Below are 54,908 nucleotides of genomic sequence, written 5' to 3'. Positions count from 1 at the left end.
CTGATCGTCAAAAGCATTCCGGGTGGTGAGCGCTACACCGAACAGGATAAAGAGCTGTTGCAGTACGTCTGCGCCCAGGTTGCGACGGCGATCGAGCGCAAACAATTGCACGCGCGACTGCAACGCATGGCCCAGTACGACCAGTTGACCCAATTGCCTAACCGCGAATTGCTGCGTGACCGGCTGAAGATAGCCATAGATGCGGCCCGCGCAGATTGCGGACGCATGGCGCTGCTGTATGTCGATCTCGACCGCTTCAAGCAAGTCAACGACACCCACGGCCATGCGGTGGGCGACATGTTGCTGCAAACCGTGGCCAATCGGCTCAAGGGCTGCGTGCGCGAAACCGACACCGTGGCGCGCATTGGCGGTGACGAGTTTGTGGTGTTGTTGCACAGCATCCATGCCTCAGGCGATGCCGACTGCGTGGCCGGCAAAATCCGCCAGGTGCTGGCCGCACCGCTGCGCCTGGATGGTCACAGCCTGCATATCCAGCCAAGCATCGGCGTGGCCCAATACCCCGAACACGGCACGGAAGAAAAACAGCTGTTCCGTCACGCCGACGAAGCGATGTACACCGCCAAGCGTGAGCATCACCTGCGGCTCGTCTGAAAAAATCGCCACCGTTCGTCGTGGCGATTTCAGGTTTTCTAAACCTTTTGGTGCGCGAAAATTCAGATTCTATGCGGGCTCAAGCTCGCCGCGATCATTACCAAGAGGTAGAGAATCATGCCTAACTCAAGAAACTCGAACTCGGGAAACTTCGCCAACGATCGAACGAAGGCGTCTGAAGCCGGTCGCAAAGGTGGGAAAACCACCACCACGACTGTCGATAAAGAGCCTAAACCCGATATGGGCCGCAAGCCCGCACAGAAATCGAAGTGATGGATGAAGGTAGTTTTGATTGAGAAGCGGGGGCGAAAGCTCCCGTTTGAATTTGAAGAGGAGGGCGCGACCATGAACCGCATGGCCACCCGATTACGCAACAGCGGTTTTGCCGTGTTACTGGGACTGATTGCCAACAGTGCCTTCGCCCAGACACCCACCGAATTCATCAACGATGCGTCGGCCAAAGGGGTGGCCGAAATCGAAGCCAGTCGCCTGGCGCATCAGAAGTCCGAATCCAAAGAGGTCAAGGATTACACCATCGTCGTAATCAACGACCGCACCACCGCCAACCAGCACCTGGCGAAAATCGCCAAGCAACTGGATCTGCCGGTGGCGCCGCGTGAGGAAGTGGTGGAAAAGGCCAAGACCTTGATGCCAGAAGTTATGGAAGGCACGACGTTCGACGAAGCCTATGCGGCGAGCCAGGTGAAAAACACTCAGGAAGCCATCGAGCAGCTTGAGCAAACGGCACAAACCACCGACGTGCCGCAAATCAAAGCGTTCGCCGAAGAAACCCTGCCCAAACTGCAAAATCATCTGCAGATGGCCAGGGCGCTGCAGGCCAGTCGCTAGCCGCTGATCAGCATTTATTCAGATCTTGCTTGCCATTTTCCTGGACGACGGTGCCGTCCAGGGAAACGGTCTGGCCCTCGCCAAGAGTTCGATACTGCTTTCTCAGTGCCTCCAGCTCCTTGAGGTCCAACGCCTCAAGCCCGAGCATCGCGTTCTGCGCTTCCTTCGTCACCCGCAACAACTCATCAACCTTCAAATGCAAAATGTCCGTGTCGCGGTTCTGCGTGTTCTGGATCAGGAACACCATCAGGAATGTGATGATGGTGGTCGAGGTATTGATGACCAGCTGCCAAGTGTCGTTGTAACCAAAAAACGGCCCACTCACCGCCCACAAGAAAATCAGAATGATCGCGCCCATGAAGGTGGTGGGGCTGCCGGCCCACAGGGCGAGTTTCTGCGCGACTTTTGCGAATTTCATGGCCGTGTTCCTTATGAGAGGGCGCTTGAATTTCAGACAGTGGCGGCAAGGCGAAAATTCGATATGACTGAACAACCGGTTTTCTGAAACCTTTGATGATGTTCAACGCGGTATCGTAGCGACCCGAGGACAACACACCGACAGGAGAACGCAATGAGTTGGTCCGCCAAACAATACGTCGCTTTTGAAGATGAACGCACCCGTCCAGCCCGTGACCTGCTGGCGGCGATTCCCGCCGGGGACGTGCGCTCGGCCGTCGATATCGGTTGTGGTCCGGGTAATTCCACCGAATTGCTGGTGGAGCGTTTTTCCGGTGCTACGGTGCGCGGGTTGGACAGTTCGACCGACATGATCGAGGCCGCACGCAAGCGCCTGCCGAATGTGCAGTTTGATATCGCGGATATCGACACCTGGAAGGACAACGGTCCGTTCGATGTGATTTTCGCCAACGCGGTATTGCAGTGGGTGCCTGATCACGCCACGTTGCTGCCTTCGCTGGTGAACAAACTTGCGCCCGGTGGCAGCCTGGCAATTCAGATGCCGGACAATCTCAACGAACCTTCACATCGCTTGATGCGCGAAGTCGCCGCTGATGGACCGTGGGCAGGCAAACTGGCGGGCGCCGCTGGCCAGCGAACTGACATGGAAAGTGCCAGCGGCTACTACTCGATACTGAAAGCCTGCTGCTCCCGCGTCGATGTGTGGCGCACTACTTATCATCATCCGCTGGCGGGCGGTGCCTCGGGCGTAGTCGAGTGGTTCAAGGGCAGCGGTTTGCGACCGTTTCTCGAACCGCTGAATGAGGCTGAACGCGCGCAGTATCTGAAGCAGTATCAGGCGGCTATCGAAAAGGCTTATCCGGCGCTCAGCGATGGTTCGGTGCTGCTGCCGTTCCCACGTTTGTTTTTGGTGGCAACGCGCTGATGTAAAAAAGGGACAGATGGCCTTGAGAGTCATCTGTCCCTTTTCTTGACCGCCCGAATCATTACGGCAGTTTGTTCTTTTTCGAGCGGCGGGCGCTCAAGTATTCAAATGCAAACGAGGCAAAGCCGAACAACCCGATCATTGAAATGATCATGATCCCCAACTCTGAACTGGCCATGTTGATCTCTTAGCGAAAGGTGAGCCGGGAGAATAAGTGATCTTTCTGCGGGCTCAACGCCTTGCTACGGATTCTTTACTGGTGCACGAAGATCAATACGAAAAATATACGAGCGCCTTGAAAGGCGTCCGAATAATCGTCAGGACGTTTCTGCATCCATGCGCCGAGCGATGACATCCAACACATCGCAGCCGTCACGCAGAGGGATGCAGCACAACAATGCGAAGTCGCTGAGAATGACCGAGTCGGTGTTGATTTCACCGCGCATCGCGAGGTTTTCGAGAACCTGCGTCACCGCACCGATTCGGTATCGGGCGCTGCTGAGCAGTGAGTGCAACGGTTGGGTGGTGTTGACGTAAAACGAGGGGAGATCGTCGGCGTTGCTGGTTAAAGCCATGAACTCTTTCATGCGTATTGCTCCACTAAGTTGAGGTCAACCAGCCAATCGTCGCCAAACGAAAGGGTGGCAACTGTACGCAGGTTGGCGAACCGGAGTGGAAGCCGGCAGACCCGAAAGTCTCCCGCGCACAGCTGCCAAAAAACGACAACTCTACAGATGCAAAAACGCCTGCAAGCAAGCCAGCGCGCTTTTGTATTCCACTTCAGGTCGCCAAACCCGACACGCCATTTGGGCGTTGGAGGACTATAGGCTTCGTGGCAAAAGCACAGCAATGCGCAATTGTACGGACATTTCCCAGACTATTGTAGGACGTTGCTTTTTCTGAAAAGCGGCTTCGTTTGAGCGCTCTAAGTTCGGGGGTGGAACCAGCGATTCACTAAATGCCGGCCATAAAAAAACCGGCCACCAAGGACCGGTTGATTTATTTCTGCAGCAACCACATCAGCCCTGCTGCAACACCTTGAGTGCCGCCGACGCCAGAAAGCCCGAACGGCTTTTCTCCTCCGGATGGTGCAGTACATATTCATCAATACGGTTGAGCAGGTAGCCGGGCAGCGTAATGTTCAGTTTCTGGGCTTTGCCCAGGTATTTGGTCACGTCAATGTCCACCAACGCCCACGCACATCCCGCGTATTTTGGATCAGCCGCGTGCAAGGTCACTTTGGTGGCGGGCGGAATGGGCGAACCGTCTTCTGCCAGAATTTCGAAATGGCCTTCAATGGCTTCGCGGGCCATCGCCATCGCGTCATCCAGATCTTCCCCGGCGGAAAAGCAGCCCGGAATATCGGGGACTTCAACGCCCCAGGCGTGCTCGTCGTCGCCCATTGAAATCGCAATTGGATAAAGCATGTTCATTGTCCTCCGAGGACTCAGCGCCTAGCGCTCGTTAGAGCAGCGCCTGTTGCAAAATACTGATGGCCGTTTTCTTGAGCAGATCTTTCTTCGGATGAGGGACGGTCACCAACCCCGGCTTGGTGGGGTGCTTGAAGTGGTGATGACTGCCTCTGATTCGTACCAGATACCAACCGTCCGCAACGATTTGGCTTATCAAAAATCGGCTATTCACATCACCTCCCTGTGGTGTGCTTGTGGTTACTATACCTACTGTTTTTTTGTAATCAACACTATAACCACCAAACCTTCCTGGTTCGGTGAAGCAGCGATAGGAATCGAGTCTAGGAGGGCGTTGCGGGAATGGGTTTGTGCAAGGCTGGGCTTACGTGTTTTGTGTATTGCGAGGTTTTTCTGCGGGTGCGCTCACACGAAAATCAGACAAAAAAACCGGCCCCTGGGACCGGTTTCGAATTCTGCATCCTCTGTCAGGCAACACGTGCAAGCAAACTTTCATAAGGGATTCGTAACCCGTCATTCAGGTGCTTGAACACAGGCAGGGGTGAAAAGTGCGAACAATACGATCAGCTGGCCGAAAAACAGTTAACGCTTTTTCATACGTAACTCTCGGAGTTTGCCCACAAACTAAGCGAGAGTCGCCCGATATCCAAAGCGGGGTAGATAGGAAATAGTGCTACGCAGAACGGGCTGCACGATCGTTGATGAGAGTTTGACGTCCGACAGGTCTTCCCATCGCAGAACGCGACATTGAAGCGGAAGGCCGAGTAGAACCCCACAGTTTCCTAATTTAGAAGATCTGCACTCTGATGCAATTGATCGCTGCCGCTCATGCATCGGCGACCTTTCCTTGAACAAGCAGGAGTTACCCCGTGAACGTCATGAATTACCAAGGCTACGCCGCCCGAATTGACTACAGCGATGAAGACGGACTGTTTATCGGCCATATCGCGGGTATCAAGGATGTCGTCGGGTTTCATGGCGAATCTGTCAGCGAGCTTCGAGCCGCGTTTGAAGAGGCGGTTAATGATTATCTGGAAACATGCGCCAAACTGGGCCGGGCACCGCAGAAGCCGTATTCTGGAAATCTCAGCCTACGCCTCGCCCCTGCGCTACATGCAACAGTCGCCGTCAAAGCACAGCTTGCCCACAAGAGCATCAACCAGTGGGTGGCTGACGTTCTTGATCGTGAGGTGCATGCCTGACCTGCTTTTTCTACAACACCGCAGACGGTGAGGGCACGCCTTGATAGGCAGCATGTGTTTGCCTAGGTTTGTGTATTGCGAGGTTTTTCGTGAGCAATCGTCCCCGAATTCCAGACACAAAAAAACCGGCCATCAAGGCCGGTTTTTTCTGTCTCTACATCCCCCGTCAAAACCCTCTTAACGTGAGACCAAAATTCGATTGGAGCGGGTGAAGGGAATCGAACCCTCGTTATCAGCTTGGGAAGCTGGAGTAATGCCATTATACGACACCCGCTCAGAGCGGTGACTTTGTACCAGATGTGCGCGTGGAAATGAAGTTTTTCTTTATACCAGACGGCTTTAGCGCAGATGACACGGGGCGACGACCGCATGACGGTCTGTCGCGGGCGAGCCTCGCATCTACAGGCATGCGTTCAACACTGTAGAGCGAAGCTTGCTCGCGATGACGCTGTTTCAGATGGACAATGCATGGTGGTCCTGGACGTAGTGGTAACGCGGTCGGCTTTCGTGCTGTGCCGGTTTCAGGAACCCCATCAGTGCGTTGCGGCTGTCTCGGCAGGCGGCTTTGTGTTCCATGTCGAGAAAGTGGCCGGTGGCCTGCAAGGTCGTGAAGGTGGCTTGTTGCACGTGATTGGCGAACAACCGGGCGCCATCGGCGGCGGTGTATTCGTCCCATTCGCCGTTCATGAACAGCACCGGCACGTTGATTTTCTGTGCGGCTTTGAAAAAGCACTGGCGATCACTGTGCAGGAGGTCGCTGATGTGGAAGTGCATCTGCCCGTATTCATGCTCGGCCAAAGAACTGACGTGCCGATAGTTGAAGCGCTTGAACAACGTTGGCAGGTGTTTGCCGATGGTGCTGTTCACCAGGTTGCCGACCCGGTCGCCGTCCCGGCTGCCGAGGTAATCGACGCCGCGCTCAAGGTAATCGAGCATGTGCGAGTTGATTTCCGGGGAGAACGAGCTGATCACGGCTTTTTCGATGCGTCGTGGCTGTTGCGACAGCGCGACCATGGTCGCGGCGCCACCCCAGGAAAACGACAGCACGTGTTCGGCGGCGAAGTGGTCGATAAGCTCCAGGAGGATCTGCCCTTCGATTTCCTTGGTAAGCATTTTCTCATGCAGGTTGTGGGCTTTTGACTTGCCCGCGTAGGGCTGGTCGTAGCAAACCACGTTGAACTGCGGGTGAAGGTTTTTCACGGTTTGTGCAAACGACGCAGTCGTGGCCATCGAGCCGTTGACCAAGATAATGGTCTTCTCTGCGGCGTCTGCGCGATAGAACTCCGTGTAAACCCGATACTGACCCTGTATATCCAGCACAGCGATTTCTGGCCTCATGTCATAAGACTCCTGGCAAGCGGGTATGCGCGCAAAAGAGATTGCACGAGCTTTGTGACAGGTAGGCATATGCCTGGAATTTGGAGGCCCATGTCGATCCAGTGCAGTCCGGTCGACGGGTATTGTTATTGGCGGGCAGTCTGCCGGGTGAGGCCGGAACCCAAGGGTTCCTACCGGCAAAAAGTTTCTTAGAAGTATGTTGTGACTCGTCGGTCACATTTCGGCCGACGTCCTGATTCAAGCAGGGGTCACATCATTGCGCAAGTGCCTTTGGTAAATTGTTCGACAACTTCTGCTCAGCGGTAGGCTGCTTAGATCGATTCGATCTCTTCATCGGTCAGTGGGCGGTATTCGCCCGGTTTCAACGCATCGTCGAGCACCAAGGGGCCCATGCGTTCGCGGTGCAGGCGCATCACTTTGTTGTTGAAGTGGCCGAACATGCGCTTCACCTGGTGATAGCGGCCTTCGACGATACTCAGGCGTGCCGACTTCGGCCCGAGCAGCTCTAGCCCGGCCGGTTGGGTGGTGAGGTCTTCGAACGCGAAGTACAGCCCTTCGTTGAAGGTGATCGCGTATTCGGGGCCGATGTCCTGCTCGGTTTCAACGTAGTAGATCTTCGGCAATTTGGTCTGCGGTTGGGTCAGGCGGCGTGACCAGCTGCCGTCGTTGGTGATCAGCATCAGGCCGGTGGTGTTGAAATCCAGGCGCCCGGCGATGTGCAGTTCGTCCTTGTCCGATTCATGGATCAGGTCAAGCACGGTCGGGTGTTGAGGATCGCTGGTGGCACTGACACAACCGGCGGGTTTGTTCAGCATGAAGTGGCGCAACGGTTTGCCGACTTGCAGCACTTCGTCGTCGACCTCGACGCGGCTGAACTCGCGAACTTCGCTGTGAGGGTCGCTGACGATTTTTCCATCAATCCTGACGCGCTTTTCAACCAGCAACAGGCGCACCTGCTTACGGTTGAAGCGGGGCAGGTTGCTGAGGAAACGGTCGACGCGCATGGTTAAAAGTCGTGGATAAAAGGGCCGCGCATCTTACGTGATCGGCCGCGCAGCTGCTTGCAACTGCGCCTCGACTTCGGCGCAGCGCGGGCACAGGCACGCGGCGTTGCGCAGTTCGGCGGGCAGCGCTTCAAGTACTGCCGGGTCTATGCTGACGCCGTAGCACCAGCACGCCCGGTCAGCGGTTCGCGGGTCGGCCAGGGCGCAGTCGTTGGGTGCGCCGCAGGCGGGGCAGAGGTCAGGCGGGTTCATAACTGGAGTGAGGCTTTTCCACACAAGTACGGTTGCGGCCACTTTGTTTGGCCCGGTACATCGCATGATCGGCCCGCGACAGTAGGGTGTGCAAGGTATCGTCGGTTTGCAGGGTGGTCAGGCCGATGCTGACTGTCAGATGCAGGGTGCTGCCGTTGTAGGCATATCGCTGTTGTTCCACATGCTGACGAATTTTCTCGGCGATCATCAGACCGGTCTCACCGTCGGTGTCCTTGAGCAACACGATGAATTCTTCACCGCCCCAGCGACAGACGATGTCGGAATGCCGCAGGCAGCTCTCCAGATCCCGTGCGAAGCCGATCAGCACTTGATCGCCCGCGAGGTGACCGTAGGTGTCGTTCAAGGCCTTGAAGTGGTCCAGATCCAGCAGCAACGCCGTCAGCGGTTTCGGCTCGCGCTGAGCCTCGTGCATCGCTTGCGCGGCCAGCAGGTCGAAGCCGCGACGGTTGGGCAGTTCCGTCAGGCTGTCGAGGGTGGCCTGGGCCTGAATCTTGTTCTGATAGCGCTTGATCACCCGGTTGAGCAGGGCCAGCACGGTCAGCGTGACGATCAGGCAGATCAGCAGATTGAGGTACAGCGAGCGGCGGATGTCGCTGAGGTCGCCGTCTTCGCGTTTGTCGACGAACAGGTACCAGTTCAGCTCGGGGATGAACCGAACGTTGAGGAAATGTCCCTGGCCCTCGCCGGAATATTCGTAGCTGCCGCTGTGGGGTTTGGGCAACTGGCTGACCAGATTTTTCAGGCTGTCGATTTCACCGAGAGTTTGTCCGACCCGCGCGCCATCCGGCCCGCCCTCGGCGCCGGTGAGCACCAGGCGTCCGAAGGTGTCGACGAAGTACACGCTGCGCTGGTAGCGCTGCTGGTATTTGTCGATCAGTTTGATCACCGCATCGACCGTCAGCCCGACACCTGCGGCACCGATGAAACGGTCGTTGTAGTCGTGGACTTTGTAGTTGATGAAGACCGTCAGGTTGTCCTTGTTGGCGAGGTCCGGGTCGACGTTGATCTCGTAGGGATCCTTCATGTCGCGCACACGAAAGTACCAGGCATCCCGCGGTTCCGTGGCCTTGACCTGCTTGAGTACACCCTTGGCGTGGTAGTAAGTCAGGCTGGTGTTGGAGACGAAGAAAGCAGTGTAGGCGCCGTAGTGGGTCATGACCTCGTTGAGGTAGCGGGTCATCTGGTCGGAATCTTTTTCACCGTTGACCACCCAGTCGCGCATGAAGGTGTCGCGGGCCATCATCGAGGAAATCAGGATCGGTCTGACGAGGTCTTTCTGGATTTCCGAATAGACCGTGTCGGATGTCAGCGGCAGCTCGGTGTTGACGATGTTGTCGCGGATCGACGCCCGCGAGGCGTAATAACTGAGGAATGACGTGGCGAGGAAACCCGCGCCCAGCAACGCGACCAGCGTAAGGACCAACGAACGTTGAGAATACAGCGGTGAGCGAAGCGGCATGGCAATTCCATTGTCAGTCATCCGATGGCATGCATTCTAAAGGCACTGCCCGGAAATAACTGCTCTATGTGCGCCGCGAATGGTTGTTCCTACATTCCTTAATGGTTACACCCGTCCTTGTGGAGCTGCCGGAGGCTGCGATCTTTTGATCTTTAAAAACAGAATCAAAAGATCGCAGCCTTCGGCAGCTCCTTGGATTACTGTCAGGCGAGGGTTTTCAGGTAGGCACGCCATCCGCCGAGGTGGCTGATGTCGGTGGCGCCCTCCAGCCCATACGCCTCACAGATAAACCCGCTCTCCCACCGGCCATCCGCCAGTTGCACCTTGCCCAACCCCAGCGGTGCCGGAATCCCGGTCAGGAACGAGCCCAACTCACTGCTCGGCAGTTCCCACACTTCCACGGCAATCGATACGCCGCCGTCCCTTACCCGGACCATACCGGGACGAAACGGTGGGCCACCGGCCAGGGCGTAGAGTTGATAGTCAGGTGAGCTGAATGCCGTTTCCACCAATCGGGCGCCGCGCTGCTTGAGCTGCCAGTTCAGCGCCAAGCCGTCCAGGTGCGCGCCGCAGACCACCAGCCGCGCACGGTCATTGCGGGCAACGTTGGTCGGAGCTGGCGTAGCCGAGCCTTGTTGCCGCTGCAAACCATCCGCCACGCTCAACAGATATTGATCGGTGAACGCACGTCCAAACAGCGTCACGCCCCACGGCAAACCGTTGCCCATGAAACCGCTCGGCACGGCGATGGCGGTGTAGTCGAGCAGGTTCATGAAGTTGGTGTAATAGCCCAGTTCGGAGTTGCGCAGGACCGGTTCGGCTTCGAGTTCTGCCAGGGTGACCGGGCGGCCAATGGTCGGCGTGAGCACGCAATCGAGTCCATCCAAAGCTTTGTCGCACAGGGCTTTCAACGCTTGCAGCCGATACTGGGCACGGAAGGTTTGCACGCCGGTGACGGCCGGTGCCTTGGCCAATACGGCGCGGATCACCGGCAGCACGGCTTGGGGATTTTGTTCCATCAGTTCGCCAGCGACGCTGTAGCGCTCGGCCACCCATGGTCCTTCGTAAAGCAGGCGTGCCGCTTCAAGAAAGGGCGTAAGGTCCAGTTCCACTGCTTCGCCACCCAAGCGCTTGAGTTGATCGATCGCATCACCGAACAACAGCGGTCCTTCAGCGCAACCGAAAAACGCCAGGTCTTGTGCGCGGGGCACGCCGAAGCGGAATGGACGCGGTGCGCCGAACGCCGAGCCGTCATTCCACAGCGGATTGCTGCGGCTGTACGCGTCCCGTGGGTCGAGTCTGGCGGTCAATGCCAGTAACTGACTTGCTTCCCGAGCTGTGGCTGTAAACGTGGTCACGCAATCCAGCGTGCGACAGGCCGGCACCACTCCAGCAGTGGAAATCAAACCTTTGGTGGCTTTCATTCCGACCAGATTGTTCAACGCCGCCGGCACGCGTCCGGAGCCTGCGGTGTCGGTGCCCAACGAAAAACTCGCGACACTGAGCGCCACCGCCAATGAAGAACCGGCGCTGGAGCCCCCCGATGGATACTCCGGCAACACGCTGTTCGGGCACGCGCCATACGGCGAACGAGTGCCGTTGAGACCAGTGGCGAATTGATCGAGATTGGTCTTGCCCAACGGCACCGCGCCCAACGCCAGCAGTTGCTCGACGATGGTCGCCGAGCGTTCAGGTACATAAGCAAACGCGGGGCACGCCGCCGTGGTCGGAATGCCCGCCAGATCAATGTTGTCCTTGATCGCGAACGGCACGCCATACAGTGGCAGGCTGTCGATTTCACGACCGTCGAGGGCGGCGAGGTATGGCTCAAGTTCATCGACGCTGAGCAAGTGGATGAACAAGTGATAATCCGGGTTCAGCGCGGCGGCTTTGTCCCGCAGGTTCAGCAGCAATTGCCGGGGTGTGGTGCTGCCGTCGCGGTAAGCGTTGCGCAGGGCGTCGAGTTGCAGATTGATGTTCATGGCGTGAGTCCTTTTCAAAATGGGTTCAGTCGAGTTCCAGCACCACGACGCGCTGTCCGGCGCGCACGGCCGAACCGGGTTGCACGCGAATCTCGCGGACCACGCCGGCCATCGGCGCGAGCACGGGGATTTCCATCTTCATCGACTCCAGGATCACCAGCACATCACCAGCCTCGACCCGGCTACCGGTCTCCACCTGAACCTGCCAGAGGTTGCCGGCGATGTGGCTGTCGACGCTCTGTTGGCCGTTGCCCAGCGGTGCGTCTTCGGTCACTTCCGGGGCCAGTTCTTCACTGTCGAAATGCGCTTGGCCGCTGGCGATCCAGCGCTCGCGCTCGGCGTTGAACGCGGCTTGTTGTTGCTCGCGAAACGCCCCGATGGTCTCGGCTTCCTGTGCCAGGAATGCCTGGTAATCCGCCAGGTTCAGTTGACTGTGTTCGATGTTCAGGTCGAAGCGCCCAAGGGGGAAATCCCGGCGGATTCGCAACAGCTCATCAGCGCTGACCGGATAGAAACGGATCTGATCGAAAAAGCGCAGCAGCCACGGTTTGCCATCGAACGCGGCGACGTCGCGGTAGCGGTTCCACATCTGCAAGGTGCGGCCGACGAACTGATAACCACCGGGACCTTCCATGCCGTACACGCACATGTAGGCACCGCCGATGCCCACCGAGTTTTCCGCGGTCCAGGTGCGGGCCGGGTTGTACTTTGTGGTCACCAGGCGATGGCGCGGGTCGAGTGGGGTGGCCACCGGCGCACCGAGGTAAACGTCGCCCAGGCCCATCACCAGATAACTGGCGTCGAATACTGTGCGCTGGACCTCATCGAGATTCGGCAGGTCGTTGATGCGGCGGATGAACTCCAGATTGCTCGGGCACCACGGCGCGTCCTTGCGCACGGTGGTCATGTATTTTTCGATGGCCAACTGACACGCCGGGTCGTCCCAGGACAACGGCAAATGCACGATGCGTGACGGCACCTGCAAGTCCTTCGCGGCGCACACCGCGTCCCATTCACCGGCGACGATGCCGAGCAGATCGGCGAGTGGCAGTTGCTCGGGTTGGTAGTGGATTTGCAGTGAGCGGATGCCGGGTGTGAGGTCGATTACGCCGTGCAGGTCTTTGCTTTCCAGGGCTTGCATGAGGGCGTGGGCGCGGAAGCGCAGGACGAGGTCGAGTTCTGGGGCACCGATTTCCAGCAGTAGGTGCGTGTCGCCGGAAAGGCGTGCCACCAGCCGCGTATCGTTCTGGCCGATATCCAACACAACAGGCGAAACAATCCCCTGTGGGAGCTGGCCTGCCAGCGATGGGGCCCGATCAGACACCGCATCAACTTCATCGCTGGCAGGCCAGCTCCCACATTGATCCCATTTCAAGGCGAGGGTGCGGGCGCTCTTCAGGTCAACTGGGGAGAACTGCACCTTGTCCCCAGCCTTCAACTGCCCCAACTGCCAAAGATCCGCCTCGATCACCGTCACCGGGCACACGAACCCGCCAAGGCTCGGGCCATCGGGGCCGAGGATCACTGGCATGTCACCGGTGAAATCCACCGCGCCGATTGCATACGGATTGTCATGAATATTCGACGGATGCAAACCCGCCTCGCCACCGTCGGCACGCACCCATTCCGGCTTCGGCCCGATCAGGCGTACGCCGGTGCGGCTGGAGTTGAAATGCACTTCCCACTGCGTGGCGAAGAACGTGCCGATGTAGTTTTCAGTGAAGTATTCCGGCGCACCGTGGGGGCCGTAGATCACTCGAATTTTCCGCACTGCCGGTAGTTCAGTGACCTGCTCATCGTCCAGTTGTTGACCGGCGCTGCGGTCAAGCAAGGCGGGTACATGCAACACGTCGCCGGCCCGCAACGCGCGACCGCCATGACCACCAAACTGACCAAGCGTGAAGGTACTTTTGCTGCCCAGATAGTCCGGCACTTGCAGGCCGCCGCGCAGGCACAGATAGCTGCGGGCACCGGCACCAGCGATGGTGCCGAGGCTCAACGTCGCCCCCGCCGCAATCAGCAGCGCAGTGTTCATCGGCACGCTTTCACCATTCAACGTCAACGGAATCACCGCCCCAGTCACCGCCACCACCGCGTCGCAGTTGAAGCGCAACAACGGCCCGCTCATGGTGATTTCCAGCGCCGCCGCGCCTTCGTCGTTGCCCAGCAAACGGTTGCCCAGTCGCAACGCACGACTGTCCATCGGACCCGACGGCGGCACACCGACTGCCCAGTAACCGAGGCGACCGGGATAGTCCTGCACGCTGGTCTGGGTGCCGGCGCTGATCACCTCGAACGTATTGGCCTGATACACCAGCCCTTCCAAACAGCGGGTCCACGGTTGGCCGCTGGCGAAGGGCGCATCGAGCAAAATCTGCCGCAGATAATCGCGGTTGGTTTCCACGCCATACAGCTGACTCTCGCCGAGGGCTTGATGCAAATCGGCGCGGGCCTCTTCGCGAGTCGGTGCCCAGCTGATGACCTTGGCGATCATCGGGTCGAAGTACGGTGGAATCTCGCAGCCAGCCTCGACCCACGTGTCGATGCGCAGTTGTTTGCCGTTGGCCGAAGGGAAATTCACGGCAGTCAACAAGCCTGGGCTCGGCTGAAAATCCCGGCCCGGATCTTCCGCATACAGCCGTGCTTGAATCGCATGGCCGTCGGCTTTCAAACCCTTGATCAGTTCACCCAGCGGCGGTAAATCACCGGCTGCCAGTTGCACCATCCAGCGCACCAGATCGACGCCCCACACCTGTTCGGTGACGCCGTGCTCCACCTGCAACCGAGTGTTCACTTCCAGAAAATAGAAACGCTGGGCCTCGCTGTCGAACACGAATTCCACAGTGCCGGCGCTGCGGTAACTCACCGCTTTGGCCAGTTTGATCGCCGCTGCACACAGCTCTTCGGCCATGCCGTCGGGCAGGTTCGGCGCCGGGGTTTCTTCGAGGACTTTCTGGTTACGACGTTGCACCGAGCAATCGCGCACGCCGAGGGCAATCACCTCTCCGTTACCGTCGCCGAACACCTGCACTTCCAGATGCCGGGCACGCTGGATGTACTTCTCGATGAACACCCCGGCGTCGCTGAAGTTGTTCTGACCCAGGCGTTTGACCGCTTCGAAGGACTCGCTTAACTCCGCCGCACTGCGACACACGCGCATGCCGATGCCGCCACCGCCGGCGGTGCTTTTGAGCATCACCGGGTAGCCGACCTGTTCACCTGCGATCAGTGCCGCGTCGAGGCTGTCGAGCAACTCGGTGCCTTCAAGCATCGGCACGCCATGTTCCTTGGCCAGTGCGCGCGCGGTGTGCTTGAGACCGAACACCCGCAGTTGCTCTGGCGTCGGGCCGATGAAGGCGATGTCGGCGGCTTCGCAGGCTTCGGCGAACGCGGCGTTTTCCGAGAGAAAACCGTAGCCGGGATGGATCGCCGTGGCGCCCGTAGATTTAGCGATAGCGAGGATTTTATCGACTGCCAGGTAAGTGCAGGCGGCTGCGCCTTCACCGAGGCTGTGGGCTTCGTCGGCTTGCAAGATGTGCAGGCTGGCGGCATCGGCTTCGGAGTAGACGGCAGCACCCTGTACTTCGAGCTCACGCAGGGTGCGCAGGATGCGGCAGGCAATGGCGCCACGGTTGGCAATCAGGATTTTTTCAAACATGGCATAACCCCTGATGGGGATGCGGGCCGTCCCGCAGTTTTTCTTGAGGCACCGGGGCCGTCCCCGGTGAAAAATCTGTTCAGTTCAGAACACCACCGATCCCCTGTGGGAGCGGGCTTGCTCGCGAAGAGGGCGTGTCAGTCAACGTTGATGTTTCTGATACACCGCTTTCGCGAGCAAGCCCGCTCCCACATTTGAGCCGCGGTGTTCCTGTTTCTTGAGGCACTGCCCCGAACGGGCCTGGCACAAGGCAAACAACCAACGCCGCAACCGCGAATATTTCAGTTCCATACCAGCAGCTCCGCAGGCGTCGGGTTGTAGGCATTGCACGGGTTGTTCAGTTGCGGGCAGTTGGAGATCAGCACGATCACGTCCATCTCGGCGCGCAGGTCGACGTACTTGCCCGGGGCGGAAATCCCGTCTTCAAAGGTCAGCCCACCATCAGCGGTGACCGGCACATTCATGAAGAAATTGATGTTCGGCCCGATGTCGCCTTTGCCCAACCGCCCGTCATGCACGCAGGCACGCAGGTAGTTGTCGCGGCAACTGTGCATGTAGCGTTTTTCCAGGGCGTAGCGCACGGTGTTGCTCTCTTGCGCGCAGGCGCCACCGAGGGTGTCGTGACGCCCGCAAGTGTCGGCGACGATGGTCAGCATCGGTTTGCCGAGGTTGGAATACAGCACGCTGCCGGTGCTCAGGTACACGCTGTTCTGCCGGCGCAAAGTGCGTTGCACGTCGTAGCGTTCTTTCGGGTTGGCGACGCTGTAGAACAGCGTGTCGACGGCCTGATTGCCTTCCAGATCGAGGATGCGCAACGTCTGGCCGGCCTTGACCTCCATCAGCCAGGGTTCGCCGGCGGGAATGGTGGCGCGGTAGACGGCGGTTTCGGGCGACTGTGGAGCGGTAGCGATAGCGAGTGACATGGCAGCGATCCTCAGGCGAACAAACGGTCGGTGTTGATGAAGCCGCGCTCGTTTTCCGGGCGCGACGTGCGGCAGTGTTCGGCGACGCTGGCGTCGGCGTTCATCCAGCTGAGCTTCAGTGGTTTTGGTGCGTATTCCGGCGACGGGTCCATCGGATGTTGCAGGGCGGTGAGCACCACCAGCGTGTCCATCGGTGCGTACAACTCGATGTAGTCGCCGGCCTTTGAATTGACTTCGACGAAGTGGAAGCGACCGGCATCATCGACGTTGACGCGGCTGAACAGGTTGAGGGTCATCAGCAAATCCGACAGGCCCAACCCCCACTTGCCCAGCTCCACCAACAGGTTGTCGGTGCCATTGCGGAAGAAGCCGTTGCGCAGTTCCTGATAGCGGCCGGCACCGTATTTTTCCGCGACCTCTTCAGCGCAGAGCACGCCGCCGAGGCTGTCGCTCCAGCCGCAGGTATCAGCGGTGATCGCGGCCAGCACACGGCCCATGTCCGAGTACAGGCAATGGCCGGTGGTGAGCTTGGCGGTGTGTTGGCATTTGAGGCTGTCGGGCAGGTTCAGGCGTTCGGTTTTTTCATTGGCGTTGAGCAGCGTCAGGCTGACGTTGGCGCCACCGCGAATGTCGGTCAGGCGCAGCAGTTGGCCGCGCTTCAAGACGAAGGAACGATGGCCGCCGCCGGGGAGCATTTCTTCGGCGAACGGTGGGAACAGTTGAGTCGAATCTGTCATTTTCAAAACTCCTCTAAGCGATACGAAGCGTGCCCGCCAGTTGCACCGGCAAGGCGTCGACGGCGGCACGGGTGGCACGGCGGTCGCTGTTCAAAGGGATGTCGTAAGTGATGCGCGCGCCATAGCGGCCGGGTGCATGCGGATCGAGGCGGACCTTGTCGAACACCAGCAAACGCGTGCCGAGGCTGAAACCTTCGGACAGGTCATGGGTGACCATGAACACCGTCAGTTGCGTCTCGCGCCACAGCTCCAGCAGCAAGGCGTGCATGTCTTTGCGGATGCCCGGATCGAGGGCGCCAAACGGTTCGTCGAGCAGCAACACGCGAGGCTTCATGATCAGCGCCTGGGCGATAGCCAACCGTTGTTGCATGCCACCGGAAAGCTGCGCCGGGTACTTGTCCAGCGAATGACCGAGGCCGACTTTGTGCAGCAGCACCGAGGCCTGTTCGCGGGCGTCTTTTTTCGCGTTACCGAACAAACGACCAACCAACGGCGAACGCGGCAGTTCGAGGCCGAGGGCGACGTTGTCCAGCACGCTCAGATGCGGGAACACCGAGTAGCGCTGGAACACCACGCCACGGCTGGCATCCGGCTCACCGGCCAGCGGCTGGCCGTCGAGCAGGATCTCGCCGTGACTGGCTTGTTCCTGGCCGAGCAGCAGGCGCAGGAAGGTCGATTTACCGCAACCGGACGCGCCCACCAACGTGCAGAATTCACCCTCGTTGACGCTCAGGTTCAGGCCTTCGAGCACCACCTGATCGGCGTATTGCTGCCAAACGTTTTTCACCGTGATGAAGCTCATGCCCGCGCTCCTTCGTACCAAGGGAAAGCACGCTGGGTCAGGCGCTTGAGCCCCCAATCCATCAACCAGGCGAGCAGGGTGATCCACACCACGTACGGCAGGATCACGTCCATCGCCAGGTAGCGGCGCACCAGGAAAATCCGATAGCCGAGGCCGTCTGTGGAGGCGATGGCTTCGGCGGCAATCAGGAACAACCACGCTGAACCGAGCATCAAGCGCAACGAGATCAACAGCCGTGGCAGCAATTGCGGCAGCACTACGCGCAGCATCAAGGTCCAGGTGGAAGCGCCGAGGGTCTGGGCCTTGATCAGCAGTTCCACGGGAATTTCCCGGGCGCGCTGTTCCAGATCCCGGGCCAGCGCCGGGGTGATACCGATCACGATCAGCATCACTTTCGACAACTCGCCCAACCCGAACACGATGAACAGAATCGGCAGGATCGCCAGCGGCGGCACCATCGACAGCACCGTCAGCAACGGCGATAACGGCGCGCCGAACAGCGGCAAGGTGCCGGCCGCCATGCCCAGGCACAGCCCGGCCAGCGCGCTGATGCCCAAGCCGATGGCCAGGCGTCGCAGGCTGGAGGCGGTGTCTTGCCACAGCACGTATTCACCGGTGCGGCCGTCGGCCATAAATGCCAGGCGTTTCACCGCGTCGGTCATTTGCACGGCGCTGGGCAGCAACTTGTCATTGGGGTTGTCCGCCAGTCGCTCGGCCGAGCCCATGAAGTAGGCGAACAGCACCAGGGCGAACGGCAGGATCACCAGCAACAGGCGACTCGGGCGATCCGGATGGCGATTGATCAGGCGCATGGCCAAGTCCTCTTCTTACAACTTGGCGTCGGCAGCCATTTGTACGTAGCTCGGGTCGAAGCGCAGCTTGAGGTTGCCCTTGTCGCCGCTGGTCACGCCGTTGGCGAAGGCCATGCCGACCGCGCTGGTGTCCTTGGCGCCTTCACCCAGCAAGCCGTGCTGGAAGGAGAACTCGGCGACCTTACGCATGGTTTCCGGCAGTTGCTTGCTGGTGGAAAACGCCAGGGCTTCTTTCGGCGTGGCGAACAGCTTGGTGGTGTCCAGTTGTGCCTGGAAACCTGCAAGGTCGGTGCCCGAGGCTTTGGCCATGTGTTCGAGTGCGGCTTTGCTGGCGGCGTTTTTCGCGTTCATCAACTCGACCACTTCGAACCACGCGCCGGTCAGCGCTTTGCCCAGGGCCGGGTTGTCTTTGAGGGTGGCGCTGTTGACCACCATCATGTCCATGATTTCGCCGGGGATCTGGCTGGAGTTGAAGACTTCGGTCACCGCAGGCTTGGCCTTGATGTCCGAGAGCATCGGGTTCCAGGTGGTGACGGCGTTGACTTGGTCGGTGTTGAAGGCGGCCGAGATATCGGCGTCGGAGGTGTTGACCACTTTCAGGTCTTTCTCGGTGAGGTCCACCGAATCCAGGGCCCTGGCCAGCAGATAGTGAGAGACCGAGAGCTCGACCAGATTGACGTCCATGCCCTTGAGGTCGGCGACTTTCTTGCCTTCGCCCTTGAGCACGATGCCGTCGTTGCCGTTGGAGAAATCACTGACGATCAGTGCGGTGCTGTCGACGCCACCTGCGGCCGGAATGGTCAGCGCATCCATGTTGGTCATGGTGCAGCCGTCGAACTGGCCGGCGGTGTATTGGTTGATCGATTCGACGTAATCGTTGAGCTGCACCACATCAATCTTGATGCCGTACTTCTTCGCCCATTTGTCGACGATGCCTTGGCTGCCGGCGTATTCCCACGGCATCCAGCCGGCGTAGATCGTCCAGCAGACGCTGAATTGGTCTTTCTGTGCAGCCTGGGACTGGGTGCTGAGCAACGCTGCAAACGCGGCGGCGAGCAAGGCGGGGAAACGTAGTCGGGACATTTCGAAATCTCCAGTTGATCAAGGGCGGGCAGGAGGCAACGCGGCACCGCGAACGGTGGCTTGTCTCCCGGGCTTTTGTCCCGCCGTGTAACCTCAACTGGAGGTCGCCAACTCTCGGACCAGTCACTCGCGATTGCGAGCCGGAACCCTAGTCAGCCATTGCAAATTGTGGTGCCGCGAACCTGTGATGACTCCTGCACGGGATTGCTAAAGCGAGAGGCGTGCCAAGTCCGGGGAATGCGTCTAGCGCGGGGGTGTTGAATATCCACGGGGGGCAGGGCGAACGTGAGGTTGCGTTGAGATGGTGCATCGGTGCACTGAGATGTAGCGTCATCAGCCGCTGATCATGCTCGGAACGATCCTCGGGCCTCGTTATTACGGCGGTGGATATCGTCACGGGCACCATTAATCAGCGCATGAATAGATGAAAAACCTTTCATCGGCGAGATGTTTCAACTTGTTGCAGGAACGCACCAGATTCCGAATTCGATGTCTGATCCTTCGACAGTCACCGAATAATTGACTGTCGCCTGCCAGCGTCGCTGGTGTGGCTCACCCGCGGTCCAGGAGGCCGCCATGCTCTGTCTAAAACAGCTGCGAACCATTCTACTGATTGCTGTATCGGGTTTGTCCCTTGGTGGATGCGTGCCTTATTCCGACGGAGGAGTCAGTTACTACAGTTCCGAGGTTTACACCTCACCAGCGCCGGCTTATTACGCTGGCGGTAATTCCTACTATTCCAATGGCGGTTACTACTCACCGCCAGCCCGTTATTACGCGCCACCTGCGCGCTATTACCAGCCAACGCCGCGCTACTACCACCAGCCGCGGGTCTATCAACCAGCGCCGCGCTATTACCAATCGGCACCCCGTTACTACCAGTCGCGACCCGACTACCGGGCGCACCAGAATCATGGCTGGGACGGCCGCAACCGTGGTGGCTGGAACAATGACTACCGTGGCAATGGCGGGCGCAACAACAACCATGGCGGTCGAGGCGACCATAACGGACGCGGCGATCACGACGGCCGGGGCAGTCACCGTTAACCGTCCACAAAAAAGCGGCGCATCAATCGCCGCTTTTTTTATGCCCGGAATTCAATATTCCGACAAATCCGCCAACGGGTGTCGACCTTCCCACACCTTGTGGAAATGCGCCTCCACCACCGCATCCGGCACATTGTTGATGTCCGGCCAGTGCCAATGCGGCTTCTGATCCTTGTCGATCAATCGCGCACGCACGCCTTCGCTGAATTCCGGATGACGACAGCAATTGAGGCTCAGCGTGTATTCCATCAGAAAGACTTCGGCCAGCGACGAGTGCCGGGCGCGGGCGATCTGTTCCCAGACCAGATGAGCGGTCAGCGGCGAGCCTTCACTCATGGTCCGGGCGGCGCGACTGAGCAGCAGGTCGGTGTCATCGCGCAATGGGCTAATGGCTTTCCATGCGCAACGCACGTCACTGACATCCAGCAATTCATCAATGCGCTGACGTCGCGGCAGCCACTGGGGCTCGGGCATCTGTTCGACGGCTTCCTGTTGCAAGGCCTTGAGCAGACTGTTGAGCTGCATAGGTGTCTGTTCCTGCCAATTCAATTGCAGCAGGCGTTCGATCAGCTGTTCCTGTTGCTCATCGAGCAGGAAACGGTCGGCCAGGTCCAGGTCGATCGCATCGCGAGCATTCATGTGGGCGCCGGTCAGGCCGAGGAACAATCCGAGCTTGCCGGGCAGGCGCGACAGGAACCAACTGGCGCCGACGTCCGGGTACAGACCGATGGTGATCTCAGGCATGGCCAGCCGACTGCTCGGCGTGACGATGCGGATGTTTGCCCCTTGCAGAAGACCCATGCCGCCACCAAGCACATAACCGTGCCCCCAACAGATGAGCGGTTTGGGATAGGTGTGCAGGCTGAAGTCCAGGCGATATTCAGCGGAAAAGAAATGCGCGGCCAGCGGCGGCACTTCGCCGGGATGGGCGCGACAGGCCTCAACCAGGCTGCGCACTTCACCACCGGCGCAAAAGGCTTTGGCGCCGTTGCCGCGCAGCAGCACGCAAACGATTTGCGGCTCTTTGGCCCAGGCATCCAGTCGGTCGCGCAAGGCGTTGATCATGGGCAAGGACAGCGCGTTCAGCGATTTTTCGGCATCCAGCGTGGCGACGCCGATGCGGGCGCCGTCGGTGCCGGTGAGTTCTTCGAAGTGCAGATTCATCGTGACCTCGATCGGGAAATTGAGGGTTAAGTATGATCGCTGTGTAGGAAAGTGCCGGATCTGTGTCAGATCAATTGACAAGCGTGATGCGCTTTCCTAGGGTTCGCCCCATTGTTTTTGCCGGATGTAACCATGACTGCTGACGACCGTATCAAACTCGAACCGAGCTGGAAGGAGGCCCTGCGTGCCGAATTCGACCAGCCCTACATGACAGAGTTGCGAAACTTTCTGCAACAGGAGCGGGCGGCCGGCAAGGAGATCTATCCACCGGGCCCGATGATCTTCAACGCACTCAATTCCACGCCACTGGACAAGGTCAAAGTCGTGATCCTCGGACAGGACCCGTACCACGGCCCGGGCCAGGCCCATGGCTTGTGCTTCTCGGTGCAACCGGGCGTACCGGCGCCGCCGTCGCTGGTGAATATCTACAAAGAATTGAAGCGGGACCTGAACATCGACATCCCCAGCCACGGTTACTTGCAGAGCTGGGCTGAGCAGGGTGTGTTGATGCTCAACACCACCATGACCGTCGAGCGCGCAAACGCCAATGCGCACAAAGACAAGGGCTGGCAGTTTTTCACTGACCGGATCATTGAAGTGGTCAGCCAGCAGCAGCCACATCTGGTGTTCATGCTGTGGGGCGCCCATGCGCAGAGCAAGCAGAAGCTGATCGATGCCACCAAGCATCTGGTGCTGACCTCGGTGCACCCGTCGCCGCTGTCGGCCTATCGCGGCTTCCTGGGTTGCGGGCACTTCAGCCGGACCAACAAGTTTCTGGAGCAGAATGGCGAGACGCCGATTGAGTGGCGCTTGCCGCCGGTTTAAGCGAGTAGACCGAGTCACGCCCATCGCGGGCAAGCCCGCTCCCACAGGGTTCTGAGTTGCACACAAAATTTGTGTACGACACCAGTCACTGTGGGAGCGGGCTTGCCCGCGATGAAGGCGACTCGGTCTATCAGTCTGAATCCGGATCGCGGTTCCAATACTTGAACAACGGCTCCGCCAGAAACAACACAAACAACAGCCGCATCACCTGCATCGCCGTCACCAACGGCACCGACAATTGCAGGGTTTCCGCCGTCAGGCTCATCTCCGCAATCCCGCCGGGCATCATGCCCAGCGTCAGTGAACGCAGGTCCAGATGGGTCAGCGCACTCAAGCCCAGCGCCGCTGCGGTCGCGATCAACATGGTTAACACCGTACCAATCAAGGTCCGGCCCATGAACGATGGTGCGCGACGGAAAAACTGTCGGTTGAAGTGACAGCCCAAGCCGCTGCCGATCAGCCACTGGCCGATCTGGCTGCCACCGTTTGGCAATCCGATATGCAGATCCCAACCGATGCTCACCGCCGCACTGACCAGCAAGGGTCCGAACAGCCATGGGTTGGGTTGACGCAGACGTTCCCAGATCCAGGCGACCAGCGCGCCGGCGGGAAACAAAATCGCCAGCCAGCGCCAATCGATGCTGCCGGCATGGGAAATCGGTGCACCGTCACCCAACAGATACTTGAACGCTGCCGGTACACACAAAACCACCACCAGCACGCGCAAACTCTGACCTGCGGCTACTCGGCTGAGCACTGCGCCGTTACGCGCACCGAGGTTGACCATTTCTCCGGAACCACCAGGCATGCTGGAGAAGAACGCAGTGGCCCGATCTTCACCGGTACGCCGCATCAGCCACACGCCGACGACCGCCGACAGGCTGGTGACCAACGCACCAAAGAAAATCAAACCGAAATGACTGAGTACCTGTTCCATCACCACCGGGGTGAAGTGCAGGCCGATGCCGATGCCGACGATCCACTGGCCGCACTTGCGGCCGCCAGGGATTTCCGCGAGTTGCCACGGTGTCAGGCAGCGCACGAGGATGATCGCCAGCAACGAGCCGACCATCCACGGCAAAGGCCAGCCGACCTGGCTGGCGAGATAACCGCCCAGCAGGCCGACCAGCGGGGTTCCCCACCAGTTTTTGAAGGGGACCCGATCAGACATCGGCGATAGCGCGTTGCGCGGCCGAACGTTTGCGCCAGATGCGGATCAGCGGCATCAGCAGCATGATCGCCGTGAGGACCCAGCAACCGAAAGTGATCGGGCTCGACCAGAGGATTTCCAGCGCACCGTTGGAAATCGACAGGGCACGGCGCAGGTTCTGCTCCATCAAACCTCCGAGGATGAAACCCAGCAACAGCGGCGACAGCGGGAAGTCCAGCTTGCGCAGAATGTAGCCGAAGATACCGATACCGATCATCAGGAACAGGTCGAATGTGGTGGCGTGCACCGCGTAGACGCCGATCCCGGTAATGATCGCGATCACCGGCACCAGTGCCCAGTTTGGCACGGCAAGGATGCGGGTGAAGATGCGGATCATCGGGATGTTGAGGATCACCAGCATCACGTTGGCGATGAACAACGAGGCGATCAGGCCCCAGACGATATCGGGCTGCTGTTGGAACAACAGCGGACCCGGGGTGATGTTGTACAGCGACAGTGCGCCGATCATCACCGCCGTGGTGCCCGAACCTGGAACGCCAAGGGTCAGCATCGGCACCAGTGCACCGCAGGCCGCGCCGCCGATGGCGGTTTCCGGCGCCGCGAGGCCACGAGCGTCACCTTCACCGAACTTGCCGCTGGCACCGGCGATGCGCTTCTCGGTCATGTAGGCCACGGCACTGGCCAGCGTCGCACCGGCACCCGGCAACACGCCCATGATGAAGCCCAATACGCCACAGCGAATGTTCACCACGAACACCGATGCTGCTTCCTTGAAGTTGAACATCATCCGGCCGGTGGCTTTTACGGCTTCCTGGCCGTGATGGGTTTTTTCCAGCAGCAGGAGAATTTCGCTGATGGAGAACAGGCCCAGCACCAGCACGACGAACTGGATGCCGTCAGTCAGGTGAATGTTATCGCCAGTGAAGCGATAGACGCCGCTGTTGGCATCGATGCCGACGGTCGACAGGAACAGACCGATCAGCGCTGCGATAAAGGTCTTCAACGGTCGGTCGCCGGCCATGCCGCCCAGACACACGATCGCAAACACCATCAGCACGAAGTATTCCGCCGGTCCGAAGGCAATCGCCCATTTCGCCAGCAGCGGGGCGAACAGCACCATGCCGCAAGTGGCGATAAACGCGCCGATGAACGAGCTCCACGCCGACAGAGACAGCGCGACACCGGCCAGGCCTTTGCGGGCCATCGGGTAGCCGTCGAGGGTGGTCATCACGGTGGAGGCTTCGCCCGGAATGTTCAGCAGGATCGAGCTGATCCGGCCGCCGTATTCGCAACCCAGGTACACCGCCGCCAGCAGGATCAGTGCCGATTCCGGTGGCAGGCCGAGGGCGAATGCGATCGGGATCAGCAATGCCACGCCGTTGATTGGACCCAGGCCCGGCAACAGGCCAACGACGGTGCCGATCAGGGTGCCGCAGAGGGCGGTCACCAGGTTGTACGGGCTGAGCGCGACGCCGAAGCCCTGACCCAAATAGCCAAGAGTATCCATATCAGTTCTCCAGAACGCTGAGCAGGCCGAGGGGCAGCGGTACGTCCATCAAACGGTCGAACAGCAAGTACAGACCGACAGCCATCAGGCTGATGATCACGATGCTCGGCACCCAACGGCCGCCGTACAGGCGTGCCATCGGAACACCGGTGATGATGCTGGCGACGATGAAGCCCAGGGGTTCGAAAGTGCCGGCGAACACCAGCAACAGTGCGACGCAGATGCCGATCTTGGTCAGGGTTTCGCGGTCGAGTGGCGGCTCGTCATCGCTGTGTTTGATCGGCGCGGGACGAAACACCATGTACAAAAGGGCCGACCCCATCAGGCCGAGCATCAGCAGTGGAAAGGCCCGAGGTCCTACCGGTTCGTAGGAAAAAGCCGCTTGATACGGCCATGCCATCAGTGCGAGGCCGAGACAGACCAGCAACAGCACCGAAGCAAAAATGCGTTGTAAGAGCATGGGGAACTCCTGTGCCGCGGCTCCGCCAAACGGAGCCGCGGCCGCTAGACAGAGACGATCACTGGATCAGGCCGAACTCTTTGGCCAGCACTTTGTAGTCGGCGACTTGCTTCTTCACGTAGGTGTCCAGTTCCGGGCCGGTCATGGCGAACGGGAACAACTCACGCTGGTCGCGCAGCTTGGCGAACTCGGGTGAAGCCAGCAGTTTGTCGAAGGAGTCTTTCCACCAGGCGTAGTCTTCATCGCTGACTTTTGGCCCCAGGTAGAAACCGCGAACCACCGGCCAGACGATGTCATAGCCTTGCTCGCGAGCGGTTGGAATGTCCTTCATTTCCGGCTCGTCCAGACGCTTGTCGGAGAACACCGCGAGCAGGCGCATGTCGCCGCTCTGGATGTGCGGCATGGAGTCGGAAATGTCGGTGCTGCCTACCTGGATGTGACCGCCGAGCAGGGCAGTGGCGATTTCACCGCCACCTTCGAGGGCGACGTAACGCAGGTCACGCGGGTTGATCCCGGCGGCCTTGGCGATCAGCGCAGTTTGCATCCAGTCCTGGCTGCCAACGGTGCCACCGGAACCGATGACCACTTTGCTCGGATCTTTCTTCAGTGCCTGAACGAGGTCGTCGAGGGTCTTGTAGGGCGAATCGCTTTTCACTGCGATGGCGCCGTAGCTGGTGCCGACGGCGGCGAGCCAGCGCACGTTGGTTTCATCGAAACGGCCGAATTTGCCTTGGGCCAGGTTCAACAGCGAACCGCTGGACCAGGCGACCAGCGTGCCGGCATCGGCCGGACGCTGGGCGACCACCGCGTTGTACGCCACCGCGCCGACACCGCCGGGCATGTAGGTTACGCGCATCGGTTTGGTCAGCAGTTTTTCGTTGACCAGCGCGCTCTGCGCCAGTTTGCAGGTCAGGTCGAAACCACCACCCGGCGAGGCCGGGGCGATGCATTCCGGGCGTTTGGGTTCGGCCATGAGTTGACCGGCAAACAGCACGCAGCTGGCGGCGAGGGCGAAACGGCGCAGTGATCGATTCATTTTTGTCTCCACGGGAGTTGTTGTTTTTCGAGATGATTCAGGTGCGACGATTTCGCGCGGTGCAGGCGAGTTCGGACCCGCAGGGGTCGAGCAACGAGCAGCCGGCTTCGGCGCTGGCAAGCGTAATCGATGGGGAGCTAAGGAAGAATTGGGGCGGGCAAGCCTGGAGCTGTGTCGACAGCATGGTGCAGTACCTCGGTTATTGTTCTTATTGGCGAAAACGCTTCATGGCGTTTTTCGGGAGCTACATTTCACAGCAAGTGCAAACAATGGCTGGAATGTCGGCAGTCGAAACATTCCGTAACCAGACTCTAACGGCCCAACCTTTCACTAACCTTTCAGAAGGCTTTCACGATTTTTCAGGCTTCACAGCGCCCGATGCAGCTGTAAACTCCGCGCCAAAGAATGGCGTCGACCATCCCTGAATGAGGTAAAGATCCATGCGTGTCCTGCTCGTCGAAGACCATCTGCAGCTCGCCGAAAGTGTCGCCCAGGCGCTCAAGAGCACCGGCTTGACCGTGGATGTGCTGCACGATGGCGTGGCGGCCGACCTGGCGCTCGGCAGCGAGGAATACGCCATGGCGATTCTCGATGTCGGCTTGCCGCGCATGGATGGTTTTGAAGTGCTCGCGCGACTGCGCGCTCGCGGCAAGAACTTGCCGGTGTTGATGCTGACGGCCCGCAGCGACGTCAAGGATCGGGTGCATGGCCTGAACCTCGGCGCCGACGATTACCTGGCCAAGCCTTTCGAACTCACCGAACTCGAAGCACGGGTCAAAGCCTTGCTGCGTCGCAGCGTGTTGGGTGGTGAGCGCTTGCAGCGTTGCGGAGTGTTGGCTTATGACCTCGACACTCGGCGCTTCACTCTCGGTGAAGAACTGCTGACCCTGACCTCTCGCGAACAAGCAGTGCTTGAAGCCCTGATCGCCCGTCCCGGCCGGGTGATGAGCAAGGAACAACTGGCCTCACAGGTTTTCGGTCTCGACGAAGAAGCCAGCCCCGATGCGATCGAAATCTACGTGCACCGTTTGCGCAAGAAACTCGATGGCCAGCCGGTCGCTATCGTGACCTTCCGTGGTCTCGGCTACTTGCTGGAAAGCCGCGATGCATAAGCCGAGCAGCCTGCGCTGGCGGTTGCTTTGGAACCTGGCGCTGCTGCTGGTGGTGTTGATGCTGGCCAGTGGACTGAGCGCGTACTGGAACGGTCGCGAAGCTGCGGATACCGCCTACGACCGCACCTTGCTGGCCTCGGCGCGGACCATCGCCGCGGGCCTCTCCGAGCGTGACGGCAGTCTCAGCCTCGACGTGCCTTACGTGGCGCTCGATACCTTTGCCTACGACAGCGCCGGGCGGATTTTCTATCTGGTCAATGACATCAATCAGAAGCTGATTTCCGGCTACGAAAATCTGCCGGCGCCACCTCCGGGAACGCCGCGCACCGATAACTATCCGGCGCTGGCGCGGTTCTACAATGCGACGTATCAAGGGCAGAATGTCCGAGTGGTGAGCCTGCTCAAGGCGGTCAGCGAACCGAATATGAACGGCATGGCGGAAATCCGCGTAGCCGAGACCGATGAGGCGCGGGTCAGCATGGCTCGCAGCCTGGCGGCCGATACCTTGCTGCGCCTGGGTATGCTGGCGATCGGTGCGTTGATGATTGTGTGGTTTGCTGTCAGCGCAGCGCTGCGTCCGCTTGAGCGTTTGCGCACGGCGGTGGAAGAGCGGCAGTCCGACGATTTGCGTCCGCTGCCGTTGGTGGAAGTCCAGCGCGAGTTGTGGCCGCTGGTGCGCGCGCTCAATCACTTCACCGAACGCTTGCGTGGGCAGTTCGAGCGGCAGGCGCAGTTCATCGCTGATGCTGCCCATGAACTGCGTACCCCGTTGGCGGCCCTCAAGGCACGACTGGAACTGGGCTTGCGGGCGAGCGAACCCGAAACCTGGCGCAACACGCTGGAAACTGCTGCTCAAGGCACCGATCGCCTGACTCATCTAGCTAACCAGTTGCTATCGCTGGCGCGGGTCGAAAACGGCGCTCGGGCGATTGCCGAGGGCGGTGCGCAGTTGCTGGACCTGAGTCAATTGGCCCGTGAACTGGGCATGGCCATGGCGCCGCTGGCCCACAAACGTGGTGTGGCGTTGGCACTGGAGGCTGACGAACCGGTCTGGCTGCGCGGTGAACCGACGCTGCTGAACGAGCTGTTGAGCAATCTGGTGGACAACGCGCTGGCCCATACGCCGCCGGGCGGCAACGTCATTCTGCGGGTCTCGGCCCCGGCAATATTGGAAGTTGAAGACGATGGTCCCGGGATTCCCCTTGAAGAACGTGATCGAGTATTCGAACGCTTTTACCGGCGCAACCAGCAAGTGGCGGGGTCAGGGTTGGGCTTGGCGATCGTCGGCGAGATCTGCCGCGCGCATTTGGCGCAGATCAGCCTGCACGATGGCGAGCAGGCGGGGTTGAAAGTGCGGGTGAGTTTTATTGCCGGGGAGTGAGGGAGCCTGTTCTGGCCCCATCGCCAGCAGGCTGGCTCCCACAGGGATGTGTGGTGTAACAAAGGTCCAATGTGGGAGCCAGCCTGCTGGCGATGAAGGCGACGCGGTTTCTGATCAGTAAAACATCGACCGCGTTTCTTCCAGATCCGCACACATCGCTTTGTTGTCCGGATCAATCCCGAGTTTTACGAAAGCCGGCACGCTAAAAGGATCAATGCGCGAAATCGGATGGTCGGTGTCCTTGTGGCAATACAGACTCGCCACCTGCACCAGATCGACATAGTCGATCTGCGCCGATTGTCGCTTGAAGTTCTGATAGAGCAGCGGCACCTGTACCAGCATCTCCGGAAACTCCCAGACCCTGAGCAGCTTGTCGCCGAGTAATGGATGAATGCGGTCAATCACATGATTGAGGCTGACCGGGTCGGACAGCAGTTCATAGTGATCTTCGGCGTAAGTCAGGATCGGCAACACACCGATCTGATGCACTAGCCCGCCAAGGGCCGCCTGATCGGGCTTGAGCTGCGTATAGCTGCGGCACAGCGCATAACTGACACCGGCGATTTCCAGGCTTTTGCGCCAGACTTCGCGCATTTTCTGTTCCACCACCTCGGAGCTGGCATGGAAAATCTGCTCCATGACCAGACCGATTGCCAGGTTGCTGCTGTAGTTGATGCCCAGGCGTGTGATCGCCGTGTGCAAATCAGTGACTTCCTGAGTCGCGCGCAGCAGGGGGCTATTGACCACTTTGATCAGGCGCGCCGACAGCGCGGTATCGCGACCGATCACTTTGCTCAAACTGCTGATACTGATTTCCGGGTTTTCAGCGGCCTTGCGAATTTGCAACGCCACTTCCGGCAATGTTGGCAGAACCAGGTCATCGTTATCGATGGCCTCAACCAAATCCTGTTGGACCTTTTCCGCCAGCTCACTCATTTCGTTTCTCTAGGTGTCGCAAAAAGTACTGCGGTTAACGCTGGATTTCGCGGTCGCGGTCCAGTTGGTAAGGCAGGTCGAGCAAGTGCAGCGCCGGGCCGTCGAGGGCGCCCACGTGGATATCGCCACCTTCCGCAGCTTCGGCTTGCAGCACTGCCAACAGTTCAATGTGATTTTCGGCGTTGGCGGCCATCACCACTTCGCCGATTGCACTGTTATGACTCGGGGAAAACAGCTGGGTGCCGGGTTCAGGCAGTTTGCTGGCATCCAGTTGCACGCGGTACAGGCGACGCTTGAGTTTGCCCAGGTACTGCATCCGCGCGACGATTTCCTGGCCGGTGTAGCAGCCTTTTTTGAAGCTTACGCCACCGATGGCTTGCAAATTGAGCATCTGCGGGATGAACAGCTCACGGGTGTTCGGCATCACCTGGCCGATCCCGGCGCGGATCTGGCCCAGCAGCCACTGATTCAGATCGCCTTCGGCCAGCAGGGCCGACAGCTTGCCCTTGATGCTGGCGGCTTGATCCACGGCGACCCAGAGTTCGGCGCGATCTGGCGAAACGCGGATGGCGATCAAACCGTCATGGCGCGCAACGCTGTCGGTGTCTGCCGGCAGGTCAAGCCCGAGGCTCTTCAGCGCAGCATTGCCGTGCTCGATACCGAAGCGGACCCAGGCAGCGCTTTCATCGGTCAATTTGGACTTGGAGAAAACCGCGTACTTTTTCAGGTCCGCCAGTTGTGGCTCCAGCAACTCACTGGCCATGGCCAGCAACACACCGTCACCTTCAAGCAGGATGCGGAAGCTCGATTGCATCCGGCCTTTCTGCGTGCAGCGCGCGCCGAGGCTGGCCTGGGTGTCGCTGAGGTAATTGAGGTTGCAGGTCAATTGGCCTTGCAGGAACTTGCTGGCGTCCGCGCCGCGGACCGCCAGAACACCTTCATGAGACAGCGTGCAGAAAAAAGCGGAATCGGCCATGGGTCATCGCAGGATAAAGAGTCTGGCGGACATGATAAGGGGGCGCCTTCGAAATGGGTAGTTCACAAAGGATCGTCGGTGACCGACCAAAGCCGACTGTTCGACGAGACGCGGGCCTGTATACTTGCGGCCTATTTGAGGAGCGCTCCATGGTCGAAGATGTTGAACTGAATCGCCTCTACTGGCACAGCCGCCGCGGCATGCTTGAACTTGACGTGTTGCTGGTGCCGTTTGTGAAAGAGGTTTACGCAGGTCTGAACGAGGTGGATCGCGCGTTGTACGTCCGCCTGCTGGAATGCGAGGATCAGGACATGTTCGGTTGGTTCATGGAACGCAACGAATCGGAAGATCCGGAACTTCAGCGCATGGTTCGCATGATTCTGGATCGTGTCCAGCCCAAGTAATTCGTTCGAATGCCGCTGGCATGCCTCACGGCAGTTGCTGGCGGTGTATCTATTGGCTCAGCTGTTCGCGCTGGGTTCGCTGTTCCTTCTCGACATACCGCTCTGGGTCAGTCTGCTCGGCGCTTCGTGCTGCTTGTTGCACGGCGTTTGGGCGCTGCCACGGCAGATTTTGCTGACGCACCCACAGGCGTTCTGCGGTTTGCGCCGTAATGCCGAGGGCTGGGAGTTATGGAGTCAGGCGGCGGGATGGCAAGCGGTACAGCTGCGGCCGGACAGCCTGGCGCTACCGTTGGTGGTGGTGTTGCGTTTTCGTCTGCGGGGAGAGCGGCGAGTCCGGGCCATTTGCGTGCCCCGGGATTCGCAGGCGGCGGATGTGCACCGACGCCTGCGGGTCCGGCTCAAGTTCAGTCGGCGTAGGTGGGCGGCACCAGAATAGTGTCCAGCGCCACTGGCAGCATGTTCGGGTAGTCGAGGGTGTAATGCAGGCCGCGACTCTCCTTGCGCTCCATGGCTGACAAAATCATCAATTCGGCCACCTGGGCCAGGTTACGCAGTTCGATCAGATCGCGACTGACCTTGTAGTTGCTATAAAACTCGTCGATTTCATCCAGCAGCAGACGCACCCGGTGCTGAGCCCTTTGCAGGCGCTTGTTGGTGCGCACGATGCCGACGTAGTCCCACATGAATCGCCGCAATTCATCCCAGTTGTGCGCGATGATCACGTCTTCATCGGAATCGGTTACCTGGCTCGCATCCCAGGCGGGCAGGGCGATGGGCGCCGAAATCTGCGGCAATTGCTCAACGATGTCTGCGGCAGCCGAGCGCGCGTAGACGAAACACTCCAGCAACGAGTTGCTGGCCATGCGGTTGGCGCCATGCAGGCCGGTGAAGCTGGTTTCGCCAATCGCATAAAGCCCCGGCACATCGGTGCGACCTTGCTGGTCAACCATCACGCCGCCGCAAGTGTAATGCGCGGCCGGAACCACCGGAATCGGTTGCTTGGTGATGTCGATGGAAAATTCGAGGCAGCGTTCGTATACCGTCGGAAAGTGCGTCTTGATGAAGTCTTCGGACTTGTGGCTGATGTCCAGATAGACGCAATCGACGCCCAGGCGCTTCATCTCATGGTCGATGGCCCGGGCGACGATGTCGCGCGGAGCGAGTTCGGCCCGCGGGTCGAAGCGTTGCATGAAGCGTTCGCCGTTAGGCAACTTCAAATGCGCACCTTCGCCGCGCAGGGCTTCGGTGATCAGGAAGCTCTTGGCTTGCGGGTGATACAGGCAGGTGGGGTGGAACTGGTTGAATTCCAGGTTCGCCACCCGACAGCCCGAACGCCAGGCCATGGCGATGCCATCACCGCAGGCGCCATCCGGGTTGCTGGTATAGAGGTAGACCTTGGCGGCGCCGCCGGAGGCGAGGATCACGAAGCGGGCGCCGTAGGTATCGACTTCACCGGTGCCACGGTTGAGTACGTAGGCACCCAGGCAACGATCGCCTTCCAGGCCGAGGCGCTTTTCGGTGATCAGGTCGACAGCAACCCGCTGTTCCAGCAGCTCGATGTTCGGCCGTTCTTTGGCCTGGGCCAGCAAGGTACGGAAAATCGCCGCGCCTGTGGCATCGGCGGCATGGATGATGCGGCGATGACTGTGGCCGCCTTCGCGGGTCAGGTGAAACTCGAATCCACCGTCTTCGGTGCTGGATTGTTCATCGCGGGTAAACGGCACGCCTTGGTCGATCAGCCATTGAATCGCTTCTTTACTGTGTTCGACGGTAAAGCGAACGGCATCTTCATGGCACAGGCCGCCGCCGGCATTGAGAGTGTCATCGACGTGGGATTCGACAGTATCGGTGTCATCCAGGACGGCAGCGACACCGCCCTGGGCCCAGAAAGTCGAGCCATTGGCGAGGTCGCCTTTGCTCAGTACGGCGATACGCAAATGACCGGGCAAGGTCAGCGCAAGGCTCAAGCCGGCAGCACCGCTGCCAATTACCAGAACATCGTGTTGAAACTGTTGGCTCATTTCAGGATTCCGCTCAAAGCGACCCGGTTCGGGGGAGGCGCTGGACAACTGGACAGGCGAGTCAGGTTTGCGTACAGCCCACTAGTATATAGAGGGGTGGAGCGGCACAATAGCCGAGCCCATATGGCATTGTGAAACTACTGTGACGGAAAAGACCTGACGCTTCGTCGGATGTTTTTTCGGCCGATTCGGCGACAAGTGAACTGTATCGTGGATTTAACAGTCTTTTTCACTGCACGGTTGCACAATGTCGGTTTCGGGCAGCTATAAATATTTGGAACTTTTGCCAAAGGCCCAAGATCAATAGACGGTTGCCTGATTCAAGGGACAGTGTCGGCTTCAGCGCAGGATCTGCTTTGGATCCTTGCCGGCGAAACCGATGACAAGATTATTCGCGCAGCCGGGGAATCTCGCGCTGCGCTTTTCGTGCGTGCCGAATCAGAGCCCGCAGGAAACTTGCCTGGAGGGGGAGAACTTTTGCGAAAAGCCCGAGTCTATGTTTGCAAGTCCGGTCGTTTAGTTATGCAAGCCTCCTCCGAGCTTATCGAGGAGTGTTCATGCTAACCCAGGAAGAGGATCAGCAGCTGGTCGAGCGCGTTCAACGCGGCGACAAGCGCGCGTTCGATCTGCTAGTGCTGAAATACCAGCACAAAATTCTCGGGTTGATCGTGCGTTTCGTGCACGACACCCATGAAGCCCAGGATGTGGCACAAGAAGCCTTTATTAAGGCGTACCGTGCACTTGGAAATTTTCGCGGAGACAGCGCGTTTTATACGTGGCTTTACCGCATCGCCATTAACACGGCGAAAAACTATCTGGTTTCACGCGGCCGTCGGCCGCCGGATAGCGATGTCAGTTCCGAGGATGCAGAGTTCTACGATGGCGATCATGGCCTCAAGGATCTCGAGTCGCCAGAGCGGGCTTTGCTGCGGGATGAGATCGAAGGCACCGTCCATCGAACCATTCAGCAACTTCCAGAAGATTTGCGTACGGCTTTAACTTTACGTGAATTCGATGGTCTGAGTTACGAGGACATTGCGAGCGTCATGCAATGTCCGGTGGGCACCGTGCGCTCCCGGATTTTCCGCGCCCGGGAGGCCATCGATAAAGCCCTGCAGCCGTTGTTGCAGGAAAACTAAAGACAGCGGCGACAGCCAAGAGAGGAACGCCATGAGTCGTGAAGCCCTGCAGGAATCGCTGTCCGCAGTGATGGATAACGAAGCGGACGAATTGGAATTGCGTCGGGTACTCAGTGCCTGCGACGATGTTGAAACCCGTGAAACCTGGGCTCGTTATCAGATCGCTCGGGCAGTGATGCACAAGGATCTGCTGCTTCCACGTCTGGACATCGCCGCGGCCGTTTCCGCAGCCTTGGCTGACGAAGCCGTACCGGCAAAAGCCACCCGTGGTCCATGGCGCAGCCTGGGTCGTCTGGCCGTCGCCGCGTCGGTAACCGTCGCTGTACTGGCAGGTGTTCGTCTGTACAACCAGGACGAGATCGCCGGTGTCGAACTGGCTCAGCAATCCAGCCAACAGAATCTGGCCGCACCTCAAATCAAGGGCCCGGCTGTTTTGGCAGGCTACAATGAGAGTTCGGAAGCCACTGGTCCTATGGCCAACGGCGTATTGCAAGGTCAGCCAGGCTGGCACGATCAGCGTCTGCCGAGCTACCTGCGCCAACATGCTCAACAGGCTGCATTGAAAGGTACTGAGAGCGCTCTGCCTTACGCTCGTGCAGCAAGCCTGGAAAACCGCTAAGGAGGATCATGCGCGCCATACCTCTACTTTCGCTTTTGCTCAGTGGCTGGTTTGTTGTTCCAGCCCACGCCGATGAAGCCCAGGACTGGTTGACCCGTCTTGGTCAGGCCGAGCAACAGCAAAGCTTTCACGGTACTTTCGTCTACGAGCGTAACGGTAGTTTTTCTACCCATAACATCTGGCACCGCGTCCAGGATGGCAAAGTCCGCGAGCGGCTGCTCCAGCTCGACGGCTCAGCGCAGGAAGTCGTACGCATTGATGGGCATACTCAATGCGTCAGCGGCACCCTGATCGCAGGGCTGGGGGATTCGCCAAACTCCGCAGCTCGTGCACTCGATCCCCAAAAGCTCAAGAACTGGTATGACCTTGCCGTCATTGGCAAGTCGCGTGTGGCCGGGCGTGCGGCAGTGATCGTTTCACTGACGCCTCGCGATCAACACCGTTACGGGTTTGAACTGCATCTGGATAAGGAAACCGGCCTGCCGCTAAAATCGTTGCTGCTGAACGACAAAGGGCAGTTGCTGGAGCGGTTCCAGTTCACGCAACTGGATACTGCCAATGTCCCTTCCGACAGTGATTTGCAGCCAGGCGCTGACTGCAAAGCCGTCAATCTCGACAGTGACAAGGCTTCTGCAATCAAGACTGCTCAGGTCTGGCATTCGGACTGGTTGCCGCCTGGCTTCGAGCTGACCAGCAGCACCGCACGCAAGGATCCCGACACCAAAACCCAGGTCAACAGCCTGATGTATGACGATGGCCTTGCGCGTTTTTCGGTGTTCCTGGAGCCGTTGAATGGGGCGACAGTCACCGACACTCGAACTCAGTTGGGACCGACCGTCGCGGTTTCCCGGCGCTTGACCACACCGCAAGGCGAGATCATGGTGACGGTGGTTGGCGAGATTCCGGTAGGCACTGCCGAACGGATTGCGTTATCCATGCGTACTGATGCCGCTTCCACCAAACAGTAAGCTGAGATCGAAATGTTTCGTGAGCATTTCAGTTTGCAAATACCCCCAGAATTTTTTATAGGTCAGAGCCCCTCGGCTCTGGCCTTGTTTGTTGTTCCCGGAACAAAAATACCGGCGTATCTTTCCCGGTGTTCCTTGATCCATATCGCTTAACCATGCTCGTCGTAACGGGAGCCGTATGTCGATACCACGCTTGAAGTCTTATCTCTCCATTTTTGCCACCGTGCTGGTGCTCGGTCAGGCTGTCACTGCGCAAGCGGTCGAACTGCCTGATTTCACGCAACTGGTCGAGCAGGCCTCGCCCGCGGTGGTGAACATCAGTACCACGCAGAAGCTGCCGGATCGCAAGGTCAACCAGCAGATGCCTGACCTCGAAGGCTTGCCGCCGATGCTGCGCGAGTTCTTCGAACGTGGCATGCCGCCACAACCGCGCTCGCCTCGCGGTGATCGTCAGCGTGAAGCCCAGTCCCTGGGTTCGGGTTTCATCATTTCGCCTGACGGCTACATCCTGACCAACAACCACGTGATTGCCGACGCCGACGAAATTCTCGTGCGTCTCGCTGACCGCAGCGAAATGAAGGCCAAGCTGGTCGGTACCGATCCGCGTTCCGACGTGGCATTGCTGAAAATCGAAGGCAAGGATCTGCCGGTTTTGAAACTCGGTAAATCCCAGGATCTGAAGGCCGGCCAATGGGTTGTGGCAATCGGTTCGCCGTTCGGCTTTGACCATACCGTGACCCAAGGCATCGTCAGTGCCGTCGGTCGCAGCCTGCCGAACGAAAACTATGTGCCGTTCATCCAGACCGACGTGCCGATCAACCCGGGTAACTCGGGTGGCCCGTTGTTCAACCTGAACGGCGAAGTGGTCGGGATCAACTCGCAGATCTACACCCGTTCCGGCGGCTTCATGGGGGTGTCGTTCGCGATTCCTATCGACGTGGCCATGGACGTTTCCAACCAGCTGAAAAGCGGTGGCAAGGTCAGCCGTGGCTGGTTGGGTGTCGTGATTCAGGAAGTGAACAAGGATCTGGCCGAGTCGTTCGGTCTGGACAAACCGGCTGGTGCGCTGGTCGCCCAGATCCAGGATGACGGCCCGGCTGCCAAGGGTGGTCTGCAAGTTGGCGACGTGATCCTGAGCATGAACGGGCAACCGATCGTGATGTCCGCCGATCTGCCACATCTGGTCGGTGCGCTGAAAGCTGGCTCCAAGGCCAATCTGGAAGTGATTCGTGAAGGCAAGCGCAAAAACGTCGAGCTGACGGTTGGCGCGATCCCTGATGAGGACAAAGAACTCGATGCTTTGCCGAAGTCGGGCGCCGAGACCAGCAGTAATCGTCTGGGTGTTTCTGTCGTCGAGTTGACCGCTGAGCAGAAGAAAACCTACGACCTCAAGGGCGGCGTGGTGATCAAGGAAGTGCAGGACGGTCCTGCTTCGATGATCGGCTTGCAGCCAGGTGACGTCATTACTCACCTGAACAATCAGGCAATCGAGTCCACCAAGGAGTTCACCGACATCGCCAAGGCGCTGCCGAAGAATCGTTCGGTGTCGATGCGTGTGTTGCGTCAAGGTCGTGCCAGCTTCATCACCTTCAAACTGGCTGAATAATCCGGTTGTCGGTTGAATAAAAAACCGCCTCGAAAGAGGCGGTTTTTTTATGCCTGAAACAAACTACCCCATCATGTCCTTGATCATGCGTTCCTGCTCCATCAGCTCTCGCTGGCGGGCATCGATGCGTGACGACAGCGGGAAGTTGCTGCCAGCCTTGCGCTTGGCGAAATCCAGTTGCTGGATCGCCTGACGATAGTCGCCGACCAGAGCGAAATACTCGGCGCGCGCCTGATGCAGACCGATGATGTTGCCCGACAGGCCGCGTGTCTCGGCCACCTGATACCACACGTCCGGATCGTCCGGCCGCGATTTGAGCAGGCCTTCCAGTGCTTTTTCCGCATCGGCGGCGCGGTTCTGTTTCAACAACAGGTCGACGCGCACCTGGTTCAGCGGATAGTTGCCCGGGTACTGAGTCAGCATCCGGTCCACCCGGGATTGCGCATCCGCCAGACGGTTGTTGGTGATGTCCAGATCGATCTGAGCGAGGTTGTAGATGATCTCGTTTGGCGACTTGGCCAGCAGCAGCTTGAGATTTTCCCGTGCTTCGTTCAGTTGGCCGCCCTTGATCTGGGCGATAGCCAGGCCGTAGCGAGCGACATCGCTCTTCGGGTTTTCATCCAGTTGCGCGCGGAAGCGCTTGGCGCCCAAGCCCGGAGTTTCCTCGTATATCAGCTGCACCCGTGCGCGAATCAGTTGATAGCGCACGGTGTCTTCAATACCACCTTTTGGAGCCTGTTCGGCACGGTTGCGGGTGTCGGCGATTCGCGATTCGGTGACCGGGTGAGTCAGCAGGAATTCCGGTGGCTTGGCGTCGAAGCGATACTGACGCCCAAGGCGTTCGAACATGGTGGGCATCGAGCGCGGATCGTAACCGGCCTTTTCCAGATTGAGGATGCCGATGCGGTCGGCTTCCTGTTCGTTCTGGCGCGAGAAACGCCGCTGCTCCTGAATTGCCGCCGCCTGCGTACCCGCAATGGCGGCGATCCCGGCATCACCGGCACCGGCCGCGGCAATCACGATCCCGGCCAGCAATGCAGCCATCATCGGCACTTGCATGCGCTGTTGCGCTTCGACGCCACGGGCAAAGTGCCGTTGCGACAAGTGAGCCAATTCGTGCGCCAGTACCGAGGCATATTCGCCTTCGGTCTGGGCGTTGAGAAACAGGCCGCCGTTGACCCCGACAATCCCGCCAGGTGCCGCAAAGGCGTTGAGCTGAGGGCTGTTGATCAGGATGAACTCAAGACGCCGGTCATTGACCTGGCTGGTCTCTACCAAACGGTAAACGCTGGACTCGACATAGTCCTTGAGCTGCGGATCGTTGAGTTGCGAGACCTGGCTGCGCAACAGCGCGAGCCAGGCGCGACCCAACTGGTATTCCTGCTGTGGCGAGACAATGGCAGAACTGGCGTCGCCGAGTGACGGCAGGTCGTCGGCGAAGCCCGGTGAGGCGAGCAGGCAAGCGAGCGTCAGCAGGGTAGGGCGCAAAAAAGTCATGCACAAAGCCTTAGTCGACAAAGACCTTACTGTAGCCGGACACCAGCCTTGCGACCAGATATTCTAGGCAACTCGACTACGTGACCCGGAGTAATGCAATGATCGATGCTGTAGCCCATGACGTTGAGCTGGACGCCAGCGGCCTGAATTGTCCGTTGCCGTTGCTCAAGGCCAAGATGGAGCTCAATCGAATGGCCAGCGGTGCGGTGCTCAAGGTGATCGCCACCGATGCGGGTTCGCAGCGTGACTTTCGCACCTTTGCCCGATTGGCCGGTCATACGCTGCTTCGTGAAGAAGATGAGGCGGGCGTGTACCGCTACTGGTTGAAAAAGGCCTGAAACCTGCGGCATTTGTTCTTAAGGATTATTGATGTTCAAAGTGTTACGCGACTGGATTCAGCGCTACTTCTCCGATGAAGAAGCCGTGGTTCTGGCAGTCCTGCTGTTTCTTGCGTTCACCGCCGTGCTCACGCTTGGCGGCATGCTGGCGCCGGTGCTGGCCGGGATGGTGCTGGCGTACCTGATGCAGGGCCTGGTGCTGACCCTCGAGCGCTTGCGCGTGCCTGGCGGGGTGGCGGTGGGTTTGGTCTTTGCGCTGTTCATGGGGGTGTTGCTGGTATTCATCGTGGTCGTGGTGCCGCTGCTCTGGCATCAGTTGATCACCTTGTTCAACGAGTTGCCCGGCATGCTCGCCAAGTGGCAGTCGCTGTTGTTGCTGTTGCCGGAACGCTATCCACATCTGGTGTCCGATGAACAGGTGCTGCAAGCCATCGAGGTGGCACGGGGCGAGATCGGCAAGTTCGGGCAATGGGCGCTGACCTTCTCGCTGTCGAGTCTGCCGCTGTTGGTCAACATCATGATCTATCTGGTGCTGGTGCCGATCCTGGTGTTCTTCTTCCTCAAGGACCGGGCCATGATTGGCCAGTGGGTGCGCGGCTACCTGCCCCGTGAGCGAGCGCTGATCACCCGTGTCGCCCATGAAATGAACCGACAGATTGCCAATTACATTCGTGGCAAGGTCATCGAGATTTTCATTTGCGGCGGCGTGACCTACATCGCGTTCGTCGTCCTGGAGCTGAACTACGCGGCGCTGCTGGCGTTGCTGGTGGGGATTTCGGTGGTGGTGCCCTACGTCGGCGCCGTGGTGGTGACGGTGCCGGTGTTTCTGATTGCGCTGTTCCAGTGGGGCTGGAGCGACCAGTTCATTTATTTGATGGCGGTTTACGGGATCATCCAGACACTGGATGGCAACGTGCTGGTGCCGTTGCTGTTCTCCGAGGCGGTCAATCTGCACCCGGTGGCGATCATCTGTGCGGTGCTGTTGTTTGGCGGGCTGTGGGGATTCTGGGGCGTGTTCTTTGCGATTCCCCTGGCGACGCTGTTCAAGGCGGTGCTTGATGCGTGGCCGCGTAAGGAGCCAGTGGTGGCGCCGTTGCTTTAAAAGTGTGTTGATAAAAAAATCGCAGCTCAGGGCTGCGATTTTTTTTGGATGATCAGGCCTCGTTCAGCGCCTGAGCCGCGGCCAGTACCGCATCGACATGCCCCGGCACCTTCACGCCACGCCATTCCTGACGCAATACGCCATCCTTGTCGATCAGGAACGTGCTGCGATCCACGCCCATGTATTCCTTGCCGTATAGTTTTTTCAGCTTGATCACGTCGAACAGCTGGCAAAGCGCCTCTTCCTTGTCGCTGATCAGCTCGAAAGTGAACGCTTGCTTGGCCTTGAAGTTTTCATGGGATTTCAGGCTGTCGCGGGAAACGCCAAACACTTCGGTGTTGGCCGCTTTAAAGGCGTCCAATTGGTCGCGAAAGCCCTGGCCCTGGGTGGTGCAACCCGGCGTGCTGTCCTTCGGATAGAAGTAGATCACCACTTGCTTGCCTTTGAGGCTCGCGAGGCTGACGGTCTGCCCGCTGGTGGCGGGTGCTTCGAAGTCGGCAACCGGTTGGTCGAGTGCAACGGCCATGAAAAGCTTCCTTACATTGGGTTCTGTGGGCGCCACGGTTCGATCAGGGCGTCCAGGTTCAACGCATCGGCGAAATCCAGGAACTGATCGCGCAACCAGCTGATTTGCACGCCGGCAGGCAAGGTCACGGTAAACGTGGCGTTGAGCATGGTGCCGCCGGTTTGCGGAGCCTGATAGGTGTCGCAGGTCAGGTTTTCCAGCTCGACGTTATGGTCCATGAAGAACTGGCACAGCTCGTTGATGATGTCCGAGCGATAGGCCGAGCTTACATAGGCGACATAAGGCAAAGCCTGGGGACGGTTCTCCAACGCCGCGCTGCGCACCACGTTGACGGTGAACGCGTGCCGTTTGGCCAGCACTGGCAGGCTGCCTTCCAAACGCGCCAGGGCATCCCAGCTGCCGGAGATTTCGAGGACCAGCGCACTGCACTCGCCATGACGGGTCAGGCGGGAAGTAACCACGGCGCAGCGATTTTCATGGCTGGCGCGGCACAGGACGTTAGTCAGCTCCATGGGGTTGGCGCCGAGGGCACTGATGACAAGGAATTGTTCGCGAACTGTGGGGGTGGACATGCAGCATTCCTAAAGCGATGAGCGGTCGGTACTTTTATCGGCTTGTTTTACCGGGGCGAGCCTGCGGATGCGAATTCAGAAAGCCTCAGGCGCAGGTTGCAACGTGCTCCAGTATGGCAGGAACGAGAGGTGGCAACGCTGGAATGGGGCTTGTGATGCCGAAAATGGAGGCAGAAACCCGGCGTACGAGCTTGTCAGTACCGATCAAAGTCTGAAGGGTAGCGAAAAGCAGCGCCAAGGGGAATGGCGGCAGCGCAGTACTTCGCTTGTACAAGCATCTTGGCGCCAGTACCATTACGGCTCTCTTTTTCCGGCAGGAGCGGTTGCATGATTGCGGGCAGTATGGTGGCACTGGTCACACCCATGGATGCACAGGGTCGTCTCGACTGGGACAGCCTGAGCAAACTGGTGGACTTTCACCTGCAAAACGGCACCCACGCCATCGTGGCGGTCGGCACTACAGGTGAGTCGGCCACCCTTGATGTGAACGAACACATCGAAGTGATCCGCGCCGTGGTCAAGCAGGTCAACGGTCGTATTCCGGTGATCGCCGGTACCGGCGCCAACTCGACTCGTGAAGCCGTCGAGCTGACCCGTAACGCCAAAGAGGCCGGCGCCGACGCCTGCCTGCTGGTGGTGCCGTATTACAACAAGCCGACTCAGGAAGGCCTGTACCAGCACTTCAAGCACATCGCTGAATCCGTCGACATCCCTCAGATCCTCTATAACGTTCCTGGCCGCACCTCCTGCGACATGCAGGCCGAGACCGTGATCCGCCTGTCCACCGTGCCGAACATCATCGGTATCAAGGAAGCCACTGGCGACCTGGTGCGTGCCAAGGCGATCATTGATGGCGTAAGCAAGGACTTCATCGTTCTTTCCGGCGATGATCCGACGGCGGTCGAGCTCATCCTGCTCGGCGGCAAGGGCAACATTTCCGTCACCGCCAACGTCGCTCCGCGCGAAATGGCCGATCTGTGCGAGGCCGCTCTCAAGGGCGACGCCGCGACCGCTCGTGCCATCAACGAAAAACTGATGCCGCTGCACAAAGACCTGTTCATCGAAGCCAACCCGATTCCGGTGAAGTGGGCTTTGGTTGAAATGGGCCTGATGCACGAAGGCATCCGCCTGCCGCTGACCTGGCTGAGCGCACCTTGTCATGAAACGCTTCGCACGGCCCTGCGCCAGTGCAGCGTCCTGGTTTAATTGAGGAAGTACAACGCATGAAGCGAATGGCCGGACTTTCCGCACTTGCCTTGATTATCTCCAGCACCAGTGGCTGCGGATGGATCTGGGGCCCGGAAGGTTATTTCCGTGACCGTGGTAGCGATTACCTGGAAGCGCAACAGACTGCACCGATGCAACTGCCTTCGGACGTCACCACCGCCAAGCGTCTGGATCCGCTGTTGCCGATCCCGCGCAACGTGGCCGATGACACCGCCAAGGGTGAATACGTCGTTCCTCGTCCGCAGCCGTTGTCGGCCGCTGCCGATGCCAGCGCCTACTCCCTGCAGAAGAGCGGCGATACGCGCTCGATCCTGGCGCAGAACCCTCCGGCCGAAGTCTGGCCTGTGGCCGTGCAGTTCTACCAGGACAACGGTTTCCGCCTGGACGAACAGCGCCCGCAAACCGGCGAATTCACTACTACCTGGCAGCGTTCCGACGAACTGTCGGCAGCGATGGCCAAGCGCCTGAGCGCGGCCGGCGTCGCAACCGACAGCGAAACCCGCGTGCGGGTACGCATCGAGCCGGGCGTGCAGCGCAACACCAGCGAAGTCTACGTGGTCAGCGCCGAGCGTCCTGCCGGCAGCACGGCCGACGTCGCGTTCACCAACCGTTCGGTCAACACTGGCCTGGACGCAGCACTGGTCGATGACATGCTCGCGAGCATGAGCCGCATCTCCGAGAAGGGCGGTTCGGTCTCCATGCTGGCGTCCCGTGATTTCGACACCCCAAGCCGTGTCAGCTTGAGCGAAGACGGCAGCGGCAACCCTGTGCTGAACGTCGGCTCGGACCTGGATCGTGCCTGGTCGAGTGTCGGTCGTGCGCTGGAGCAGGGCGAATGGCGTGTTGAGGACATCAACCGCAGCCTTGGCCTGTACTACATCAACCTGGCTGAAAAAGCCGAGAAGAAAGACGACAAGCCAGGCTTCTTCAGCAGCCTGTTCGGCAGCGCGCCGAACAAGGAAGAAGTTGAAGCTCGCGCCGAACGCTATCAGGTTCGCCTGAGCAAGGTGGGCGAAAGCGTCCAGGTCACCGTCGAGAAGAACATCAACACCGTGGCGCCTGCTGACGTGGCGCGCAAAGTGTTGAGCGTGATTCAGGACAATCTGGGCTGATCACATGCGTTTTGCCGTTCTCGGCAGCGGTAGCCAAGGGAACGGCACGCTGATAGCCAGCGCTGATACGTATGTGCTGGTGGATTGTGGTTTCTCCCTGCGGGAAACCGAAAAACGCCTGCTGCGCCTGGGTGTGAACCCTGCGCAGTTGAGCGCGATACTCGTGACCCACGAACATGCCGACCACGTGCATGGCGTGGGTTTGCTGTCTCGGCGCTACAATCTGCCTGTCTACCTCAGTCGCGGGACGTTGCGCGGGATGCGTAAACCCATCGAACCCGCAGGCTTCCTGGCGGGCGGTGAGCAGCTGCAGATCGGCGACTTGAGCATCAGTGTCATTGCCGTGGCCCATGATGCGCAGGAGCCGACGCAATACGTGTTCAGTGACGGTGAGCGGCGCTTCGGCCTGTTGACCGACCTGGGCTCGTACTGCAACAAGGTGATGGAAGGCTATCGGGATCTCGATGCGTTGATGATCGAGGCCAATCATTGCCGTGACAGGCTGGCTCGCGGTCACTACCCGTACTTTCTCAAGCAGCGGGTGGGCGGCGAACTGGGACATTTGAACAACCACCAGGCGGCATTCCTGGTGTCCGAGTTGGGCTGGAAAGACCTGCAGCACCTGGTCCTGGCTCATCTGAGCAGCAAGAACAACCTGCCGCAGCTGGCCCGGCAATGTTTTGTCGACACCCTCGGGTGCGACCCGGACTGGCTGCAACTGGCCGATCAAGATTCAGGGCTCGACTGGCGACACATCGCCTAGCCCATCTACTTAGCAAGCGGAGCCCATCATGGAAAAACGTGAAGAACTCTACCGCGGCAAAGCCAAATCGGTTTACAAGACCGACGACGCTGACCGCTTGATCCTGCTGTTTCGCAACGACACCTCGGCGTTCGACGGCAAGCGCATTGAGCAGCTCGACCGCAAAGGCATGGTGAACAACAAGTTCAACGCCTTCATCATGCAGAAACTCGAAGCGGCCGGCGTACCGACCCAATTCGACAAACTGCTGGGCGACAACGAGTGCCTGGTGAAGAAGCTGGACATGATCCCGGTCGAGTGCGTCGTGCGTAACTACGCCGCCGGCAGCCTGGTCAAGCGTCTGGGTGTTGAAGAGGGCTTGAAGCTCAACCCTTACACCTTCGAACTGTTCCTGAAGGACGACGCCAAGGGCGATCCGTTCATCAACGAATCCCACGTCGTGGCGTTCGGTTGGGGCACCGCCGAGCAACTGGTTCGCATGAAAGAACTGTCGCTCAAGGTCAACGAAGTCCTGAGCAAACTGTTCGACGACGCCGGCCTGCTGCTGGTCGACTTCAAACTGGAATTCGGCGTATTCAGCGACGGCTCCATCGTCCTGGGCGACGAGTTCAGCCCTGACGGCTGCCGCCTGTGGGACAAGGACACCAAGAAGAAGATGGACAAAGACCGCTTCCGCCAAGGCCTCGGTGACGTCATCGAAGCCTACGAAGAAGTCGCCAAGCGTCTGGGCGTACCGCTTTAACCGACGCAAGCATCTGATAGCACAGAAATATTTTGCTCAGGGGGTTCGCTTCCGGCAAAAGTGTTGTTATGATGCGCGCCGTTGGAGAGATGCCAGAGTGGCCGAATGGGACGGATTCGAAATCCGTTGTACCTTCACCGGTACCTAGGGTTCGAATCCCTATCTCTCCGCCATTACATAGAAAAAGCCCCGTAGCTGAAAAGTTACGGGGCTTTTTTGTTTGTCCGGGGTTTCTGGTGTCGGACCCAAGAGTGTTCCCGCGTAAGAAAAATATGCCTTTTCACGGGAAAACTTACCTATCCAAGTCACTCGATTTACCGGTCCCCGAATTCATTGGTCCTCCGGTAATTCAGGGCTTTCCCTGCGAAATATCCCCTGACATTCAAACACTCCGCACCAGTAAATCCTCCTCTACTCTGGTTTTCGCAGGTCACTGATCTGCCGTAACCAGCAATCGCAAGGAGCGATCAATGTATTTTGAGATTTACAGGCAAACCCGTGGCTCTGTCATGACTGGAAAAGGTCAGTGGCGGTGGCGTTTGCGGGCGGGGAATCATGAAACGATTGCCAGTGGCGAGGCTTACGTCAACAGGTCGGATTGCGTGCATGCGATCAGCTTGATCAAGGGGACTTGCGATCAGACGCCGGTCAATGAGATCTAGGCTTGAAGCGGTGAAGCTGCTCAGTCAGAGCAGCTTCGTTTCATCCGGGCGATCTTATGGCTTTGAGTGCAGGACCAGCGTGTGAGCGCGTTTGCATTAAACGCAAAAATGCCTGAAACATTTGTTTACTCACATAGACGCCGGTTGCGGCAGCTCCCTAAACTGTCGACAGTGAATGGGCGCGGGGGCAATGGATGAATCGCAACGAACTACGCAAGGCCGACATCAACCTGATGGTGGTGTTTGAAACGTTGATGCTTGAGCGCAACGTCACCAAGGTGGCGAAGAAGCTGTTTCTCGGTCAGCCGACCATCAGTTCGGCGCTCAATCGCTTGCGTACGATGTTCAATGACCCGCTGTTCATTCGCGTCGGTCATCGCATGGAGCCGACCGCACGGGCCGAAGAGATCTTCCGACACCTTTCGCCGGCGCTGGATTCGTTGTCGGTGGCGTTGAGCCTGACCCACGATTTCGACCCGAGCAGCAGCACCATGACCTTTCGAATCGGCATGTCCGATGATGTCGAGTTTGGCCTGTTGCCGCCGCTTCTACGCGCTTTGCGCCAGGAAGCGCCGAAGGTGGTGTTCGTGGTGCAGAACGTCGATTACTGGCGGATTCCCGACTTGCTGGCCTCCGGCGACATAACGGTTGGTGTCAGCCAGACGCGCGGTCTGCCGGCCAACGCCAAGCGCAAGTTACTGCGGCACATCCATCCTTGTGTACTGCGTGCCGATGCGTCCGATACTCCGCTGACCGTTGATGAATATTGCAATCGCCCGCATGTGCTGGTGTCCCATATTGCCAACGTCAGCGGCTTCGCCGATGAGTGGCTGGCGCAGATCGGTCGTTCGCGTCAGGTCGTGCTCTCGGTGCCGCAATACAGTTCATTGCCCGCGTTGTTGGCAGGGACCGATCTGATTGCCAGCTTGCCGGATTACACCGCCGAGGCCATGGCAGCATCGGGTCAGCTGTACAAAGAGCCATTTCCGTTCAAGACCCCGACGCTTGAACTGTCGATGGTCTGGCTGAGCCACGTCGACAGTGATCCTGCCGAACGCTGGTTGCGTTCACGGCTTGAAGCGTTCATGGGTGAGCGCAATCTGTTGTCGTTGCCCCAGTGAGCAGGGATGCACTGTGTTATATGTACGAACTTTCCGCCGACCTACAGGAGTGAAACCATGCCTCACCTGCACTTGGAATACACCGCCAACCTGCCTGACCTGAACGCCGATGTGGCGTTGACGCGGCTGAACAATACGCTGGTGGGTTCTGGTCAGTTCAGTGCTGAATCCGACATCAAGAGTCGCGCGGTGAAGGTCGAGACATTCAAGGTCGGTACGGCATTGGCGGAGCGGGCGTTTGTGCACGTGAAACTGGCGCTGTTGAGTGGTCGTTCGCCGCAGATCAAACGGCAGTTGTCCGAAAGCCTGCTGGTGGTGGTGAAGGGTCTGTGTGAATGGCCGGCGGGCGTTGAGGTCCAGTTGTGCGTGGAGATCCTCGACATCGATCGCGAGTCTTACGCCAAGGCCGCCATTGGCGCTTGAGTTTCAGATTCCCGGTTCTACGCAGGCCTTGAGCACTTGCTCACGCAGCCAGGTGTTGGCGCTGTCCTGATCGACGCTTTTGCTCCATTGCATGTCGAGGGTGAATCCCGGCAAGCCATTGGGCACTTCGCAGTGATCGAAGACGGCATCATTGGCTAGCAATCGTTGGATGCGCCGCGGCAGAGTGAGGGCGAAGTCGGTACCGGTGATCAACTTTAATGCCGCACTGTAGCTGTTGGCTCGCGCAACGATCTGTCGTTGCCGGGCTTGTTGCGCCAACCAGCCATCGACCATGTTGGTGGTGGATGTCCAGGGCGTCGGGAACACATGCCGGCGCTCGGTAAAGGTTTGCAGGCTCAAGCGCGGTTCGCGCGGGGTGGCGCGTTTGTCGAAGACGCAGACCAGATCATCTTCCAGTAGCGTGCGCGAGTTGAAGTCGCCATGGCTGCGATGAAAGTTCGGACCGAAACCGATCACCAGATCAAGGCTGCCATCACGCAATGCTTCTGCCGGGATGTCTGTTTCAAGCTTGTGCACATTGACCATCACCGGCAGGTCGGCAAAGGCGAAGTTCTTCAACAGGCGCGGCAATACCAGTTGCTCGAAGTATTCCGGTGCGCAAATGTTGAACGTCGCCGGTTGCAGGGTCGGATCGAACGCGGGTGCGCCGGCGTGGCACAGATTGATGCTTTCGAGGATCTTCAGCACGTGTGGATACATGCTGCCGGCCTTGTAAGTGGGGCGCATGCCAGTGCGGGTGTTGATGAACAGTTCATCTTCAAAGCCATTGCGCAGCTTTTTCAGGCAGTAGCTCACGGTGGACTGGCTGACGCACAGCGTCTCGGAGACCCCGGTGACGCTGTTCTGCTCATACACGGCGACGAACACCATGAAGTCCTGCATATCCAGTTTTCTTAGAGCGTTGCTGTTCAGCATCCATTCCGTCTCGCGGTGCTCGTTGCGCTAACCGTACGCAATCTCGTGCGAATGATCCTAGCGGAATGCAGGAGCGAGGTGAACATAGCGTGTAACTCAGCGTTTTTCCGAGTATTAGCCAACAGAATATCAACAACGTCAGCGTGCCGACTCCGACCAGGACTGCGGATCAGTGAATGTGTCGGGCGTAGTGTCGAGGATTGAACCGCAACGCTATGAGCAACATCAGGACCATCACGCCGGTGAGTGACCACCAGGCCCATTCAAAGCTGCCGAGCTTGTCGCGGATCATTCCGGCGATCAACGGCGAGAGTCCGGCGATCATGTAGCCGATGCCCTGGACGAAGGCGGTCAGGCCACCGGCGCGGTGGGGATCATCCACGTGATCGAGCGACACGATCAAGCTTATTGGAAACAGGCCACCAATTCCCAGGCCCAACAGGCACGGCCAGAGCAGACTCAGATGCTGCGGAGTGAGCGTCAACCCGCAGAAGCCGGCGATTATCAGCGTCAGCAATACCACCAACACCAGGCGTCGGTCGCGGCTGCGGTTGGCGATGGCGGGAGTTACCAGGCCTGAGAATACTTCCATGGCCGTCAAGAAACCCAGCAGCAATCCGGCGTTTTGTTCGCTCCAGCCTTTTTCCACGTAATACGGTGCCAGCCAGGCCAGCACACAGGTGTAGGAAGCCGTGCCCAGACCAAAGAAGAGAGCGAGCAACCAGGCCCGGGAGTTGGCGAAGAAGAATGGGGTGCTCGAAGACTTCCGGCCCTGCGACGTCTCTGCGCGATGGGTGCACCAGAACAGCAATGCCAAAACCGCCAGCAGCGCCCAGATTGCCAGCCCCACACGCCAGCTGCCGGTGCTGGCCATCACCAGTGGTGCGAATGATGCGGCGATGGCTGCGCCGCCCATGATCGATGTGACGTACAGCCCCATGCACAGGGCAACATTGTCGCTGAAGCGGGATTTAATCAGCACAGGCATCAACGCCTGAATCAGCGCGATACCGATACCAGCCAGTACGGCGCTGAGGATCAGTTCGGCCGCCGAATCAAGAAACAGTCGCGATACTGTGGCGATACCGATGATCAACAGAGAAAGCATGACGGTGCGTTGTGAGCCGAGGCGTTGACTGATTGCAAGCCCGAAGAACATCGCCAACCCCATGGCCATTATCGGCAGCATGGTCAGCAATGAGGCCAGGCTAAAGCTAAGCGGAATTTCGCCACGAATCGCGGACAGCAAAGGTCCGACCGCAGCCATGGAGGGTCGCAGGTTCAAAGCAACGAGAACGATGCCAAGCATGAGCCAGAGGGCAGGGCGGGAGGTTGCGCGAATGTTTTCCATCTACGGTCCTTGAAAAGTAGGGCGTCGATTAGGCGCGCTGGGGCTGGAGGCGGCAAATCAGAAAACCCGGGCCGTTATCTAAAAAATAAATACGGCTCGGCAGCGCTTTTGCAGGGGGCACTAATGGACGCTTGCCCTGAACCACAGCTGAACCATTCTCAAATAAGTTGAAAGTTTAAGAAGAATCGGCAAAGCCAACTAATCGTTGGCTTCTTTTTCACAAAAAATTGATGGTCGGCTGCCTAGAGTTAGTGCTGTCGCGGTAAATGAAATTTTCACATTTATCGACGGTACTTCTTTTCAGGAACAGCCGATCATCATGTTGAAGATTAAAGCCGTGCGCCCGGAGTGGGTGACACTCATTGTCAGCGCCTTTTTATTGACCGCTTTCAATTTTGTATTGTGGCGGCATCTGTTCGATATCACCGCGGCCGACGGTAAAGGCATCGTCATGCGTGTGGCTTTCGGAGCGATGATTCTCGCGGCGTTCAACATTGTGCTGACCCTGCTGGCGTTCCGGCCTGTCATGAAACCAGTCCTGACTGTGCTGTTCATGGTCAGTGCCGGCGTGGCGTACTTCATGAGCCAATATGGCGTCTTGATCGATGCAGGTATGTTTCGCAACTTTGCGGAAACCAATGCCACCGAAGTTCGAGATTTACTGTCGATCAAGTTGCTTGTTTATATTGTGTTGCTCGGTGTTTTACCCTCGTGGTTGTTGTGGAAAACCCCGATTAACTATCGTCGCTGGCATCGTGAGTTATTAAGTAAGGTGCTGGTCAGTGTTGCATCGGCGGCGGTGATTGGTGGTGTGGCGCTGATTAACTACCAGGGCCTTTCTTCGTTGTTCCGCAATCACCATGAGTTGCGGCTTATGGTGGTGCCGAGCAACTACATCGGCGCCTCGTTCGGTTACTTGCGTGAACAGGTTGCGTCTGCGCAGCAACCTTTCACTCAGCTCGGTGAAGATGCCCAGCGAAACCCCGTCTGGCAAAACCACGGTCGCAAGTCCCTGACCGTTCTGGTGGTGGGTGAAAGTGCCCGGGCCGAGAATTTCGGCATCCTCGGTTATGACCGCGACACCACGCCGCAACTGGATAAAGAAGCCGGTCTGATCGCGTTCACCGATGTGCATTCTTGCGGCACGGAAACTGCTGTGTCGGTGCCTTGCATGTTTTCCAACATGGGGCGCAAGGATTACAACGCCAGCAAGGCAAAGAATGAAGAAGGCTTGCTGGATGTACTCAAGCGTGCAGGACTCGACGTAATCTGGCGTGACAACCAGTCTGGCTGCAAAGGCACTTGTGATCGGGTCACGCTGGATGATGTCAGCAATCTGAAAGACCCGGTGTTGTGTGCCAACAGTGAATGTCGCGACGAAATTTTGTTGCAAGGGCTGCAGCACTTTATCGACAACCTGGATAAAGACACTGTATTGGTGTTGCACCAAATGGGCAGTCACGGCCCTGAATATTTCAAACGCTACCCGAAAGAGTACGAACGCTTTACCCCGGTGTGTGAAAGCAATGCGCTGAACAATTGCAGCCGCGAAAGTATCGTCAACGGTTACGACAACACGCTGGTGTATACCGATCACGTGCTGTCGACCCTGATCGATTTACTGCGCAGCAATCAGGACAAAGTCGATACCGCCATGCTTTACCTGTCGGATCACGGCGAGTCCCTGGGTGAATACAACCTGTTCCTCCACGGCACGCCTTACATGCTGGCGCCGGAGCAACAGAAGCATGTGGCGATGCTGGCCTGGTTCTCGGACAGCTATCAGAAGTCGTTCTCGGTGGACACCCATTGCCTGCAAATGAGCCGTGAAAAGCCCCTGAGCCAGGACAACCTGTTCCATTCGATGCTGGGACTGCTGGAGGTCAGCAGCAAGGTCTACAACCAGGACCTGGATATGTTTGCCGGATGCCGTGGGGCGGTGATCGATGGTGTGTTGGCCGATAAATGACCGTATCGGGTGGGCTATTCTCTGGAATGTCAGGTGTTTTCGCTAAAGCTCTTGTTCAGTGGATGCGCGGAAATCGCCGGGGGCGATATATACTGCGCGCCATTCTTCAAGGGAGAGCCGTGTGGCCATCGATATTCACTGGATTCGCGACAACGATAGCCTCGGCCGGTTTTGCGCCGAGTGGCAGCAGTTGCCCTACGTTGCCCTCGACACCGAATTCATGCGGGTCGACACCTTCTATCCGATCGCCGGCCTGTTGCAGGTGGGCGATGGCGTACGCGCTTACCTGATTGATCCGCTGACCATCGACAACTGGCAGCCCCTAGCCGCGTTGCTGGAAAACCCGGCTGTGGTCAAAGTCGTCCATGCCTGCAGTGAAGACCTCGAAGTCCTGCTGCGCCTGACCGGCAGCCTGCCGGTGCCGTTGTTCGATACGCAACTGGCTGCCGCTTACCTGAACCTGGGTTTTTCCATGGGCTATTCGCGGCTGGTGCAGGAAGTGCTCGGCATCGAACTGCCGAAGGGCGAAACCCGCTCCGACTGGCTGCAACGTCCACTTTCGGAAACCCAGATCAGCTACGCCGCCGAAGATGCCGTGCATCTGGCGGAAGTTTTCGTACAGCTGCGTCCGAAGCTTTCCGACGACAAATACGCCTGGGTGCTGGAAGACGGTGCGGAACTTGTGGCCAATCTGCGCCGCGAGATCGACCCATACGAGGTCTATCGCGACGCCAAGCTCGCCTGGAAACTCTCCCGCGCCCAACTCGCCGTGCTACGTGAACTTTGCGCCTGGCGCGAGAAAGAAGCCCGTGCCCGCGACCTGCCGCGTAACCGCATCGTCCGCGAGCATTCGTTGTGGCCGCTGGCACGCACGCAGCCGGACAACCTCGGCGCGTTGGCGAAAATCGAAGACATGCACCCGCGTACCGTGCGTCAGGACGGCGAATTTCTGCTTGATCTGATCAAGCGCTCTGGCAGTGTGTCGCCAGATCAATGGCCGCCAACCGTGCCGGAGCCATTGCCGGTGGACGCCGCCGTGCTGCTCAAACAGCTGAAAGCCATCGGCCAGGCCGAGGCCGAGCGCCTGAACATTGCGCCTGAGCTGATGCTGCGCAAGAAAACCCTGGAAGCGCTGCTCAAGAGCGGCTTCCCCAATGGTCCCTACCAATTGCCTGATTCGCTGCGTGGCTGGCGCCGCGAATTGATGGGCCAGGCGCTGCTCGACAGCCTGGCCACCGCCGGAGAACAGCCTTGAAACGTATTTGCTCCATCTACCGCAGTTCGAAGAGAAACGAGATGTACCTCTATGTGCTCAAGAGCGATGCTCTGGAGCGCGTACCGGAACCGCTGATGGCCGCTTTCGGCAAAGCCATCCACGCCTTCGACCTGGTACTGAGCCCCGAGCGCAAACTGTCGCGCGAGGACATCGCCGTCGTGCTGGAAAATCTCGAGACGCAGGGCTATCACCTGCAAATGCCTCCGGCCGAAGACGAGTACATCGAGCACTTGCCGGAAGAGTTGCTGCGCCGCAACGACCCGATGTAATCGGCAGACAGGTCCTGTTCAGGGCCTCTGTGAAACACTGGAATGATTTTGGCGATGGCCGTGGCGACGCAGGGATACTGCGTCGTCTGCCGTTTGCAGCGTTTTTTTTTAAGGTTGAAGCATGCGCGTTCTGATTGCTGAACACGACCACCCTGTGTACGCCCAATTGCTGCGCGAGGCGGCGCCGGAACTGGAAGTGCTGACCAGCGGCGACTCCGCTGAACTGGCCCGTCAGGCCGCTGAGTGCCCGGTCTGGCTCGGTCAACCTGACCTGTTGGCGACGCTGTTGCGTCAGGGTCACCAACCGCAGTGGCTGCAATCGACCTGGGCGGGAATCACGCCACTGCTGGTCGACGGCTTGCCGCGCCACTATCGTCTGACCCGCGCCGTGGGGATTTTCGGTCAGGTCATGGCCGAATACGTGCTCACCTATATGCTCGGCCATGAGCGCGAAGTACTGGCGCGGCTGGTCAGCCAGGTCGAGCGCAAGTGGGACGGTCGCCATGGCCAAAGCCTGTCGGGGCGCAAGGTGTTGATCGTCGGCACCGGCGACATCGGCCAGACCGTGGCGCAGTTCCTGGTGCCGTTCGGCCTTGAGCTGTACGGAATCGCCAGCAGCGCCCGTGAGCTCGCGCCGTTTGTCGAGGTCGGTTCACTGGAGGACTTGCCGCGTCTGGTGGCTCAAGTGGATTACGTGGTCAATTTGCTGCCAAATACGCCGAATACCCACGATATCTACGATGCGGTGCTGTTCAAGCAATTCAAGCCGACGGGGTTGTTCATCAACGTCGGACGCGGTGTGGCGGTGGTCGATGCGGATTTGGTGGACGCCTTGAAAGAAGGGCATCTGGCGGGGGCGGTGATTGACGTCTGCCGGCAGGAGCCGTTGCCGCAGCGTCATCCGTTCTGGACTGCGTGGGGTTTGTTGCTGACTGGCCACAGCTCGGCACCGACTTCGCCATCCCTGATGGTGAAGCTGTTTGTCGAGAACCTGCGGGCTTATGAGGCGGGTGAGGCGTTGCGCGGGGAAGTGGATTTCGATCGCGGGTATTGAGGCGCAGCGAAAAAGATCGCAGCCTGCGGCAGCTCCTACAGGGTTATGTGTACACCTGTAGGAGCTGCCGAAGGCTGCGATCTTTTGCTT

At 58.9% G+C, this 54,908-nt stretch carries 57 protein-coding genes, 2 tRNA genes and 1 riboswitch (1 of these 60 running past the window's edge); of the genes, 30 read left to right on the top strand and 29 right to left on the bottom strand.

Going from position 1 to position 54,908, the window contains the following annotated elements; translation table 11 throughout:
* The 3 genes from ACW9JC_RS04535 to ACW9JC_RS04525 all read left to right on the top strand — a co-directional run.
* A protein-coding gene (locus ACW9JC_RS04535; RefSeq protein ID WP_457453845.1) for a diguanylate cyclase domain-containing protein crosses the window boundary here: on the top strand, positions 1–612 show its end. It extends 735 nt beyond the left edge of the window; only the last 612 of its 1,347 coding nucleotides appear in the window; its start codon lies beyond the left edge, outside the window; it ends in the stop codon at positions 610–612.
* A 117-nt stretch (positions 613–729) separates the two neighbouring features.
* A complete protein-coding gene (locus ACW9JC_RS04530; RefSeq protein ID WP_007911485.1) occupies positions 730–885 on the top strand; it encodes a KGG domain-containing protein in 156 nt (51 codons plus the stop codon).
* A gap of 72 nt (positions 886–957) precedes the next feature.
* Complete coding sequence (locus ACW9JC_RS04525) at positions 958–1,461, top strand: DUF4142 domain-containing protein (protein WP_457453844.1); 504 nt, start codon at positions 958–960, stop codon at positions 1,459–1,461.
* A 7-nt stretch (positions 1,462–1,468) separates the two neighbouring features.
* Here the strand turns inward: ACW9JC_RS04525 and ACW9JC_RS04520 are convergent, their stop codons facing one another.
* The gene (locus ACW9JC_RS04520; RefSeq protein ID WP_416127955.1) at positions 1,469–1,879 is read right to left on the bottom strand and encodes a low affinity iron permease family protein; all 411 of its coding nucleotides are present in this window, start codon (positions 1,877–1,879) and stop codon (positions 1,469–1,471) included.
* Positions 1,880–2,032: 153 nt separating this feature from the next.
* Here ACW9JC_RS04520 and tam point away from each other — a divergent pair, with 153 nt between their 5' ends.
* Positions 2,033–2,803, top strand: coding sequence for a trans-aconitate 2-methyltransferase (tam, locus tag ACW9JC_RS04515; protein ID WP_457453842.1), 771 nt, complete (start codon positions 2,033–2,035; stop codon positions 2,801–2,803).
* A gap of 317 nt (positions 2,804–3,120) precedes the next feature.
* On the opposite strand, the gene ACW9JC_RS04510 is transcribed toward tam, so the two are convergent.
* From ACW9JC_RS04510 to ACW9JC_RS04500, 3 genes are all read right to left on the bottom strand, one after another.
* On the bottom strand, positions 3,121–3,390 hold the full coding sequence (locus ACW9JC_RS04510) for a short-chain dehydrogenase (RefSeq protein ID WP_457453840.1): 270 nt from the start codon (positions 3,388–3,390) through the stop codon (positions 3,121–3,123).
* 432 nt (positions 3,391–3,822) lie between these two features.
* Positions 3,823–4,230 carry a type II toxin-antitoxin system HicB family antitoxin gene (locus ACW9JC_RS04505; protein ID WP_457453839.1) on the bottom strand — a complete coding sequence of 136 codons (408 nt, stop codon included), beginning with the start codon at positions 4,228–4,230 and terminating at the stop codon, positions 3,823–3,825.
* 37 nt (positions 4,231–4,267) lie between these two features.
* A complete protein-coding gene (locus tag ACW9JC_RS04500) occupies positions 4,268–4,447 on the bottom strand; it encodes a type II toxin-antitoxin system HicA family toxin (protein WP_007984690.1) in 180 nt (59 codons plus the stop codon).
* A 655-nt stretch (positions 4,448–5,102) separates the two neighbouring features.
* Between ACW9JC_RS04500 and ACW9JC_RS04495 the strand changes: the two genes are divergently transcribed.
* On the top strand, positions 5,103–5,435 hold the full coding sequence (locus ACW9JC_RS04495; RefSeq protein WP_457453837.1) for a type II toxin-antitoxin system HicB family antitoxin: 333 nt from the start codon (positions 5,103–5,105) through the stop codon (positions 5,433–5,435).
* 200 nt (positions 5,436–5,635) lie between these two features.
* Here ACW9JC_RS04495 and ACW9JC_RS04490 read toward each other — a convergent pair.
* The 12 genes from ACW9JC_RS04490 to ACW9JC_RS04435 form a co-directional block, all read right to left on the bottom strand.
* Positions 5,636–5,709: transfer RNA gene (locus ACW9JC_RS04490), tRNA-Gly, on the bottom strand.
* 179 nt (positions 5,710–5,888) lie between these two features.
* Positions 5,889–6,773 (bottom strand): alpha/beta fold hydrolase, encoded by an 885-nt coding sequence (locus tag ACW9JC_RS04485; protein WP_338585194.1) that lies wholly within the window; start codon positions 6,771–6,773, stop codon positions 5,889–5,891.
* 311 nt (positions 6,774–7,084) lie between these two features.
* Positions 7,085–7,777: a pseudouridine synthase gene (locus tag ACW9JC_RS04480; protein WP_457453836.1), complete on the bottom strand. Its 693-nt coding sequence runs from the start codon at positions 7,775–7,777 to the stop codon at positions 7,085–7,087.
* A 33-nt stretch (positions 7,778–7,810) separates the two neighbouring features.
* The gene (locus ACW9JC_RS04475) at positions 7,811–8,029 is read right to left on the bottom strand and encodes a cysteine-rich CWC family protein (RefSeq protein WP_457453835.1); all 219 of its coding nucleotides are present in this window, start codon (positions 8,027–8,029) and stop codon (positions 7,811–7,813) included.
* The gene (locus ACW9JC_RS04470) at positions 8,016–9,509 is read right to left on the bottom strand and encodes a sensor domain-containing diguanylate cyclase (protein ID WP_457453834.1); all 1,494 of its coding nucleotides are present in this window, start codon (positions 9,507–9,509) and stop codon (positions 8,016–8,018) included. The genes ACW9JC_RS04475 and ACW9JC_RS04470 overlap by 14 nt, the downstream gene beginning before the upstream one ends.
* 203 nt (positions 9,510–9,712) lie before the next feature.
* Positions 9,713–11,491, bottom strand: a complete 1,779-nt coding sequence (gene atzF / locus ACW9JC_RS04465) for an allophanate hydrolase (RefSeq protein WP_457453832.1) — start codon at positions 11,489–11,491, stop codon at positions 9,713–9,715.
* 25 nt (positions 11,492–11,516) lie between these two features.
* Positions 11,517–15,149 carry an urea carboxylase gene (uca, locus tag ACW9JC_RS04460; RefSeq protein ID WP_457453831.1) on the bottom strand — a complete coding sequence of 1,211 codons (3,633 nt, stop codon included), beginning with the start codon at positions 15,147–15,149 and terminating at the stop codon, positions 11,517–11,519.
* 281 nt (positions 15,150–15,430) lie between these two features.
* Positions 15,431–16,072 carry an urea amidolyase associated protein UAAP2 gene (locus ACW9JC_RS04455; protein ID WP_007996701.1) on the bottom strand — a complete coding sequence of 214 codons (642 nt, stop codon included), beginning with the start codon at positions 16,070–16,072 and terminating at the stop codon, positions 15,431–15,433.
* 11 nt (positions 16,073–16,083) lie between these two features.
* Positions 16,084–16,809, bottom strand: a complete 726-nt coding sequence (locus ACW9JC_RS04450; protein ID WP_457453829.1) for an urea amidolyase associated protein UAAP1 — start codon at positions 16,807–16,809, stop codon at positions 16,084–16,086.
* Between the two features lie 13 nt (positions 16,810–16,822).
* Positions 16,823–17,611, bottom strand: a complete 789-nt coding sequence (locus ACW9JC_RS04445; RefSeq protein ID WP_457453828.1) for an ABC transporter ATP-binding protein — start codon at positions 17,609–17,611, stop codon at positions 16,823–16,825.
* A complete protein-coding gene (locus ACW9JC_RS04440; RefSeq protein WP_457453826.1) occupies positions 17,608–18,423 on the bottom strand; it encodes an ABC transporter permease in 816 nt (271 codons plus the stop codon). Before ACW9JC_RS04440 ends, ACW9JC_RS04445 begins: the two co-directional genes overlap by 4 nt.
* Before the next feature lie 15 nt (positions 18,424–18,438).
* Positions 18,439–19,506, bottom strand: coding sequence for a putative urea ABC transporter substrate-binding protein (locus tag ACW9JC_RS04435; RefSeq protein WP_457453824.1), 1,068 nt, complete (start codon positions 19,504–19,506; stop codon positions 18,439–18,441).
* A gap of 62 nt (positions 19,507–19,568) precedes the next feature.
* Positions 19,569–19,669: riboswitch (guanidine-I (ykkC/yxkD leader) on the bottom strand.
* Positions 19,670–20,082: 413 nt separating this feature from the next.
* On the opposite strand from ACW9JC_RS04435, the gene ACW9JC_RS04430 reads away from it, so the two are divergent.
* Complete coding sequence (locus ACW9JC_RS04430) at positions 20,083–20,553, top strand: hypothetical protein (protein WP_448106687.1); 471 nt, start codon at positions 20,083–20,085, stop codon at positions 20,551–20,553.
* 51 nt (positions 20,554–20,604) lie between these two features.
* Here ACW9JC_RS04430 and ACW9JC_RS04425 read toward each other — a convergent pair whose 3' ends face one another.
* Positions 20,605–21,717, bottom strand: a complete 1,113-nt coding sequence (locus tag ACW9JC_RS04425; protein WP_457453821.1) for an enoyl-CoA hydratase/isomerase family protein — start codon at positions 21,715–21,717, stop codon at positions 20,605–20,607.
* A 132-nt stretch (positions 21,718–21,849) separates the two neighbouring features.
* Here ACW9JC_RS04425 and ung point away from each other — a divergent pair, with 132 nt between their 5' ends.
* The gene (gene ung / locus ACW9JC_RS04420; protein ID WP_075947504.1) at positions 21,850–22,542 is read left to right on the top strand and encodes a uracil-DNA glycosylase; all 693 of its coding nucleotides are present in this window, start codon (positions 21,850–21,852) and stop codon (positions 22,540–22,542) included.
* A gap of 130 nt (positions 22,543–22,672) precedes the next feature.
* Here the strand turns inward: ung and ACW9JC_RS04415 are convergent, their stop codons facing one another.
* From ACW9JC_RS04415 to ACW9JC_RS04400, 4 genes are read right to left on the bottom strand one after another with little or no spacing between them, the layout of a single operon-like run.
* Complete coding sequence (locus ACW9JC_RS04415; RefSeq protein ID WP_457453819.1) at positions 22,673–23,713, bottom strand: AbrB family transcriptional regulator; 1,041 nt, start codon at positions 23,711–23,713, stop codon at positions 22,673–22,675.
* Positions 23,706–25,220 carry a tripartite tricarboxylate transporter permease gene (locus ACW9JC_RS04410; RefSeq protein WP_416127937.1) on the bottom strand — a complete coding sequence of 505 codons (1,515 nt, stop codon included), beginning with the start codon at positions 25,218–25,220 and terminating at the stop codon, positions 23,706–23,708. Before ACW9JC_RS04410 ends, ACW9JC_RS04415 begins: the two co-directional genes overlap by 8 nt.
* Before the next feature lies 1 nt (position 25,221).
* A complete protein-coding gene (locus tag ACW9JC_RS04405) occupies positions 25,222–25,680 on the bottom strand; it encodes a tripartite tricarboxylate transporter TctB family protein (RefSeq protein WP_448106691.1) in 459 nt (152 codons plus the stop codon).
* Positions 25,681–25,738: 58 nt separating this feature from the next.
* A complete protein-coding gene (locus ACW9JC_RS04400) occupies positions 25,739–26,716 on the bottom strand; it encodes a Bug family tripartite tricarboxylate transporter substrate binding protein (RefSeq protein ID WP_457453818.1) in 978 nt (325 codons plus the stop codon).
* Here ACW9JC_RS04400 and ACW9JC_RS04395 point away from each other — a divergent pair.
* From ACW9JC_RS04395 to ACW9JC_RS04385, 3 genes are read left to right on the top strand one after another with little or no spacing between them, the layout of a single operon-like run.
* A complete protein-coding gene (locus ACW9JC_RS04395; RefSeq protein WP_457453817.1) occupies positions 26,704–27,141 on the top strand; it encodes a hypothetical protein in 438 nt (145 codons plus the stop codon). The genes ACW9JC_RS04400 and ACW9JC_RS04395 overlap by 13 nt on opposite strands.
* A 15-nt stretch (positions 27,142–27,156) precedes the next feature.
* Positions 27,157–27,828, top strand: coding sequence for a response regulator (locus ACW9JC_RS04390; protein WP_075947499.1), 672 nt, complete (start codon positions 27,157–27,159; stop codon positions 27,826–27,828).
* Positions 27,821–29,209 carry a sensor histidine kinase N-terminal domain-containing protein gene (locus ACW9JC_RS04385; RefSeq protein WP_457453815.1) on the top strand — a complete coding sequence of 463 codons (1,389 nt, stop codon included), beginning with the start codon at positions 27,821–27,823 and terminating at the stop codon, positions 29,207–29,209. Before ACW9JC_RS04390 ends, ACW9JC_RS04385 begins: the two co-directional genes overlap by 8 nt.
* 114 nt (positions 29,210–29,323) lie before the next feature.
* Here ACW9JC_RS04385 and ACW9JC_RS04380 read toward each other — a convergent pair whose 3' ends face one another.
* On the bottom strand, positions 29,324–30,145 hold the full coding sequence (locus ACW9JC_RS04380; protein WP_338585215.1) for an HDOD domain-containing protein: 822 nt from the start codon (positions 30,143–30,145) through the stop codon (positions 29,324–29,326).
* A 34-nt stretch (positions 30,146–30,179) separates the two neighbouring features.
* Complete coding sequence (gene ygfZ / locus ACW9JC_RS04375) at positions 30,180–31,121, bottom strand: CAF17-like 4Fe-4S cluster assembly/insertion protein YgfZ (protein WP_457453812.1); 942 nt, start codon at positions 31,119–31,121, stop codon at positions 30,180–30,182.
* Between the two features lie 149 nt (positions 31,122–31,270).
* On the opposite strand from ygfZ, the gene ACW9JC_RS04370 reads away from it, so the two are divergent.
* Both ACW9JC_RS04370 and ACW9JC_RS04365 read left to right on the top strand, forming a co-directional pair.
* Positions 31,271–31,525: an FAD assembly factor SdhE gene (locus tag ACW9JC_RS04370; protein ID WP_150705051.1), complete on the top strand. Its 255-nt coding sequence runs from the start codon at positions 31,271–31,273 to the stop codon at positions 31,523–31,525.
* The gene (locus tag ACW9JC_RS04365; RefSeq protein WP_338585217.1) at positions 31,509–31,961 is read left to right on the top strand and encodes a protein YgfX; all 453 of its coding nucleotides are present in this window, start codon (positions 31,509–31,511) and stop codon (positions 31,959–31,961) included. The genes ACW9JC_RS04370 and ACW9JC_RS04365 overlap by 17 nt, the downstream gene beginning before the upstream one ends.
* On the opposite strand, the gene nadB is transcribed toward ACW9JC_RS04365, so the two are convergent.
* Positions 31,930–33,546, bottom strand: a complete 1,617-nt coding sequence (gene nadB / locus ACW9JC_RS04360) for an L-aspartate oxidase (RefSeq protein WP_338585218.1) — start codon at positions 33,544–33,546, stop codon at positions 31,930–31,932. The two genes, ACW9JC_RS04365 and nadB, sit on opposite strands and share 32 nt — an antisense overlap.
* Positions 33,547–34,103: 557 nt before the next feature.
* Here nadB and rpoE point away from each other — a divergent pair.
* From rpoE to ACW9JC_RS04340, 4 genes are all read left to right on the top strand, one after another.
* A complete protein-coding gene (gene rpoE / locus ACW9JC_RS04355; protein ID WP_003172477.1) occupies positions 34,104–34,685 on the top strand; it encodes an RNA polymerase sigma factor RpoE in 582 nt (193 codons plus the stop codon).
* Between the two features lie 31 nt (positions 34,686–34,716).
* The gene (locus ACW9JC_RS04350) at positions 34,717–35,304 is read left to right on the top strand and encodes a sigma-E factor negative regulatory protein (protein ID WP_338585219.1); all 588 of its coding nucleotides are present in this window, start codon (positions 34,717–34,719) and stop codon (positions 35,302–35,304) included.
* An 8-nt stretch (positions 35,305–35,312) separates the two neighbouring features.
* A complete protein-coding gene (locus tag ACW9JC_RS04345; protein WP_457453809.1) occupies positions 35,313–36,272 on the top strand; it encodes a MucB/RseB C-terminal domain-containing protein in 960 nt (319 codons plus the stop codon).
* Between the two features lie 178 nt (positions 36,273–36,450).
* Positions 36,451–37,878, top strand: coding sequence for a DegQ family serine endoprotease (locus ACW9JC_RS04340; protein ID WP_416130546.1), 1,428 nt, complete (start codon positions 36,451–36,453; stop codon positions 37,876–37,878).
* A gap of 63 nt (positions 37,879–37,941) precedes the next feature.
* Here the strand turns inward: ACW9JC_RS04340 and ACW9JC_RS04335 are convergent, their stop codons facing one another.
* Positions 37,942–39,375: a M48 family metalloprotease gene (locus tag ACW9JC_RS04335; RefSeq protein WP_338585222.1), complete on the bottom strand. Its 1,434-nt coding sequence runs from the start codon at positions 39,373–39,375 to the stop codon at positions 37,942–37,944.
* A 98-nt stretch (positions 39,376–39,473) separates the two neighbouring features.
* Here ACW9JC_RS04335 and ACW9JC_RS04330 point away from each other — a divergent pair, with 98 nt between their 5' ends.
* Positions 39,474–39,713: a sulfurtransferase TusA family protein gene (locus ACW9JC_RS04330; RefSeq protein WP_338585223.1), complete on the top strand. Its 240-nt coding sequence runs from the start codon at positions 39,474–39,476 to the stop codon at positions 39,711–39,713.
* Between the two features lie 31 nt (positions 39,714–39,744).
* Complete coding sequence (locus ACW9JC_RS04325; RefSeq protein WP_338585224.1) at positions 39,745–40,815, top strand: AI-2E family transporter; 1,071 nt, start codon at positions 39,745–39,747, stop codon at positions 40,813–40,815.
* 52 nt (positions 40,816–40,867) lie between these two features.
* On the opposite strand, the gene ACW9JC_RS04320 is transcribed toward ACW9JC_RS04325, so the two are convergent.
* Positions 40,868–41,341, bottom strand: a complete 474-nt coding sequence (locus ACW9JC_RS04320) for a peroxiredoxin (RefSeq protein WP_457453807.1) — start codon at positions 41,339–41,341, stop codon at positions 40,868–40,870.
* Between the two features lie 11 nt (positions 41,342–41,352).
* Complete coding sequence (locus ACW9JC_RS04315; RefSeq protein WP_007979776.1) at positions 41,353–41,913, bottom strand: glycine cleavage system protein R; 561 nt, start codon at positions 41,911–41,913, stop codon at positions 41,353–41,355.
* Positions 41,914–42,240: 327 nt separating this feature from the next.
* Here ACW9JC_RS04315 and dapA point away from each other — a divergent pair, with 327 nt between their 5' ends.
* From dapA to ACW9JC_RS04275, 8 genes are all read left to right on the top strand, one after another.
* Positions 42,241–43,119: a 4-hydroxy-tetrahydrodipicolinate synthase gene (dapA, locus tag ACW9JC_RS04310; protein WP_416130541.1), complete on the top strand. Its 879-nt coding sequence runs from the start codon at positions 42,241–42,243 to the stop codon at positions 43,117–43,119.
* Positions 43,120–43,136: 17 nt separating this feature from the next.
* Entirely contained in the window at positions 43,137–44,252 is a 1,116-nt protein-coding gene (gene bamC / locus ACW9JC_RS04305) for an outer membrane protein assembly factor BamC (protein WP_338585226.1), read from the top strand.
* Positions 44,253–44,256: 4 nt separating this feature from the next.
* Positions 44,257–45,015 carry an MBL fold metallo-hydrolase gene (locus ACW9JC_RS04300; RefSeq protein ID WP_457453806.1) on the top strand — a complete coding sequence of 253 codons (759 nt, stop codon included), beginning with the start codon at positions 44,257–44,259 and terminating at the stop codon, positions 45,013–45,015.
* A 28-nt stretch (positions 45,016–45,043) separates the two neighbouring features.
* Positions 45,044–45,757: a phosphoribosylaminoimidazolesuccinocarboxamide synthase gene (purC, locus tag ACW9JC_RS04295; RefSeq protein WP_338585228.1), complete on the top strand. Its 714-nt coding sequence runs from the start codon at positions 45,044–45,046 to the stop codon at positions 45,755–45,757.
* Positions 45,758–45,840: 83 nt separating this feature from the next.
* Positions 45,841–45,930: transfer RNA gene (locus ACW9JC_RS04290), tRNA-Ser, on the top strand.
* A gap of 297 nt (positions 45,931–46,227) precedes the next feature.
* Positions 46,228–46,419, top strand: a complete 192-nt coding sequence (locus ACW9JC_RS04285) for a YegP family protein (RefSeq protein ID WP_338585229.1) — start codon at positions 46,228–46,230, stop codon at positions 46,417–46,419.
* A 194-nt stretch (positions 46,420–46,613) separates the two neighbouring features.
* Positions 46,614–47,540, top strand: coding sequence for a LysR family transcriptional regulator (locus ACW9JC_RS04280; RefSeq protein WP_448106700.1), 927 nt, complete (start codon positions 46,614–46,616; stop codon positions 47,538–47,540).
* Between the two features lie 57 nt (positions 47,541–47,597).
* Entirely contained in the window at positions 47,598–47,963 is a 366-nt protein-coding gene (locus ACW9JC_RS04275; RefSeq protein WP_457453803.1) for a 5-carboxymethyl-2-hydroxymuconate Delta-isomerase, read from the top strand.
* Between the two features lie 3 nt (positions 47,964–47,966).
* Here ACW9JC_RS04275 and ACW9JC_RS04270 read toward each other — a convergent pair whose 3' ends face one another.
* Both ACW9JC_RS04270 and ACW9JC_RS04265 read right to left on the bottom strand, forming a co-directional pair.
* The gene (locus ACW9JC_RS04270; RefSeq protein WP_457453802.1) at positions 47,967–48,899 is read right to left on the bottom strand and encodes a LysR substrate-binding domain-containing protein; all 933 of its coding nucleotides are present in this window, start codon (positions 48,897–48,899) and stop codon (positions 47,967–47,969) included.
* A gap of 169 nt (positions 48,900–49,068) precedes the next feature.
* Positions 49,069–50,250 carry a cyanate transporter gene (locus ACW9JC_RS04265; RefSeq protein WP_457453800.1) on the bottom strand — a complete coding sequence of 394 codons (1,182 nt, stop codon included), beginning with the start codon at positions 50,248–50,250 and terminating at the stop codon, positions 49,069–49,071.
* A gap of 319 nt (positions 50,251–50,569) precedes the next feature.
* On the opposite strand from ACW9JC_RS04265, the gene ACW9JC_RS04260 reads away from it, so the two are divergent.
* The 4 genes from ACW9JC_RS04260 (at position 50,570) to ACW9JC_RS04245 (ending at position 54,818) form a co-directional block, all read left to right on the top strand.
* Positions 50,570–52,219 carry a phosphoethanolamine transferase gene (locus ACW9JC_RS04260; RefSeq protein WP_457453798.1) on the top strand — a complete coding sequence of 550 codons (1,650 nt, stop codon included), beginning with the start codon at positions 50,570–50,572 and terminating at the stop codon, positions 52,217–52,219.
* Between the two features lie 121 nt (positions 52,220–52,340).
* Entirely contained in the window at positions 52,341–53,474 is a 1,134-nt protein-coding gene (gene rnd / locus ACW9JC_RS04255; RefSeq protein ID WP_457453797.1) for a ribonuclease D, read from the top strand.
* Entirely contained in the window at positions 53,471–53,764 is a 294-nt protein-coding gene (locus ACW9JC_RS04250) for a YcgL domain-containing protein (protein WP_150704632.1), read from the top strand. Before rnd ends, ACW9JC_RS04250 begins: the two co-directional genes overlap by 4 nt.
* 121 nt (positions 53,765–53,885) lie before the next feature.
* Positions 53,886–54,818: a D-2-hydroxyacid dehydrogenase gene (locus ACW9JC_RS04245; RefSeq protein ID WP_457453794.1), complete on the top strand. Its 933-nt coding sequence runs from the start codon at positions 53,886–53,888 to the stop codon at positions 54,816–54,818.
* The last annotated feature ends 90 nt before the right edge of the window (positions 54,819–54,908 follow it).

It is taken from the genome of Pseudomonas sp. SDO5591_S426 (assembly GCF_054070755.1).
This window is presented reverse-complemented; position numbering and strand designations above follow the sequence as displayed.

Excerpts from the sequence above, each read along its gene's own strand:
- ACW9JC_RS04530 (WP_007911485.1), top strand. The coding sequence starts at position 730 with ATGCCTAACTCAAGAAACTCGAACTCGGGAAACTTCGCCAACGATCGA.
- ACW9JC_RS04525 (WP_457453844.1), top strand. The coding sequence starts at position 958 with ATGAACCGCATGGCCACCCGATTACGCAACAGCGGTTTTGCCGTGTTA.
- ACW9JC_RS04520 (WP_416127955.1), bottom strand. The coding sequence starts at position 1,879 with ATGAAATTCGCAAAAGTCGCGCAGAAACTCGCCCTGTGGGCCGGCAGC.
- tam (WP_457453842.1), top strand. The coding sequence starts at position 2,033 with ATGAGTTGGTCCGCCAAACAATACGTCGCTTTTGAAGATGAACGCACC.
- ACW9JC_RS04510 (WP_457453840.1), bottom strand. The coding sequence starts at position 3,390 with ATGAAAGAGTTCATGGCTTTAACCAGCAACGCCGACGATCTCCCCTCG.
- ACW9JC_RS04505 (WP_457453839.1), bottom strand. The coding sequence starts at position 4,230 with ATGCTTTATCCAATTGCGATTTCAATGGGCGACGACGAGCACGCCTGG.
- ACW9JC_RS04485 (WP_338585194.1), bottom strand. The coding sequence starts at position 6,773 with ATGAGGCCAGAAATCGCTGTGCTGGATATACAGGGTCAGTATCGGGTT.
- ACW9JC_RS04480 (WP_457453836.1), bottom strand. The coding sequence starts at position 7,777 with ATGCGCGTCGACCGTTTCCTCAGCAACCTGCCCCGCTTCAACCGTAAG.
- ACW9JC_RS04475 (WP_457453835.1), bottom strand. The coding sequence starts at position 8,029 with ATGAACCCGCCTGACCTCTGCCCCGCCTGCGGCGCACCCAACGACTGC.
- ACW9JC_RS04470 (WP_457453834.1), bottom strand. The coding sequence starts at position 9,509 with ATGCCGCTTCGCTCACCGCTGTATTCTCAACGTTCGTTGGTCCTTACG.
- atzF (WP_457453832.1), bottom strand. The coding sequence starts at position 11,491 with ATGAACATCAATCTGCAACTCGACGCCCTGCGCAACGCTTACCGCGAC.
- uca (WP_457453831.1), bottom strand. The coding sequence starts at position 15,149 with ATGTTTGAAAAAATCCTGATTGCCAACCGTGGCGCCATTGCCTGCCGC.
- ACW9JC_RS04455 (WP_007996701.1), bottom strand. The coding sequence starts at position 16,072 with ATGTCACTCGCTATCGCTACCGCTCCACAGTCGCCCGAAACCGCCGTC.
- ACW9JC_RS04450 (WP_457453829.1), bottom strand. The coding sequence starts at position 16,809 with ATGACAGATTCGACTCAACTGTTCCCACCGTTCGCCGAAGAAATGCTC.
- ACW9JC_RS04445 (WP_457453828.1), bottom strand. The coding sequence starts at position 17,611 with ATGAGCTTCATCACGGTGAAAAACGTTTGGCAGCAATACGCCGATCAG.
- ACW9JC_RS04440 (WP_457453826.1), bottom strand. The coding sequence starts at position 18,423 with ATGCGCCTGATCAATCGCCATCCGGATCGCCCGAGTCGCCTGTTGCTG.
- ACW9JC_RS04435 (WP_457453824.1), bottom strand. The coding sequence starts at position 19,506 with ATGTCCCGACTACGTTTCCCCGCCTTGCTCGCCGCCGCGTTTGCAGCG.
- ACW9JC_RS04430 (WP_448106687.1), top strand. The coding sequence starts at position 20,083 with ATGCTCTGTCTAAAACAGCTGCGAACCATTCTACTGATTGCTGTATCG.
- ACW9JC_RS04425 (WP_457453821.1), bottom strand. The coding sequence starts at position 21,717 with ATGAATCTGCACTTCGAAGAACTCACCGGCACCGACGGCGCCCGCATC.
- ung (WP_075947504.1), top strand. The coding sequence starts at position 21,850 with ATGACTGCTGACGACCGTATCAAACTCGAACCGAGCTGGAAGGAGGCC.
- ACW9JC_RS04415 (WP_457453819.1), bottom strand. The coding sequence starts at position 23,713 with ATGTCTGATCGGGTCCCCTTCAAAAACTGGTGGGGAACCCCGCTGGTC.
- ACW9JC_RS04410 (WP_416127937.1), bottom strand. The coding sequence starts at position 25,220 with ATGGATACTCTTGGCTATTTGGGTCAGGGCTTCGGCGTCGCGCTCAGC.
- ACW9JC_RS04405 (WP_448106691.1), bottom strand. The coding sequence starts at position 25,680 with ATGCTCTTACAACGCATTTTTGCTTCGGTGCTGTTGCTGGTCTGTCTC.
- ACW9JC_RS04400 (WP_457453818.1), bottom strand. The coding sequence starts at position 26,716 with ATGAATCGATCACTGCGCCGTTTCGCCCTCGCCGCCAGCTGCGTGCTG.
- ACW9JC_RS04390 (WP_075947499.1), top strand. The coding sequence starts at position 27,157 with ATGCGTGTCCTGCTCGTCGAAGACCATCTGCAGCTCGCCGAAAGTGTC.
- ACW9JC_RS04385 (WP_457453815.1), top strand. The coding sequence starts at position 27,821 with ATGCATAAGCCGAGCAGCCTGCGCTGGCGGTTGCTTTGGAACCTGGCG.
- ACW9JC_RS04380 (WP_338585215.1), bottom strand. The coding sequence starts at position 30,145 with ATGAGTGAGCTGGCGGAAAAGGTCCAACAGGATTTGGTTGAGGCCATC.
- ygfZ (WP_457453812.1), bottom strand. The coding sequence starts at position 31,121 with ATGGCCGATTCCGCTTTTTTCTGCACGCTGTCTCATGAAGGTGTTCTG.
- ACW9JC_RS04370 (WP_150705051.1), top strand. The coding sequence starts at position 31,271 with ATGGTCGAAGATGTTGAACTGAATCGCCTCTACTGGCACAGCCGCCGC.
- nadB (WP_338585218.1), bottom strand. The coding sequence starts at position 33,546 with ATGAGCCAACAGTTTCAACACGATGTTCTGGTAATTGGCAGCGGTGCT.
- rpoE (WP_003172477.1), top strand. The coding sequence starts at position 34,104 with ATGCTAACCCAGGAAGAGGATCAGCAGCTGGTCGAGCGCGTTCAACGC.
- ACW9JC_RS04350 (WP_338585219.1), top strand. The coding sequence starts at position 34,717 with ATGAGTCGTGAAGCCCTGCAGGAATCGCTGTCCGCAGTGATGGATAAC.
- ACW9JC_RS04345 (WP_457453809.1), top strand. The coding sequence starts at position 35,313 with ATGCGCGCCATACCTCTACTTTCGCTTTTGCTCAGTGGCTGGTTTGTT.
- ACW9JC_RS04340 (WP_416130546.1), top strand. The coding sequence starts at position 36,451 with ATGTCGATACCACGCTTGAAGTCTTATCTCTCCATTTTTGCCACCGTG.
- ACW9JC_RS04335 (WP_338585222.1), bottom strand. The coding sequence starts at position 39,375 with ATGACTTTTTTGCGCCCTACCCTGCTGACGCTCGCTTGCCTGCTCGCC.
- ACW9JC_RS04330 (WP_338585223.1), top strand. The coding sequence starts at position 39,474 with ATGATCGATGCTGTAGCCCATGACGTTGAGCTGGACGCCAGCGGCCTG.
- ACW9JC_RS04325 (WP_338585224.1), top strand. The coding sequence starts at position 39,745 with ATGTTCAAAGTGTTACGCGACTGGATTCAGCGCTACTTCTCCGATGAA.
- ACW9JC_RS04320 (WP_457453807.1), bottom strand. The coding sequence starts at position 41,341 with ATGGCCGTTGCACTCGACCAACCGGTTGCCGACTTCGAAGCACCCGCC.
- ACW9JC_RS04315 (WP_007979776.1), bottom strand. The coding sequence starts at position 41,913 with ATGTCCACCCCCACAGTTCGCGAACAATTCCTTGTCATCAGTGCCCTC.
- dapA (WP_416130541.1), top strand. The coding sequence starts at position 42,241 with ATGATTGCGGGCAGTATGGTGGCACTGGTCACACCCATGGATGCACAG.
- bamC (WP_338585226.1), top strand. The coding sequence starts at position 43,137 with ATGAAGCGAATGGCCGGACTTTCCGCACTTGCCTTGATTATCTCCAGC.
- ACW9JC_RS04300 (WP_457453806.1), top strand. The coding sequence starts at position 44,257 with ATGCGTTTTGCCGTTCTCGGCAGCGGTAGCCAAGGGAACGGCACGCTG.
- purC (WP_338585228.1), top strand. The coding sequence starts at position 45,044 with ATGGAAAAACGTGAAGAACTCTACCGCGGCAAAGCCAAATCGGTTTAC.
- ACW9JC_RS04285 (WP_338585229.1), top strand. The coding sequence starts at position 46,228 with ATGTATTTTGAGATTTACAGGCAAACCCGTGGCTCTGTCATGACTGGA.
- ACW9JC_RS04280 (WP_448106700.1), top strand. The coding sequence starts at position 46,614 with ATGAATCGCAACGAACTACGCAAGGCCGACATCAACCTGATGGTGGTG.
- ACW9JC_RS04275 (WP_457453803.1), top strand. The coding sequence starts at position 47,598 with ATGCCTCACCTGCACTTGGAATACACCGCCAACCTGCCTGACCTGAAC.
- ACW9JC_RS04270 (WP_457453802.1), bottom strand. The coding sequence starts at position 48,899 with ATGCTGAACAGCAACGCTCTAAGAAAACTGGATATGCAGGACTTCATG.
- ACW9JC_RS04265 (WP_457453800.1), bottom strand. The coding sequence starts at position 50,250 with ATGGAAAACATTCGCGCAACCTCCCGCCCTGCCCTCTGGCTCATGCTT.
- ACW9JC_RS04260 (WP_457453798.1), top strand. The coding sequence starts at position 50,570 with ATGTTGAAGATTAAAGCCGTGCGCCCGGAGTGGGTGACACTCATTGTC.
- ACW9JC_RS04245 (WP_457453794.1), top strand. The coding sequence starts at position 53,886 with ATGCGCGTTCTGATTGCTGAACACGACCACCCTGTGTACGCCCAATTG.